This is a genomic window from Thiopseudomonas sp. SA1F2-1K, assembly GCF_057443035.1.
Map to the genome: position 1 here is coordinate 926581 of NZ_CM172014.1, position 57671 is coordinate 984251.

A 57671-nucleotide genomic window follows, 5' to 3' on the forward strand; every position below is an offset into this window, starting at 1 on the left:
AAAAAATCTGTGGTACGTCATTTACTTGAACAAGGGCACAGTGTGTTCTTAATGTCGTGGCGTAATTTCGATATGGATACGGCGCATATTACTTGGGATGACATGGTGCAAGATGGCATTATTAATGCCATTGGCATTGTTCGAGCACTAACTAAAGAAACAACCCTTAACTGTGTCGGTTTCTGTATTGGTGGCACCTTGCTCTCATCTGCATTAGCTGTATTAGCAGCGCGTGGGGATACTGACTTTGCTAGCTTAACGCTGTTAACTACGTTCTTAGATTATGTCGATACTGGCCCGATTGATGTATTTGTTGATGAGGAAATGGTGCAGTACCGTGAGCGAACCATTGGTGGGCAGCAAGGGGGCTATCCTGGGTTGTTCCGTGGCGAGGATATGGGTAATACCTTCTCTTTGTTGCGTCCCAATGAGTTGTGGTGGAACTACAACGTCGATAAGTACTTGAAAGGCGAAAAACCTAGAACCTTGGATTTATTATTTTGGAATAACGACAGTACCAATTTACCAGGGCCGATGTATTGCTGGTATTTACGCCATACTTATTTGCAGAATGACTTAAAGTCAGGAACCTTATCCTGCTGTGGTGAAGCCTTGGATTTAGCTGCGATTAAGACGCCGGCTTTTATTTTAGGTACCAAAGAGGATCACATTGTTCCTTGGCGCAGTGCTTATGCAAGCCGTCAAGTGCTAGGCGGAGAGACGCACTTTATCTTGGGGGCTTCTGGACATATTGCCGGCGTGATTAATCCGCCTGCAGATAATAAGCGCTCTTATTGGGTGAATGAGGCCCCAGTTGAATCGCCAGAACAGTGGTTTGAAGGGGCAACAGAGCATCCAGGCAGCTGGTGGACTGAGTGGTATGCATGGTTAGCTAAGCACAGTGGGACACAGGTTGCAGCACGCAAGGCGGTAGGTAGTAGTACTTATCCGGTGATTGAGCCAGCGCCTGGGCGTTATGTAAAAGGTTAGTTGTTGCTACGTAGCGGATTTGATGAATCATTAAGCCCTCAATTCATATTGGATTGAGGGCTTTTTATTACATACTAGTTTGCTAGTTTGTTCAGTTAGAGAGCAGGTCGGTAACGACGAGCTAAACCTATTAAGAAACTGCGTAGTAATTGATCGCCGCAACTGCGGTAGTTACTATGTTCTGGGTTACGAAACAGTGCACTTAGCTCATGTTTTGAGAGTTCGAAATCGACTGAGGCGAGTATTTCCAGCATCTCGGCCTCTTGCAAAGAAAAAGCAATGCGTAGTTTTTTCAGGATTTGGTTGTTCGTGAGGCGCAGGTTAGCAGGGGCCATGGATTGCGGGCTAGGTCCCCGTTTTTCGATAATCAAACTGTCTAATACGTTGTGTAAGGTGGCATCTGTGCAACGCTTAAAAGAGCCTTGTTCTTCATTGGCTAAATAGCTTTTAAGTTCTTCAAGACTTAATTCAGGTTGTTTAAGATGAATTAGTGCTAAAAAATCAGGATCGGATAAGTTGAGCGTATAGCGTAGGCTACGCAGTACATCATTATTAATCATAAAATACCTTAAGGGGAAAGAGGTTTGGCTTTAGTCTCGGTAAAATACATGGACTAAATGATAGCCAAACTTAGTTTTGATAGGCCCGTGAACAACACCTGTGGGCTTTTTGAAAATTACTTGATCAATGGCTGGCACCATTTGTTTGGGGCGAACTTCTGCTAGGTCACCGCCACGTTTAGCTGAAGCACAGAGTGAAAATTTTTTGGCTAGTTGATCAAAAGCAGCACCTTTAGCTAAGCGCTGTTTAAGGTTCTCTGCTTCTGCTTGGGTTTTGACTAAAATATGGCGTGCCATTGCAGTAGCCATTGCATACTCCGCTAAAAATAATGAGTTTACTTGATTTCTACTCTAGGCGGGAGGTTGAGGTTAGCTATGGTAAGCTGTAGGTAACAGGGTAGGAGGTATAATGTCACAGGTAAATTGGCAGATATTTACAGAGCGAGACGCTTGTTCAAAGGCATTAGCCCAGGCACTAGCTAAGCAGTTACAAGCGCCAGGGCTAGTTTTCTTACCCGGCGGCTCAACCCCAAAATTGATGTTAACGCAGTTAGCTCAGCAACTAGCCGTTGATTGGGCGCAGGTAGTGGTGAGTGCCACTGATGAGCGCTGGGTAGCGGCAGATGCCGAGAGTAGTAACTTTGCTTTATTATCCCAAGCACTTCCTGCCGCGCAGCATCTGGATCCACGGCAGCAGCAAAGCACGCCAGAGCAGGCTGTGGTTTGCTGGCAGCGGGCTATTTCGCAGCAATTGCCGAGTCGCGCTACGGTTTTGGGCATGGGTGAAGATGGGCACTTTGCTTCTTTATTTCCTGGTATGCCTAATTTGGATTTGGCGCTTAATAGTCAATTGCCAGTAGCAGGGGTAGTGGCAGCGGCACCTAGTGAACCTAAAGTGCGTTTAAGTTTAAATTTAACTGCTTACTATCAAACTAACTGGTTGGCTGTGTTGATTTTTGGTGAGTCTAAAAAAGCCATTCTTGAGCAGGCACTTGCTGGCAATCAGCAGTTACCCATTAGCCATTTTATTCAGCAGAGTCCATTACCTATCACTATTTATTGGGCGCCTTAGCGAGGACTACCGTGATACATCCGCAACTAGAAGCTGTGACTGAGCAGATCCAGCAGCGCTCATTGACCAGACGTGCCGCTTATCTAGAAAAAATTCGCCAAGCCGCTGAGCGTCCGCGTCAGCAAGGATTAAGTTGTTCTAATTTAGCCCATGTCATGGCGGCAGAATCTGAGCAAGAGCGATTGATTATGCGCAGTGGTGGAGCATCGCATATTGCCATCATCTCAAGCTATAACGATATGCTGTCAGCCCATGTTCCCCTAGCCGATTACCCTGAGATTTTAAAAAAAACCTTATTGCAGCGTGGTGCAACCGCGCAGTTTGCCGCTGGTGTGCCGGCGATGTGCGATGGCGTAACCCAAGGCACTGCGGCTATGCAACTGTCTTTATTTTCGCGGGACTTAATTGCCCAGGCAACCGCTATTGGCCTTAGTCATGGGGTGTTTGATGGGGCTTTATACTTAGGGGTTTGCGACAAGATAGTGCCAGGTTTGCTGATTGGTGCTTTGCACTTTGGTCACCTACCTGCGGTATTTGTCCCTGCAGGGCCCATGCATTCTGGTTTGTCGAATCCAGAAAAAGCCGCTATTCGTGAGCGTTATGCTCGCGGTGAGGTCAGTCGTGATGAGTTACTCACTGCCGAGTTAGCGGCTTATCATGAGGCAGGCACCTGCACCTTTTACGGCACAGCTAATACAAATCAGATGCTAATGGAGGCCATGGGGCTGCATGTGCCGGGATCTGCCTTTGTGCATCCACAGACCTTATTACGCACTAAGCTAACTGAGCAAGCAGCACTAACGCTGCTGGAACTCACCAAACAAGGCGAACGCTACCTGCCAGTGGGGCTGCAAATCAACGCTAAAGCCTTGGTCAATGGCATGGTAGCGTTATTAGCCACCAGTGGCTCGACCAACCATGGCTTGCACTTACCGGCGATTGCACGGGCAGCAGGCTATGAGCTGCGCTGGGAGGACTTTGCCCAGTTAGCCCAAGTCGTGCCGCAATTGGCTAAGGTGTATCCCAATGGCGCAGCAGATGTGAATCAGTTTCATGCCGCAGGCGGTGTTGCTTGGGTACTTCGTGAGTTGTTACATGAGGGATTGTTACATGCCGATGTGCAAACCGCGTCAGCGCAAGGAATAAGTGCTTACACCCAAGAGGCGTATTTAAATAAAGAGCAATTAGCTTGGCGCGATTTGCCAGATACATCGCCTGCTGAAAATATTGTTCGCGTCTTCACTGAGCCTTTTGCGCAGCACAGTGGTTGGCATCTATTGCAGGGTAACTTAGGGCGAGCGATGGTGAAAAGCTCTGCAGTGAAGCCTGAGTTTTGGTCAATTAAAGCGCCAGCTAAAGTATTTGCTAGCGAACAGGCTGCCGCTGAAGCCTATCAAGCCGGTACCTTGACTGGAGACTTTGTGATGGTGGTACGTTTTCAAGGACCGCGGGCGAATGGCATGCCAGAGCTGCACTCATTAATGCCTTTGCTAGCTAACTTACAGCAGCGTGGTCAGCGAGTGGCGTTGGTGACTGATGGTCGTTTGTCGGGAGCATCCGGCAAAGTGCTAACTGCATTACATGTAACCCCAGAAGCTGCAACCGAAAAAAGTGTGCTGAGTCTGATCCAAAATGATGATTTAATACACCTAGATGTAGAGGCTAACGTATTACAGCTTGAGGTAACGGCAGAGGAGCTAGCGTGTCGTCAACCTGCCAAGCAGCCTACGGATGAACCCTTTGGTTATGGACTAGAACTTTTTAAAGCGCAGCGCCAGTTGGCTAGCCCAGCCGATCAAGGTGCCAGCTTTCTGACTGAGGAATAAGCCATGAAAATGACGATGGAAGATGTACTCAGAAAAGCATATCCGGTATTGCCAGTGTTGGTCATTGATGATGTCGCACGGGCGGTTGACTTAGCTAAAGCCTTGTATGCTGGTGGCATTAAGGTATTAGAAGTTACGTTACGTACGCCCAATGCGTTGCAGGCGTTAACTCAAATGCGCCAGCAATTACCAGAAATGATTATTGGTGCGGGCACAGTAATTCATGCTGAGCAATTTCAGCAATCGATTGATGCCGGGGCGCAGTTTGCGGTTAGTCCAGGCTTTAGTCGCGGCTTAGTAGAGGAGGCGGCTAAGCATCCTGATTTGCCCTACTTGCCGGCAGTGATGACGCCGTCAGAGGTATTGCAGGCTTTAGAATATGGTTATCGCTCATTAAAGCTATTTCCCGCGAATGGCGGGGCTAGTGTGCGGATGCTGAATAGTTTTAAAGGACCTTTTACTGGTATTAGTTTTTGTCCCACGGGCGGCATTACGCGGGATAACTTATTAAGTTTTTTAAGTTTACCTAATGTGGTTTGTTGTGGCGGTACCTGGATCGCTCCAGCCAGCTTAGTTAATGCCGGGGCCTGGGATCAAATCACTGAGCTGGCGCGTGAAGCCTGCCAGTTAGCCGGAAGCTTAGAGTGATGTCCATTGAGTGGGATTGGCCAGCCCCCTTTACGGTGCCACTAACCGTGACTGATGAGGCGATTGATGAGTTGGGACATGTCAATAATGCCGTGTATGTGCGTTGGATGGAGCGTTGTGCTTGGCAGCATTCACAGGCTTTAGGCTTAGGTTTGGCAGAGTATCAGGCGCTTGATCGGGCGATGGCAGTATTGCGGCATGAAATTGATTATCTAGCCAGTGCTTATCTGGGAGATGAGCTGCTTATGGCGACTTGGATTGTGCAATCTGATCAGCGTTTACGTATGGATCGGCATTTCCAGCTAGTCAGAGTCAAGGATGCCAGCGTATTATTGCGCGCCAAAACCACTTTCGTCTGTATTGAGTTGTCAACGGGGCGACCTAAACGGATGCCTGCGAGTTTTATCCAGGGGTATGGTCAAGCACTGATAGTGCCAGCCTAGTCATTAGTCAGTTATCGAGCAAAAAGAGTAAAACCTAGCGTGCAAATTGCTTTAGCGCCCATGGAAGGGTTAGTAGACGATATTTTGCGTGATATTTTAACGCAAGTTGGTGGTATCGATTGGTGTGTCAGTGAGTTTGTGCGGGTCACTGATCGTATTTTGCCGCGTAAAAGTTTTTTGCGTTTAGCACCTGAGTTGCTTACTCAAGCAAAAACTCCGGTGGGCACCTCAATGCGTTTACAGCTATTGGGCTCTGACCCTAGTTGTTTGGCCGATAATGCCGCTTATGCCTTCAAGTTAGGCGCGCCAGTGGTTGACTTTAACTTTGGTTGTCCGGCCAAAACTGTAAATAAATCGCGAGGGGGCGCTGTCTTGCTGGAAGAGCCCGAATTGCTGTTTCAAATTATGCAAGAGGTTCGCGCCACTGTGCCAGTTGGGGCTAAAATCACTGCAAAAATGCGCTTAGGCTTACAGGATAAGAGTAAGGCGCTTGATTGTGCCCGCGCTTTGGCTGAGGGTGGAGCGCAACAGTTAGTCGTGCATGCGAGAACCAAGGCTGAGGGCTATAAACCGCCCGCCCATTGGGAGTGGGTTGCGCAGGTAAAACAGGTGGTTGACTGTCCGGTATATGCTAATGGTGATATTTGGAGTGTCGAGGATTGGCATCGCTGCCGCGCCGTTAGTGGCGTAGATGATGTGATGATTGGTCGTGGCTTGGTTTGGCAGCCCGATTTAGCAGCACAAATTTTAGCGGTCAAGGAAGGGCGTAGCTTTACTCCTTACACTTGGCGCGAGGTAGCACCTTTAGTAGCTGAGTTTTGGCGACAAGCACGGATTAAAATTAAGCCACAATTTGCCCCCGGTCGTTTAAAGCAATGGCTTGCCCTGTTAGGTAACCGCTACCCGGAAGCACGGCAATTATTTAACCAGTTACGAACGGAAAAAGATTGCACGGTGATTGATCAGTTGTTACTGCAAACAGTCGCCCAATAGCTAAAACAAAACAGCCGAACTTAAAGTTCGGCTGTTTTGATTAAATAGACGGCTGATTAGCGGGCGCGGTAGGTGATGCGGCCTTTGCTTAAATCATACGGCGTTAGCTCAACGCGCACTTTGTCACCGGTTAAAATACGGATATAGTTTTTACGCATTTTTCCTGAGATATGTGCAGTAACCACGTGACCATTTTCTAGCTCTACACGAAACATAGTGTTAGGCAAGGTGTCAACAATGGTGCCTTCCATCTCAAAGCTGTCTTCTTTAGACATCCAATAAAACCCTCGATAATACTAAAAGTAAGCCTCAGTACTGAATTGTCGTCGAGGCGAAAGCGGAGCATATTTTAAGCTAAATCAATCAAAAAAGCCAGATAACTCGCTGAGCTATTTCAAAAAGCGCAAGTTAACGTGGTTATTTGGGGGCAAATGCATGCCACTGCTCATTAAAATATAGCTCAAAGGGGGCGTAACCGGTTTTGTAGTCCATCTTAGGATGTTCGGCAATCCAAAAACCTAAATAGACGTAAGGTTTTTGCTGTTGCTGCGCAAGTTCAATTTGCTTAAGTACGGATAAGCTGCCTAGGCTCAGATGGGCTAGATCTGGATCAAAAAAGGTGTATACCGCCGATAAAGAGTTCGCTAAAAAATCAGTCACCGCCACGGCAAGCAACTGGTTTGAGTGTTTATCACGCAGTTCAACCAATTGGGTTGAGCCAGCATGCTGGATTAGAAAACTATGATAGCTTTGGCGTGAAGGTGGAAACATATCACCATCTGCGTGACGCTGCTCTAAATAGCGATAGTACAGGGCGTAATGTTCCTCAAGAAATTCCGGTTGGCGAATCTGAGTGAGCACATGGCGATTGCGATTGAGTAGCTTGCGTTGGGTGCGTGAGGGTTTGAACTGCTGCACTGGCACCCGTAGCGAAACACAGCGTTCGCAATTTTGGCAGTGGGGCCGATAAAAATACTGCCCATTACGTCGAAATCCGGCAGCACCCAGCTGCTCTTGTAGGTCAAGACTAAGCTCGGTGTCGGGATGAACCAGTAAGTTGGATGCCTTTCGGTCATCAAAGTAGCCGCAGGATTCATTGTCCAGTAGCACTACTGGAATGTGCTCAAGGGAGTTAATCATTGTGCTTATCCAGTACCAGCGAAAGCGAGCGGGGTGTCCAGTCCATGCGACAGGGGCGATCAGCAAACTGATTTAAAAAATCGGCAAATGCCGTGCGGCTGATGGGTTCTGCCCCGAAACTGGCCAAGTGTTCAGTGTGAACTTGGCAGTCAATTAAAGCAAACTGCTGGGCTTTAAGCTCACTCACTAAGGTGGCAAAGCCTACTTTCGAGGCATTATTGACCCGACTAAACATAGATTCACCAAAAAACACTTGGCCTAAAGCAACGCCATATAAGCCGCCGACTAGTTCTTGTGCTTGCCATACTTCAACCGAGTGGGCGATTCCTGCGTGATGCAGTTGTTGGTAGGCCGTTTGCATGGCTTGAGTAATCCAAGTGCCATGGGCATCGCGGGGAGCGGCGCAGCCGGTTATGACCTCAGCAAAGGCTTGATTTAAGGTGACGCTAAACTGCGCTTTACGGAATGTTTTACGCAGGCTTTTGCTTAGGTGAAAACGCTCTGGAAATAAGACCGTCCGCGGATTAGGCGACCACCATAGGATAGGCTGACCTGGACTAAACCACGGAAAGCATCCATGTCGATAGGCGGCAGTGAGGCGCTCCACTGATAGGTCACCGCCTCCGGCGAGTAATCCGTCGGGTTGCTTGAGAGCCGTGCTTAGAGGTGGAAAGTCGCAGTTATCAGGGCTAAGCCAAGGCAGCATGCTAGATCCTTTAAGTAAAAGTGCCAACAAAATAAGTTCCACCATAGAGCAAAATATTTACTTTGGAAACTTGCTTAATCGGGCATGAAATTTTCACTGTAAATCCGTACAATGCATGCTTTTACTGTGGTTGTTATTTTACTGGTAGCGAGTCAGGTATTCCTTTGAAAAAGTTGAGTAAGCAAAAGAGTAGTGAGCGTCAGCCAATCTCTTGGCATGAACAGGTTCAGGTCCGGATGAAAGAAGGGCTGGTGTTGCTGCTGGTGGTGCTCAGTGTATTTTTTTGGATGGTGTTAATTAGTTTTAATCCTAAAGACCCGAGTTTTAGTCAAGCCAGTATGGATGCAGTCCCAGTGCAAAACTGGGGAGGGCGCTTAGGGGCTTGGGTGGCGGATATTTTATTTAGCGCTGTGGGCTACTTTGCTTGGGTGTTTCCAATTTTACTGGTGATTAAAACCATTCAAGTATTTTTACGCCGTTATCAGCCAATTGAGCTGGACAGCAAAGTGTTAGTAATACGCAGTGTGGGCTTTATTCTGTTGATGGTGTCTGGCGCTGGTTTGGCTTATATCTTTCAGCTTAAGCCAGCAGATCAGTTGACCAACTACAATATTATTGGCGAAACCCTAGGCGGTATAGCGGTATCTTTGCTTAATAGCCAAGGTGCTAGCTTATTACTATTTGCTGCTTTTTTAATTGGATTTACTACCTTTACCAATCTGTCCTGGTTCAATTTAATGGATAAAATCGGCAAGTATGCACTGGTCTTATGGGAGCGTTTGGTCAGTAACTTTCAGGATCGCCAACAACGCCGTGCCGAATTAGCCGAGCAAGCCGCTGAGGAGATGCTTGAGGAAGAAGATGAGTTAGACGCTCAGCCAGTGGCCTCGCTCAAACAGCGTAAAGAGCCCGAGTTAACCTCATTTTCCGCCACGGTTGATACAGCGGATACAACCTCAGGCTTTGATCAGCAACCTGCAATCGCCTTTGAGAATGTGAGCTCCTTAGCCTCTATTCGTGATCAGTTAGTCCGTGAGCCCGTAGCACCAGTCAGTGGGCCAAAAATTCACCGAGTAGCACCTGCAGCACGTCCTGCGCCTGTTTCTGAGCCAGCTATGCACGTGGCCCCCGTCGTTGCTATTGACGAACCAGAAGATAAAACCGAAGTATCTGTTTCCACTCGCTTTATTCGCCGTCCAGCCAGCGAGCGTACTGAGCCTACGCTTTCTTCGCTAACCCTAGAAGAAGACTATTTAGTGACAGAAGAGGATGCGTTCGACGTAGCCCCTTTAACTGAGCTAGATACCGCAATCGATCAGCCGGCTCCAGCGTCAGCGCCAGAAGTTGCTAGCGCAGCGCCTAGTGCCGCCAGTCAAACGGCGTCTGAGAGCCTAGCCGATATGAGCGTGCCAAGCATTAGCCGCAGTTATCAAACCGAGCAACCTAATCAGTTTGCGCAGTGGCAACCGAGCACTAGTCCTAATTTAGTTACAGCTCAAACTTTTGCAGCAGCTCAGCCAGTGTCACCTGCAGCGCCTGAGTCTGCGGTATCTCAGCCTACTATTGGTCCTGCAACGCCAGCTATGTATCACCCAGAGCCGGTAGCGAGTGCACCTATTACCCCGATGACCACCGTTGATCGCGGTCTAGTGGGCACCTTGCCGCCCCTGAGTTTATTGGATACGCCTTCAGCTAAAGCGATTAGCTACAGTGAGCAAGAGCTCATGGAGATGTCCCATACGCTAGAAACCAAGCTCAAAGAGTTTGGCGTTCAGGTTACTGTCGAGTCAGTGCATCCGGGGCCTGTAGTGACACGCTTTGAGATTGAGCTAGCGCCTGGAATTAAAGTTAGTAGGATTACCAACTTAGCCAAAGACTTAGCCCGCTCCATGGCTATGATCAGTGTGCGAGTGGTTGAGGTGATTCCAGGTAAAACCACGGTTGGGATTGAAGTGCCCAATGAAAACCGCCAGATCGTGCGCTTAGTTGAGGTAATTGATACCCCAGAGTTTGAAGATAAGCAGTCGGCAGTGTCATTAGGCTTGGGGCATGATATTAGTGGTCAGCCGGTAACTGCTGATCTTGCGAAAATGCCACACTTATTGGTGGCAGGTACTACCGGATCAGGTAAGTCGGTAGGGGTTAACGCGATGATTCTCTCGATTTTATTTAAATCGACTCCAGAGGACGCGCGCTTGATCATGATTGACCCCAAAATGCTAGAGCTCTCAATTTATGAAGGGATTCCGCATTTATTATGTCCGGTAGTGACGGATATGAAAGAGGCTGCCAATGCACTGCGTTGGTGTGTGGCTGAGATGGAGCGCCGCTATAAGTTAATGGCAGCGATGGGGGTTAGAAACCTAGCGGGCTTTAATGAGAAAATCCGCCAAGCCGAGATGGCTGGGCAGCCTTTAGCGGATCCGACTTATCGCAAACAAAGCCCAGATGATTTGCCGCCAACCTTAACTAAGCTGCCAACCATTGTGGTGGTGGTTGATGAGTTTGCCGACATGATTATGATCGTTGGCAAAAAAGTTGAAGAGCTAATTGCACGTATTGCACAAAAAGCACGGGCAGCAGGAATCCATTTAATTTTAGCGACCCAACGTCCTTCGGTGGATGTGATTACTGGCCTAATTAAAGCCAATATTCCCACCCGTATGGCCTTCCAAGTCTCTAGTAAAATTGACTCGCGGACTATTTTAGATCAGGGCGGAGCAGAACAACTGCTAGGCCACGGCGATATGCTGTACCTACCTTCAGGTACTAGTGTGCCGACTCGGGTGCATGGTGCCTTTGTTTCTGATGAGGAAGTGCATCGTGTGGTAGATGCTTGGAAACAACGAGGTGCGCCTGATTATATTGAAGAGATTCTCGTCGGTGAGGAAGAGTCAGAGGCAACCATGGCCACCGATGGTGAAGAGGATGATCCACTGTTTGATGAGGCTGTATATTTTGTGACAGAGTCGCGCCGGGCTTCTATATCAGCGGTACAACGTAAGCTACGTGTTGGTTACAACCGTGCTGCACGGATGATTGAGGCAATGGAAGCAGCGGGGATTGTTTCAGAAGCGGCACATAATGGCTCGCGTGAGGTCATAGCTCCGCCGCCAGTTAAAGACTAGTAGGCAGTGATCGTTATTGAAGAAGGGATAAGTATGTTTAAGCGTATTTTTTTAGCAGTAAAAACTGTCGCCATTGCTGGTGCTGCTTGTTTAGCATTAATGACAACACCGCTGTATGCTGATCAAGCTGCATCAGTAAAGCGTTTGAGTGAGCTGTTGGGTAAGGCTGAGACTTTAGAAGGCCGCTTTTCTCAGATGACCTTAGACAGTGCAGGTTCTTATATGCAAGAAACCAATGGCAGCATGGTGCTTAAGCGGCCAGGACTGTTTTATTGGCATACTGATGCACCAATGGAGCAGGAACTGATTTCTAATGGGAAAAAGATCTGGCTGTATGACCCTGACTTAATGCAGGTTACAGTCCAAGCAATGGATCAGCGCCTTACCCACACTCCAGCGCTATTGCTGTCGGGTGATTTGAGTAAAATTACCGAGAGTTTTTCTGTGTCGCACCAAGAGGGTGGCAGTGTGGTTGATTTTACTTTAAAGCCATTGGATCCTGAAACCTTATTTGAAACTTTGCGCTTATCTTTTCGCAATGGATTAATTAATGACATGCAGTTAGTCGATGGTTTGGGGCAACGAACGAATATTTTATTTTCAGCGGTCAAAATGAATCAGCCAGTGGACGCTAAACGATTTGAGTTTGTGATTCCTAAAGGCGTGGATGTGATTGAAGAGTAAAGGCTTCATCGATCAAGTTAGGTAATTATTGAGGGCAGAGTGGATCTTTTTACGCAGACTAATCCGGTACAACCCCTAGCTTCGCGCTTACGCGCCGCGAACTTAGATGAATATGTGGGGCAGCAGCATATTTTGGCCCGGGGTAAGCCATTGCGTGAAGCGATTGAGCAAGGTGCACTGCACTCGATGATTTTTTGGGGGCCGCCTGGCGTGGGTAAAACCACGCTGGCACGGTTACTGGCTCAAGTTACCGATGCTCATTTTGAAACGATTTCTGCAGTGCTATCTGGGGTAAAAGAAATTCGCGAAGTGGTGCAGATTGCAAAACAACAAGCGGCCCAAGGTCGGCCGACTATTTTGTTTGTTGATGAAGTGCATCGTTTTAACAAAAGCCAGCAAGATGCTTTTTTGCCCTATGTTGAAGATGGCACCTTTATTTTTATCGGCGCTACGACTGAAAACCCTTCGTTTGAACTGAATAATGCGCTGTTATCCCGAGCGCGCGTGTATGTTTTACAGCGCTTAGATGAGCAGGCGCTGGCGGAATTAATGCAGCGTGCTTTAACTGAAGAGAAGGGGTTAGCTGCAAGACAACTCAGCGTGACCGACGAAGCGCAGAGCTTGTTAATCCAAGCTGCCGATGGTGATGGTCGGCGCTTATTGAATTTATTAGAAAATGCTGCTGATTTAGTTGAAGATCAGGGCGAAATAAATAGCGCCCTATTAGAGGGTGTGTTGGCTGATAGCTTTCGGCGGTTTGATAAAGGCGGCGAAGCGTTTTACGATCAAATTTCTGCGTTGCATAAATCGGTGCGTGGCTCCAATCCGGATGCTGCCCTGTACTGGTTTACACGCATGCTCGATGGCGGCTGTGATCCCTTATATATTGCCCGCCGCGTCGTTCGTATGGCCAGTGAAGACATTGGTAATGCTGATCCTCGGGCATTGGGATTATGTTTAGATGCCTGGCATGTACAAGAACGTTTGGGTAGTCCGGAAGGCGAGTTGGCTGTTGCTCAGGCTATTACTTATTTGGCCTGTGCCCCTAAAAGTAACGCGGTGTATATGGCTTATAAAGCAGCACGTCGAGATGCAGAGCAGTATGGCTCGCTGGATGTGCCCTTACATCTACGTAATGCACCAACAAAGCTCATGAAAAACTTAGGGTATGGTGCAGCTTATCGTTATGCCCATGATGAGCCAGAGGCTTATGCGGCCGGTGAAGATTATTTTCCAGAAAGCATGACGCCGACTCAGTATTATCAGCCAGTACCAAGGGGATTAGAGCTAAAGATAGGTGCTAAACTGCAGCATTTACAGCAACTTGATCAGCTAAGCCCAACTAAACGTCGGATAGATTAATGCCTGGAGTCAGTTTGCTGCTGGTGGTGATGCTGGGAGGTGCCATTGGCAGTTTATTACGTTTTATTGTGAGTTATGGTTTTACAATAAATAACCAACCGGCTTACTTGGCAACCTTGGCGGTAAATTTAGTCGGCAGTTTTGCCATAGGTTGTTGCTATGCCTGGTTTAGTTCGAGGGCCGGGGTAAGTGAGGCGACACGTGTGTTGCTGATGACAGGGTTATTAGGCGGTCTTACTACATTTTCTAGTTTTACTTTAGAGTCACTGAGGCTGTTAGAAAATGCACAGTGGAGTGGCGCTTTATTTTATATACTGGGTAGCCTGCTAGGGGGCTTAGTTGCTGCTTGGTTAGGTGTATTTTTGATTAGAACAATAGGTTAATGGATAAATAAATGCTTGATTCTAGATGGGTTCGTACGCAACCAGAAGAAGTGGCACAGCGTTTAGCCGCGCGCGGTTATCAGCTTGATGTAGCAACAGTCACTGCCCTTGAGGAGCAGCGCAAGGCAGTGCAAACACGTACCGAAGAGTTACAAGCCGAGCGTAATAGTCGTTCCAAATCTATTGGTCAGGCCAAGGCGCGAGGTGAAGATATAGCGCCACTACTGGCTAGTGTTGAGCAATTAGGCAGCGAGCTAGAGCAGGGGAAACGAGAGTTAGAAGCCATTCAGTCACAGCTCGACAACTTACTGCTGAGCATGCCTAACGTACCGCATGAGTCGGTACCCGTCGGCGCAGATGAAAATGACAACCTTGAAGTGCGCCGTTGGGGAACGCCTAAGACGTTTGAGTTCGCAATTAAAGACCATGTCGAGTTAGGCGAGCAGTTAGGTGGCTTAAACTTTGAGGCAGCCGCTAAGTTGTCGGGAGCACGCTTTTCAGTAATGCGTGGCGGCATTGCCCGTCTGCACCGTGCTTTAGCACAGTTTATGCTGGACTTGCACACCTCTGAGCATGGCTATCAAGAAGCCTATACGCCTTATTTAGTGCTAGGTACTGCACTGCAAGGCACTGGGCAGTTGCCTAAATTTGAAGAAGATCTATTTCGTTTAGATCGTGAAGAGCAGGCGCCACTTTATTTGATTCCTACCGCTGAAGTTTCGCTAACTAACTTAGTGGCTGGCGAAATTTTAGAGGCTGACCAGTTACCATTGAAATTAGTGGCTCATTCGCCCTGTTTTCGCAGTGAGGCAGGTGCTTCAGGACGTGATACCCGTGGGATGATTCGTCAGCATCAATTTGACAAGGTGGAAATGGTGCAAATTGTTGAGCCGAGCACTTCATTTGCCGCCTTAGAAAGCTTAACGGCTAACGCTGAGCGGGTACTGCAGTTGTTAGAGCTGCCTTATCGCGTGATGACGCTATGTACTGGCGATATGGGTTTTGGTGCCACTAAAACCTACGATATTGAGGTGTGGGTGCCTAGCCAAGATAAATACCGTGAGATTTCCTCTTGCTCTAACTGTGGTGATTTCCAGGCGCGGCGTATGCAAGCACGTTTTCGTAACCCTGAAACGGGTAAGCCTGAGTTAGTGCATACTTTAAACGGCTCTGGTTTGGCTGTGGGTCGAGCGTTGGTGGCAGTGATTGAAAACTATCAGCAAGCGGATGGCAGTATTCAGGTGCCTGAAGTGTTAAAACCTTATATGGGCGGCTTAGAGGTTATTACTAAGGCTTAAGCTAATAAGCTAAGGGATAACTAACACAGGCGCCAATTAGGCGCCTGTGTTCATTGAGGGGAATTAAAATTTATACCCGCTGTTTAGCCGCCACGATGTTGATTGCTGTTGGCAGCGATGCGCTGATTGCTTGGGCAGTTAAGGTAGGTTGAATTGGCTAGCCACTCTTGATCGGGATACCAAGAGAAAACAAATTGTCCGTGTTTTAGTTGGTCGATGACTTGGTTGGCAATCTCAGGGCGTACAGCAGGGCAACCTTGACTGCGACCAATGCGGCCTTGGCTTTGAATCCAGTCTGGATTGACGTAATCCGCTCCGTGGATCACGATTGCCCGCTCACGGGCGCGATCATTAAAGCCAGACTCTAGGCCATCTAAACGTAACGAATAACCATTGCGACCGGTATAGCTTTCTGCGGTGCGAAATAAGCCAAGGCTAGATTGGTGGCTTCCTTCGGTGTTGGAAAAGCTCGAGGCTAGATTGTCGCCAGATTTCATGCCATGGGAGACTAAATCTTGTAGCACGAGCGTTTTAGCTTTTAGATCAAAAATCCATAGCCGCTGTTGAGTCGAGGGTAAGGAAAAATCAATCACTGCCAGGCGTTCAGCTGGTTTGCTGTGGGGAGTGTTGCTAAGGGCACACTTCATAGCGCTTACCGCATGGGATAAGACTTTTTTATTAAGGTCGGGGGCTTGCTTGCTCAGTTGCAGCGTGAGGGTGTCGTGGGGGGTGGCAGTGGCAAAGGCTGATAGTAATAAGCCGCCAATGAGGGAGGTGACTTTCCCTAAAGAAAATAAAGAGCGCGCCATTTTGCAGGAAACCTCGAGTCAAAATAGTTGTTTAATAAAATACACAGGTTTTAAAAGATGACTTTTATGCACTAGTGATTAAAATAAGTGCCGATCAAGCTTTGTTAAAGTCATAGGTAAGCGCCTTTAACTTAAACACAGTTTAGCTAATGAACGGATGGTAGCAGCTCACAGACGAGGAGAAAAACTGTTGTTGACCCGAATGATGATAGTGGCCGCAGGGATGAGTAGCTTGATAGTCGGCTTAAGTATGGCCGCCGAGCTTGAAGATGGACAAAAAACTGAGCTAAAACCAGTGCTTAGCCGTTTGTCTGAAGTTTGTGGGGCCGATTTAGCGCAGCTTTCCAGTAATGATTTGAAACAATTGAGTCGGTTTTATACTGAATTTAATTTTGCTCCGCAATGGACTAGCGCTGAGCAGCGCGAACAATTACAGGCTCAAATCCAACAATTGCGCTTTGATGGGTTAAACCCGAAGCAGTATCCCTTAGCTGCAAATAATAACGCTTTCGATGCTGAATCCTGTACAGATATTCAATTGAGCCATAGTTACTTAAGCGCGTTACAGGCACTGCGACAAGGGGTGTTAGACCCGCAGCAAGTGGAGCCTTATTGGTTCGATAAAAACACCCAAGGATTTAATTGGCAGGCAGATACAGTAGCGTTGGCCGCTCAATATATTGCACAACCTGAGCAGGCATTTAGCGCTGTGCGTCCTAAACTAGCCACTTATCAGCAGTTGCGTAACGCGTTGCAGCAACGCTTAGAAAGAGGGCAGCAATCTTGGGTTGAGGTGCCCGCTGGAGCTAAGTCACTGAAACCCAATGCCCGTGATGATGAGCGTACGCCAATTTTGCGAGCGCGCTTAACTGAACTGAATTATTTGCCCGAAGTGTCTGCAGTAGACATTCTGCCCAGTGCTGCTGGTTTAGCTGAAACTACGGCCGTTGCTGAGTCGGCATTGACTGCAGAGCATTTAGTGGCGAACCAAGCTGCAGCGATAGCTGAAGAGTTGCATGGCCTATCAGCGCCAATAGTTGAGCCAGAAAATATTTACGATGCTGAGTTAGTTGAGGCGGTAAAAGCCTTTCAGCGCGATCATCGCTTGGCGGATGATGGCATTGTTGGGCCGGCTACCTTAAAGCAGATTAATATTTCACCTGAGCAGCGAAATCGACAAATTGCCATTAACTTGGAGCGTATGCGTTGGGTAAATAATTTAATGGAGCCCACACTTTTATTAACTGATATTGCTGGGGCGCAATTAAATTATTTTTATCAGGGTGAGCATGTGTGGCAGAGCCGTGGTCAGGTAGGTTCTGCTGCACGTAAAACACCGCTAATGAAGTCGCGGATCACTCATCTCACGTTGAACCCTACTTGGACTGTGCCGCCAACGATTTATCGCCGCGATAAGTTGCCGGCTATTCAGCGCGATATTGGCTACCTAGCGCGGAGTCGGATGACGGTGCTGGATATGCAGGGCAATCGTTTAGATCCTTATGAGATTGATTGGTCAAATCCTGGCCCGATTATGTTGCGGCAGGCTGCAGGACCCCGTAATGCCTTAGGCCAGGTCGCGATACGCTTTCCCAATCCGTTTATGGTGTACTTGCATGATACCCCTAGTCAGGCGCTGTTTGATCGAGCTAACCGTTCGGTCAGTTCCGGCTGTGTGCGGGTAGAAAATATCCAGCATTTAATTGATTGGTTGTTTAAAGATGCTGGCAGTGCTTTGCAAAATAAAGTTAAGCAGGTGCAGCAAAGTGGTCGTACACAGAATGTATCCTTGGCTCAGCCGATTCCGGTATTGCTGGCTTATTGGACGGCAGCTGTAGAGGAAGATGGGCGCTTACAGTTTAGAAGTGATATCTATAATTATGACTCAGACTTAATTGACGCGTGGCGTAAAGCAGTTGGGCTGTAGCCTGATTAAGGTTTAGTAACTTAGGTAAGATCTGTTATACTTGCCGTCTGTTTGATAATTAAAGGTCGCTGTTGCGGCCTTTAATCATTTTATGACTTATTATTTTCCAGTGACTCCGATTAATCTAAAAAAGTTTTGCCTTGTATCGCAAGTGATAGATAAATCGCTCTTACTGGCTCATCCCAACCCATGTGACCTTTGGTAGGGGTCACCACTAGGAGAGGAGGCGCCATGCCGGTTATTACCCTTCCTGACGGAAGTCAGCGTTCTTTTGATCAACCCGTTTCTGTTGCTGAAGTTGCCCAATCAATTGGTGCAGGTTTAGCCAAGGCAACCATCGCCGGTAAAGTGAACGGTCGTTTGGTCGATGCTTGTGATCTGATTACAGAAGATGCCAGTTTGCAAATCATCACGGCAAAAGACGAAGAGGGCGTGGAAATTATTCGCCACTCCTGTGCCCACTTAGTAGGGCATGCGGTTAAACAGCTGTTTCCGCAAGCGAAAATGGTGATTGGGCCGGTGATTGACGAAGGCTTTTATTACGATATTGCCATTGAGCGTCCTTTTACTCCTGAGGATATGGCTGCGATTGAGAAGCGCATGCAAGAGCTGATTAATCAAGATTATGACGTCATTAAAAAAATGACTCCGCGTGCTGAAGTAATTGAGCTATTTAAAGCGCGCGGTGAAGATTATAAATTACGTTTAATTGAAGACATGCCAGACGAAACGCAAATGGGCTTGTACTTTCACCAAGAATACGTGGATATGTGCCGTGGTCCTCACGTGCCTAATACTCGTTTTCTAAAGGCTTTTAAGCTGACTCGTTTCTCGGGTGCTTACTGGCGTGGCGACTCTAAAAATGAGCAATTACAACGTATTTACGGTACGGCGTGGGCGGACAAAAAGCAGCTTAATGCCTATATTCAGCGAATTGAAGAAGCCGAGAAGCGCGATCACCGTAAGCTGGGTAAACGTTTAGATCTGTTCCATACCCAAGAAGAAGCACCAGGTATGGTATTTTGGCATCCTAATGGCTGGACGATTTATCAGGTACTTGAGCAGTATATGCGTAAAGTCCAGCGTGATAATGGCTATCTAGAGATTAAAACTCCGCAAATTGTGGATCGAGTACTCTGGGAAAAGTCAGGTCACTGGACCAACTATGCTGACAACATGTTTGTCACTGAGTCAGAGTCACGTGATTACGCGATTAAACCGATGAACTGTCCGTGTCACGTGCAGGTGTATAATCAAGGTCTAAAAAGCTACCGTGAGTTGCCGCTACGTCTAGCTGAGTTTGGGTCTTGCCACCGCAATGAGCCATCGGGTGCATTGCACGGCATTATGCGGGTGCGTGGCTTTACTCAAGATGATGCGCATATTTTCTGTACCGAAGATCAAATGCAGGCCGAATCTGCAGCCTTTATCGAGTTAACTCGCAAGGTATATCAAGACTTTGGCTTTACTGATTTAGAGTTAAAGCTCTCTACGCGTCCAGAACAGCGAGTAGGTTCTGATGAGCAGTGGGACAAAGCCGAGGCAGCTTTGGCGGCGGCATTAGAGGCTGCGGGTCTGGAGTACGAGTTACAGCCAGGTGAAGGTGCATTTTACGGTCCAAAAATTGAGTTTTCATTGCGCGACTGTTTAGGCCGTGTTTGGCAGTGCGGAACTTTACAGCTGGATTTCAATCTACCCGTACGTTTAGATGCTGAATATGTCAGTGAAACAAACGATCGTAAGCATCCGGTGATGTTACACCGAGCTATTTTAGGTTCGTTTGAGCGTTTTATTGGTATTTTGATTGAGCATTACGAAGGTGCTTTCCCAGCTTGGTTGGCCCCAACTCAAGCGGTCATTATGACAATTACCGATAAACAAGCTGAATTTGCCAAGAATTTTGAAAAAAAACTGAACGAAAGTGGATTTAGAGCCAAGACTGACTTGAGAAATGAGAAGATCGGCTTTAAAATCCGCGAGCACACTTTGTTGAAGGTTCCTTATCTGTTGGTAGTAGGTGATAAGGAAGTGGAAACACAAACGGTCGCAGTTCGCTCTCGTGATGGAAAAGATTTAGGATCCATGACGGTGGAGCAATTTAAACAGCAATTAGAAACTGCGATTTCCCGGCGCGGACGCCAAGATTTGGAGTGATTATTATCAAGCGAGATATGAGACAAGACAGACGAAGTGCCCCTAAGGCCCCTATTAACGAAAACATCACCGCACGTGAAGTGCGTTTGATTGGCGCAGATGGTGAGCAAGTCGGGATCGTCTCGATTGATGAAGCCCTGCAACTTGCCGAAGAGGCAAGATTGGATCTGGTAGAGATTTCTGCGGATGCTAACCCTCCAGTATGTCGTGTCATGGATTATGGCAAACATCTGTTTGAGAAGAAAAAGCAGCAAGCACAGGCTCGTAAGAACCAGAAACAAGTGCAGGTAAAAGAAATTAAGTTTCGTCCAGGGACGGATTCAGGGGATTATCAGGTAAAACTACGCAACCTGATACGTTTCCTAGAAGACGGGGATAAGGCCAAGGTATCGTTACGATTCCGTGGTCGTGAGATGGCTCACCAGGAGCTGGGCATGGAGCTGTTAAAGCAGGTTGAAAATGACCTTGCAGACTACGGCACCGTTGAACAGTTCCCGAAGATGGAAGGACGTCAACTCATCATGGTCATCGCCCCGAAAAAGAAAAAGTAACCCCCTAGGGCACTGGCAGGCCTTAAGGTTATGCGTAATCACTGAATGCGGAGTATTCAAACATGCCAAAGATGAAAACAAAGAGCGGTGCTAAAAAACGTTTCAAGGCTACCGCCAACGGCTTCAAGCACAAGCACGCTTTCAAGAGTCACATCTTGACTAAAATGACTACTAAACGTAAGCGTCAGTTACGCGGTACATCCTTGATGCACCCGTCTGAAGTTCAACGTGTAGAGCGCATGTTGCGCGTTCGTTAATTTAAGTCTAGATAAATAAAGGTAATAGTTTATGGCTCGTGTAAAACGTGGCGTTCAGGCTCGTCGCCGTCACAAGAAAATTCTGAAACTTGCTAAAGGTTACTACGGTGCACGCTCACGCGTATTCCGCGTTGCCAAGCAAGCGGTAATCAAAGCAGGTCAATACGCCTACCGCGACCGCCGTCAGAAAAAACGTCAGTTCCGTGCATTATGGATTGCTCGTATTAACGCCGGTGCGCGTGTAAATGGTCTGTCTTACAGCCGTTTCATTGCTGGCCTGAAAAAAGCATCCATCGAGATCGACCGTAAGGTACTCGCGGATCTAGCGGTAAATGAAAAAGCGGCGTTTGCTGCCATCGTTGAGAAAGCTAAAGCTGCTCTAGCTTAATTTCGAACGTTGCAACAAGCGTTAAAAAAATAAGGGAAGGGCTCAGGCTCTTCCCTTATTTCGTATATAATCAAACACTTATCTTAATCAGTTAATGTCAGAGCGTCTTGCAAAAGTGCGACTGCCAAAGCAAGCGGTCTTTTAGCAGGCAGTTTTGCAAGACACTTTGGAGGTTTAAATGGAAAATCTCGATGCGCTCGTCGCACAAGCCATTGCAGCAGTAAATAATAGTCAAGACACTCAAGCTGTTGAACAGCTACGGGTGCAGTATTTAGGTAAAAAGGGTGAAATCACCCAGTTAATGAAGCAGTTAGGTGGTCTTTCAGCTGAGGAGCGGCCTAAAGCGGGCGCTTTAATTAACGAAGCTAAAGAGCAAGTTCAGTCAGCGCTAAATCAGCGTAAAGCATTATTAGAAGATGCCGCACTTGAAGCTCAGTTAGCAGCAGAAACTATTGATGTCACCCTGCCAGGGCGCGGTCAGCAAAGTGGTGGATTGCACCCAGTAACGCGTACTATGGAGCGTATTGAGAAGTTCTTTAGTCAAATTGGGTATGGTGTGGCAGAAGGCCCGGAAGTGGAAGATGACTATCATAACTTTGAGGCGCTGAATATCCCCGACCATCACCCGGCACGGGCGATGCACGATACTTTTTATTTTGATGCACATATGCTGCTGCGTACCCATACCTCACCCGTACAAGTGCGCACGATGGAGCAACAACAACCCCCGATTCGTATTGTTTGCCCAGGCCGTGTCTATCGCTGTGACTCGGATATCACTCACTCACCGATGTTTCATCAGGTAGAAGGCCTGCTGATTGATAAAAACATTAGCTTTGCTGACCTGAAAGGCACCATTGAAGAATTTTTACGGGTGTTTTTTGAAAAAGATTTAGGCGTACGCTTTCGCCCATCCTTTTTCCCGTTCACTGAGCCTTCGGCAGAAGTGGACATGGAATGTGTGATGTGTAATGGCGATGGCTGCCGCGTGTGTAAGCAAACCGGTTGGTTAGAAGTTATGGGCTGCGGCATGGTGCACCCGAATGTGCTGCGTATGTCGGGAATTGATCCTGAACAGTTCCAAGGCTTTGCCTTTGGTATGGGCGTTGAGCGTTTAGCTATGTTGCGTTATGGCGTGAATGACTTACGTCTGTTCTTTGAAAATGACCTGCGCTTTTTAGCGCAATTTCGTTAAGTTTTAGATCATTCTTAGGAGCAGAACAGTATGAAATTCAGTGAAAGTTGGTTACGCAGTCTAGTTAATCCAGCCGTTTCTCGTGATGAGTTGGTGGCGCGCCTATCGATGGCGGGCCTTGAAGTTGACGCAGTCGAGCCGGTGGCTGGGGCGTTTTCTGGGGTGGTCGTAGGGGAGATTATGGCTGCTGAGCAGCACCCGGATGCCGATAAGTTACGGGTTTGCCAGGTGTCTGATGGTCAAGAAACATTTCAGGTAGTCTGTGGTGCGCCCAATGCCCGGGTAGGGATTAAAATTCCTTTTGCAAAAATTGGCGCAGTATTACCAGGCGGCTTTAAAATCAAAAAAGCTAAGCTGCGTGGCGTTGAGTCGTTTGGCATGTTGTGCTCAGCCAGTGAGTTGCAAATTAGCGAAGAAAATGACGGCATTTACGAGCTTGATTTAACATTGCCTACGGGGCAGTGTTTGCGTGAGGCGTTAAACTTAGATGACGCCATGATTGAAGTGGATTTAACCCCTAACCGTGGTGACTGTCTGTCTTTAACCGGTTTAGCACGTGAAGTGTCGGCGCTGTATGGCGTACCAGCCAATTTACCAAGTGCCAGTGCTGTTAACGCAACACATCAAGACACGTTACCGGTTGAGGTGTTAGCTACTGAAGCCTGTCCACGTTATCTAGGACGCGTGATTAAGAATGTCGATTTAACTCAGCCATCTCCTGAGTGGTTAGTTGAGCGCTTGCGTCGCAGCGATGTGCGCAGTATTGATCCGGCAGTTGATGTTACTAACTATGTCATGCTTGAAATGGGGCAGCCATTACACGCCTTTGACTTAGCTAAAATCCAAGGCGGTATTCAGGTTCGCTACGCTAACGAGGCAGAAAAAATTACCTTGCTCGATGGTCAAGAAGTTACGCTTAATGCGCAAACGTTAGTCATTGCCGATCATCAGCAAGCACTAGCAATTGCCGGTGTGATGGGCGGTGAAGAGAGCGGAGTACAGGTTGAGACAACGCGTGATCTATTCTTAGAAAGTGCTTTTTTTGATCAAATTAAGATTGCCGGGAAAGCCCGCTCCTACGGACTTCATACCGATGCTTCACATCGCTATGAGCGTGGGGTTGATTTCAATTTACCGCGTCAAGCGCTGGAGCGCGCGACGGAATTACTGCTAGCAATTGTCGGTGGTGAGGCAGGTCCTATCACTGAAGCGCTTGCAGCTGAACAGTTACCTAAGCGTGAGCCAATTACCTTACGTGCCGAACGTATTGCACAAATGTTTGAGCTAGAGTTAGCTGACGCCAAGATAGAGCGTTTGCTCACAGCGTTAGGTTTAACTTTAACTGCGCAAGCGCCAGGCGTGTGGCAGGTAGAGGTGCCAAGTCACCGTTTTGATTTAACGATTGAGGCGGATCTAATCGAGGAAGTCGGTCGCTTATACGGTTATGACCGTTTACCGGTGAACTATCCGCAAGCACGTTTAGCGCCACAGCCGCAGCCAGAAGATCAAATGAGCCTGCCGGTGTTGCGCCGCTTATTGGTAGCTCGCGGTTATCAAGAGGCCATTACTTACAGCTTTATTGATCCTAAAGTATTTGCGCTCTTTCATCCCGATGAGCCTGCATTAGAATTGGCTAACCCAATTTCCAGCGATTTGTCGTCAATGCGTGCCTCGTTACTTCCGGGTTTATTGAAAGCGGTTGGACATAACTTAAATCGTCAGCAAAACCGTGTGCGTTTATTTGAAAGTGGCTTGCGTTTTGTTGGTCAGCTAGACAGCTTAAAACAAGAGCGTATGTTAGCGGGTGTGATTACTGGATTACGCTTACCAGAAGCTTGGGCGCATAACCGTGAGATGGTGGATTTTTATGACCTTAAAGCTGATGTGGAAGCTATTTTAGGTTCAGCGGGGGCTTTGGATCAGTTTAACTTCGTTCCTTGTCAACAACACGGCTTCCATCCGGGGCAATGCGCGCGGGTAGAGCGTGCTGGACAGGTGGTAGGCTACATGGGAGCTCTGCATCCAAGCCTAGCCAAAGCGCTGGATTTAGATCAGCCGGTATTTATGTTTGAGTTGTTGTTAGAAGGAATTCAGCAAGGCCGATTACCTGCGTTTCAGGAATTATCACGCTTTCCTGAAGTACGCCGAGATCTGGCGTTAGTGGTGGCAGCTGAAGTGCCTGCGGCCGAAATCGAGCAAGCCATTCGCAGCGCTGCCGGTGAGTGGCTCACCCAGTTACGCTTATTTGATGTCTACCAAGGTAAAGGAATTGAGCCTGACAGCAAAAGCTTGGCGCTTGGCTTGACCTGGCAGCATCCATCCCGCACTCTAACTGACGAGGAAGTCAGTAATTCCACCGATAGTGTCTTGGCGTTACTGGCGGATAAGTTCAAGGCTTCATTAAGGAAGTAAAAGTAATGAGTGCATTAACTAAAGCAGAAATGGCCGAGTTTCTTCACCTAGAACTTGGCCTGAGTAAAAAAGACGCAAAAAATCTAGTAGATAGTTTTTTTGAGGAAATACGCCTTGCTTTAGAAAATAATGAACCGGTCAAATTGTCAGGTTTTGGAAATTTTGAGTTGCGTGACAAGCGCGAGAGGCCTGGACGTAATCCTAAGACGGGCGAAGAAGTTGAAATTTCTGCCCGTCGAGTGGTGACCTTTAAGCCGGGTCAAAAATTACGTGATCGAGTCGATGATTATGCTAGAGAGCTCAGTGAGCACTGAACAAACGACTGGGTTAAACCTTCCCGATAAACGCTATTTTACGATTGCCCAAGTTAGTCAACTGACTGGGGTTGAGCCCCATATCTTGCGACAATGGGAGCAAGCTTTTGCTGAGTTATTGCCAGTCAAACGTCGGGGAAAACGTCGGTACTATATTCGGCAGAATATTTTTATTGTGCAGCAGATTAGTCAGTTACTTAACAATCAAGGCTTAACGATTGCTGAGGCTAAACGCTTTTTATTGCACGGTGAAACATCAGTGTTAGCTAATGCCGCGGATGATCTGGCAGCGCCGGCAGCTGTGCCTAAACTAGAGCAGCAAGTACTGGCTGAAATTCGTCAAGAGCTTAGCGAACTCTTAGTGTTACTGCAGCAACCTTTAACGGATAACTCGTGATGAAATTTACCCTGATGGTGACCGGTTCCGCGCAGTCAGCAGGCTCGCGCCGCGCGCTTAAGTTTGCCCAAGCCTTACTTGAGGCAGGTCATGAACTGACACGGGTGTTTTTTTATCAGCAAGGGGTGGCCAATGCTTCGTTGCAGTTAGTCATACCACAAGACGAAGCCAATACCGCCGCGCAGTGGCAAGCGCTGGTACAGCAATATCAACTCGATGCAGTGGTGTGTATTGCTGCTGGGTTGCGGCGGGGGGTACTGGATCAAGCGGAAGCACAGCGCTATCAGATCATGAGTCATAATTTAGCGCCAGGCTTTGAGTTATCAGGCCTTGGGCAGCTGCATGAAGCTCTGCAAAGCAGTGATCGCTTGTTAAGTTTTGGAGAGTATTGAAGTGCAGAAAAAACTATTACTGATAGCTAAATCTGCGCCTTGGTCGAGTTTAAATGCCCGAGAACTACTCGATCTTGCTTTATCTGGCGGTGCCTTTGAATTGCCGATTAGCCTGTTATTTATGGGGGATGGGGTACTGCAACCCTTAGCCCAGCAGCAGCCAACAGTGCTGGAGCAAAAAAATCTATCAGCTAATTTGCAAGCCTTACCTTTATTTGAGATTGATGCTGTGTATGTTTCTGCTGACTGTTTAGCTAAGCGTGGGCAGCTAGAGACAGAGCGGGTGATTGTGGCAACTGTGGTAGATACTCAGCAAATCAGTCAATTATTGGCTAACCATGATCAGGTGATAGTGCTATGAATCAGAATTTGCCAGCAACCTTACATGTGGTGGCTACTTCACCTTATAGTCAGCAAGAGTTAGCCCTGTGTTTGATGGCTTATGCCGTAACTGATCAGCTGTTGTTAGTGGGGGATGCGGTCTACGGCCTAGTGCAGCTAAGTGGGGCTTTAAGCCAAATTGCACACGCCGGTCAACTCTATGTATTGGAAGAAGATTTGCAGGCGCGCAATATCCATTTGCCGGCCGGAGTGAAAGCCATTAACTATGTAGGCTTTGTGGAGTTAAGTATTCAGGCGCAGCGAGTGTGTGCATGGTGAATGGAACACTCACTGTCGCTGGACGGGTGATTGCTTTGGATCAAGATTTTTATTTAGCCAAGCTTGACGATTGGTCGCCCGAGGTGGCTGAGCACTTGGCCGCGTTAGAAGGTATTCAGCTACAGGCGGCTCATTGGGAAATCATCCAAGCGGTACAGCAGTTTTATCAGACTTTTGATTTGTCTCCTGCTAATCGTGCCTTAGTGAAGTATATTGCGCAGCAATTAGGTAAAGAAAAAGGCAATAGCTTATATTTAAATAGCTTATTTAATGGGCAGCCAGCCAAAATAGTATCGCGTTTAGCTGGTTTGCCTAAGCCTGCCAACTGTTTTTAAGTGCATTAGCGGTGCGAAGGCTAAGCTAAGAGCACGAGATAGGAGCGAGTGATGTCGTTTGATTTTGATCTATTTGTGATTGGTGCAGGTTCAGGTGGCGTACGTGCTGCCCGTTTTGCCGCAGGTTTTGGGGCTAAGGTTGCCGTGGCTGAAAGCCGTTACCTAGGAGGAACCTGTGTTAACGTTGGTTGCGTGCCCAAAAAGTTGATGGTGTATGCCGCGCAAATGCCAGAAGAGCAGGCACTAGCGGCAAGTTTTGGTTGGCAAGCTGGGGTGAGTGAGTTTTCTTGGCCGACCCTGATTGAAAATAAAAACCGAGAAATTGAGCGGCTCAATGGTATTTATCGTAACTTGCTGGTCAATTCTGGCGTTGAACTCATTGAAGGCCATGCTGCAATCAGTGGACCCAATGCGGTTACAGTCAATGGCATAACCTACACCGCGGAGCGTATTTTAATTGCCGTGGGCGGCTGGCCTTTTGTGCCAGAGTTTCCAGGCAATGAGCACGTGATTAGCTCAAACGAAGTGTTCTATTTGCCCGAACAGCCTAAGCGGGTACTAGTGGTTGGCGGCGGTTATATTGCGGTTGAGTTTGCCTCGGTATTTCACGGGGTTGGCAGCGACACAACGTTAGTCTATCGAGGCGAGCAGTTTTTACGGGGCTTTGATCAGGATGTACGTAATCATCTTGAGCATACCTTGGGTGAAAAAGGGCTAACACTGAAATTTAATACGGACATTCAAGAAATTACTAAGCAAACTGACGGTAGTTTATTAGTGACCTTTAACGATGGCAGTCAAAGCGAAACAGACTGCGTGTTTTACGCGACCGGACGCCGTCCGATGCTGGATAATCTAGGGATTGAGCAGCTAGGTATTAAGCTGACGGATAAGGGCTATATTGAGGTTGATGAATATTATCAAACCTCAGTGCCTAGTATCTTAGCAATTGGTGATGTGATTGGCCGAGTGCAATTAACTCCAGTGGCTTTAGCAGAAGGGATGGCAGTAGCCCGGCGTTTATTTAAGCCTGAACTTTATAAAGCTGTTGATTATCAGCTGATTCCTACTGCGGTATTTAGTCTGCCTAATATCGCCACGGTCGGCCTAACCGAGGAGCAGGCTAGGGCGCAAGGCTTGGATCTGGCTATTTATGAAAGTAAGTTTAGACCTATGAAGGCTAGCTTATCGGACAGCCAAGAGCGTATTTTAATGAAACTGATTGTCGATCGTGCCACAGATAAAGTACTGGGATGCCATATGGTAGGGCCGGATGCTGGTGAACTGATTCAAGGCATTGCGATTGCGCTAAAAGCTGGCGCTACTAAGCAGGTGTTTGATGACACCATTGGTATTCACCCCAGTGCGGCTGAAGAGTTTGTGACCATGCGCACTGAGAAGTCACCGAGTTAATGTAGGCTTCATTAATATAAAAATGCCGTCATTGACTGACGGCATTTTTGTTTGCGGCACATTTTAAGTTAGAGGGTAATTTTAGTACCCAGTAACATTAAAAAGCCGGCTAACCAGGTAGGGTGGGCAGGCCAAGCCGGTGCGGTAACCAAGTTGCCTTCTAAGTGAGCATGGCTTGCATCAAGCTCGACGTACTCGCCACCTGCTAGCAATACATCGGGCTTACAGGCTGGGTAAGCGCTGCACTCACGGCCTTCTAATACACCGGCTGCAGCGAGCAGTTGTGGCCCATGACATACAGCGGCAATAGGCTTTTTCTTGCTGCCAAAGTGCTCAACGATAGTAAGCACTTGCTCATTTAAGCGTAGGTACTCTGGTGAGCGGCCGCCAGGAACGATCAGTGCATCATAGTCTTCTGCTTTAACATCAGCGAAATCGAAGTTAAGAATAAAATTATGGCCCGGTTTTTCACTGTAGGTCTGGTCACCTTCAAAGTCGTGAATAGCGGTGCGCACAAAGTCGCCAGCTTTTTTTTCAGGGCAGACCGCATGCACGGTATGACCAACCATTTGCAATGCCTGAAAAGGAACCATAACTTCGTAATCTTCGACGTAATCACCTACGAGCATTAAAATTTTCTTTGCTGCCATGATAAATTTCCTTTAAGTAATGAACCGTAACACTTAGGCATAGTACGCTAAGAATATGGTGGTTAGGTTAAAAAGTAAGAAAAATGCATTATTTTACAAATAATGGTTGACAGCCGTATTTAAATTAAGCATAATGCGCGCCATCGAAACGAAGGCTACATAGCTCAGTTGGTTAGAGCGCAGCATTCATAATGCTGATGTCCCAGGTTCAAGTCCCGGTGTAGCCACCATATTCAGTTTGATTGAATCATCAGTCAAACAACATTAAGCCCCTTAATTGGGGTTTTTTTGTGTCTAAAATTTATCTTCAGCCTGACTCTATCGGCTAGCGCGATCAGCGAGTGTGGCTACCTGCTGCGCCGCCAATTCTTAAATCTACTCGAGCAGAGCGCGGTTGTTGCAGTAAGGGCGGTTTAAGAGAGCATTTAAAACGAAATGAAAATGCTTTCGTTTATATTTAAGTTGTTGATTTATAAAGAAAAATATGTTTTTTGTGGTGATTTAATCTATAGTCTTAAGTGAAATTAGTTGATGAGATAATGCCGTGAAAAAGAGCATAAGTCTGATTGTAGTGATATGTGTAGGGCTATTTGTATGGTCGCTCACAGGGCTAGAAGTCAATAACAGTATTTGGTTTTGGCGTAAGCAGCTTATTTACTTAAGTGGTTTTATTGCTTTTGTGCTGATGAGCTTGGTCATGCTGCTGGCGATTCGGCCGCGTTGGCTAGAGGCCCGTTTTAATGGTTTAGATAAACTGTATCGCTTGCATAAATTGGCGGGTATTTGGGCGATTGTTTTTTCTTTGCTGCACTATGGGTTAAAACTGAGTAAGCCCTTACTAAAGCTAGTGTTTGCAGCTGAAGTGAAGACAGGAGTAGGGGCAAAAGCGGTGGCGTGGTTCGATGGTTACCGCGGTATTGCTAAAGACCTTGGCGAGTGGACGGCCTGGTTCTTAGCCGGCATGCTAGTCATTACCTTGTGGCAGCGCTTTCCTTACCATGTGTGGCGGTATGCACATAAACTTATGGCCGCGGCGTATTTAATTTTGCTGTTTCATGCGGTGGTACTGATGCCAGCCCATTGGTGGGCGATGCCGGCGAGTTGGTTAATTGTAGTGGTAGGAGTAATCGGTGCCTGCTGCGCGGCTGTTTCGCTATTAGGCAAAATTGGTACAGTTCAGCAATACACTGGCCAAATTCAGCAGTTGCGTCAGCTGCCGAGCCAGGTATTAGAAGTAGTATGTGCTTTGCCTCAAAGTTGGCAACATCAGCCAGGGCAGTTTGCTTTTGTTAAGTTTGCGGCACTGCCTGAAGCGCATCCCTTTACGCTGAGTAATGCTGCAACCACAGCGGGTGTAGCACGCTTTTCAATCAAAGTGTTAGGGGATTACAGCGCCCGTTTGTCGGCCTTGTTAAAGGTCGGGCAGAAGGTGCAAGTAGAAGGACCTTATGGTTGTTTTACTCCGCGTCTTGGTGATGAGCAGCCGCAATTATGGATAGCCGGTGGAATTGGGATTACACCTTTTGTTGCCTGGTTAGAAGCCTTGCAAGCGCAACCTGAAACAGCGCCACAAGCAACGTTGTATTACTGCGTGGCTTGTCGCGAACAGGCGCCTTATCTAGAACATTTAGAACACTTGGCGAGTCAGCTGCCAAGCATTCAGTTACGGGTGCATACCAGTGATACTCAAGGCCGGTTAACTGCAGACACTATCTTGCAGGGTAGTGCACTGGATACACCGATTTGGTTCTGTGGCCCAGAGCCTTTTGCGCGCTCGATCCAGCAAGAAATGCAGCGCCAAGGCCGCAGTCTTGACTGCTTACACTTAGAGTATTTTAAAATGCGTTAAGCAAATGGCCACGCCCAGTACGGGCGTGGCTAGGCGGTTAGTCACAGGATTGTTGGCTGAACTCGGCAGTTGATTGCAGGAAGGCTTGATTCAGTGTGGCAATATTTTGTGAGTTATAAACGCGGCCTTGCGTGGCTTCGGCAACACAGTTTGATAAGCCGTGGCCACTCAGGTCGACAATATTGACTTGTAATCTTGGTTTTTGCTGAGCTAAGCGCTTAGCTACCGCGCAGATATTCTCGCCACAGCCATCCTCCCCATCGACGAACATTACGATCATGGCATCTTTGTTGACTCCATCGACCTTCGCTGCTGCTGCTCGCAAGCTGGCGGCTAAAGGGGTGCCGTCGTAGGCAGTTAAACTGGCTACGCGTTGTTTTAGCTGGCGTCTTTGGCTGGGACCGTAGAGCCCATGATCGACAGGTTGTGGGCAGCCATTAAAGGTAATCAGTCGCGTGAGAATATCTGGATCTAGGTGGTCCAGCATTTGGCTATAGGCCTGTTTCGCTACGCTCTCACGGGTGGGCTCGCGTAATAAGTGTAAGCGCTTGGGATGACGATTACTGTCCTCGTAGAGCAAGCCTGATTGATTAATCCATTGCTCTTCTTGGGCGCTGGTTTGAATATTTAAACGCATAGAACCAGAGGTATCTAACACCGTGACAAAGTCGGGTGGTTCGACACTTTTGGATTTGCTGCAGGCATAATGTTCAACTCGACCGCTTTTGACCGGCTTGCTCGGTTTTTTTACCGCTGGAGCTGGCTGAGCGGGTTGGGTTGGCGTTGCGGGTGTTTTGGCTACCGGTGCTTGGGCTTGCGCCTGAACGGGTGGTTGTTCCTTAGTTTCAGGTAAAGTTAGCGCTGGCGGTGCAGGGTCGATGGCTACGCGCGGCTCTTCTTCTACCGAGGGGGCAGATGTTGGCGTAAGATCAGCCTCTTTGGGAGGTGTGGTGTCCAGCAGAGGTGGAGTAGGAATCACTGCAGGATGGGGTGAGGTTAACCCGTATCGCCAGAACCCATACAATAGCAGAGCGAGTAACAGCAATAACAACAGCAGCCAGGGCCAGTATTTTTTATTAGCTGACTTGGGGCTTGCTGGAGTGGAAGCTGGGACGGCTGCGATTCTGTTGTTAGTTCGCAGTGATGATGGCGTTGCTGCGGTAGCGCTAGGCAGGTTTGGCCAGTCAATAAATACCGGTTGTTCATTGATGCTAAATAAATTAGCACTAGTGGGGGCTTTAAGCAGCTGTTGCAGTAGCCTAGCAGCGGCAGGTTGGTCAGTGGTTAACTGCTCGATAATCAAGCGTAACGCTTGTTGGCTTTGCTCAACTTTGTGCAGTAAAGCGGTTTGTTGCTCCTCAGTTAGCTGAGCATAGGCTAGGGGTTGCCCGGTTAATTCAGACCACCATTCGAGCGCACCTTGAGGGCTGGCTTGAGCACTGGCAAACAGATTAACTACCCTAGGTGGACAGTGCTGCTGCAGTGCCGCCAATTGCGCTTGGGCCGAGGCCGAAAAATCAGTATAGGGCTGATCTGTACGAACAATGCGTTGCATAAAGCAGACTCAGGTAAACAAAAAAGAGCGATAACTATACGTGGATAGTTATCGCTTAAGCAGTTTTTCTTAATAGCCTAGGCTTAATTGTAAGCGACTAACTTGGCGTTGCAGTTCAGCCAGTTCTTTACGTTTTGCTGCCACTACTGCGGGATCGTTATTATTAGCTTGCTGCTGAGTGCGTTTAATTTGTGCCTCTAAGTTAGCTAGCTGCTGCTGTGCATCAGCTTTATTGGCGTGCTTAGTTTTAAGTTGGCTTAGTAATGTATTGAGCGACTGCTGTAGTTGCGCTTGTTGCTGTAGTTGCGTCTTTAAATCAGCTTTCACGGCTTGTTGCTGGGCTTCGATTTCAGCATAAATTTGATGGAACAATTGGTTTTCTGCACGGGCATCTAACAGTTGTTGCTCATTATCTTTCACTTGCTGACGGTAAGCACCGCCGGTATCACAGCGAAGTTTTTCCCACATGCTGGGGTCAGCTTTGGTGGAGTCGCAATGGCTAAGGCTTTGCGGATTATTTGCGCAACCTACTAGCATTAAGCTGAGACTGATGCAGGTTAGCCAAGCGGTGTGTTTTAAATTAATCATTCTGATCACCCAATTTTAATCGCTGAACGCTGACGATAGAGACCATCAACTTCGTTTTGTAAGGCGGCAACCTTTTGATTCATTTGTGCAATTTCACGCTCCATAGCCACCACGTTATTTCCCGCGCCATCATTACGCTCTTGTTGCGCAACTTTGCTGTATTCTTGCGCTTTGTTTTTCATGTTGGCTAAATCTTTGCGCAGTACGGCAATGTTGCTATCGATACTGGCCAGTTCGTTGCGTGCTTGGGCTTGGTTAAGTTTGTTATTGGCTATATCGCGATTAATTTGCGCCAGCGTTAGCTTGTCATCATTAATCACTCGTTTTGCTACTTCGGTGCGTTGCGCAACACGCTGGGTGTCTTGGCGCACATCTTGGGTCATGGCCTGTAAGCGTTGGGTGCTATTGGCGTATTGGCCGCGGCGATTATCTAAGTAGTAGTTGGCGCCCATAGCTACCCCACAGGAGGCAATCCCTGCAGCCACTGCACAGGCCGCTTTGTTACCACTATTAGAGGCGAGGCAAGCCAGGACCCCGACTCCAGCGCCTACCGCACAGGCTTGATAGCCGGATTTACTGAAAAAGGTGGCGCTATCGGACTTAGTTAAGCGACTATCTGCGGCCGTTCCGGCCATTTGGCTGCCAGTTGTTTCGCAACCGGCTAATAGCAGGCTACTGGCGAGGGCGAAGCTTAATAAGCTGGTTTTGTTGAGTGCTGTCCTTGAAGGTAATAATGAGACTAAGCGCATAACAATCATCCTGTTTGAGTTATAAAGATTTGATTGATTTACAGCTATTCAGCCATAACTCTTGAGTGATATTTTTTGACTTAAAGTAGTCTTGTTGGTTTTTCCAGTGAGTTTCGAGAAAGGGTTTTAGCTCAACTAGCTTGGGGTTGCGTTGAATGAGCTCAGCCATAACTGGGTATTCCTTGCGGATGGCTTCTTCGCCATATAATTTAGCCGAGTCAATCAAACTGCTGGCGTAATAATTGCTGACACCCTGTAAGCGACTTTGCTGATCCTCTAAGCGCTCTTTACGCATATCACAGGTACTATCAGGCGTTTCAATTTCACAGTTGGTTTTGTAGTTTTCGCTGATGAAATCAAAGTGTTGGCCATCATCAAGCAGTTTGGTGCATAAAAAAGCCCCAAGATTAAGACTGGCACGAATTGCTTGACTACGACTTTCTTCTTGTAGCTGATTACTGGCGCGTAACTGATTTTCTAGCTCTTTGAGCTGCTCTTTAAGCTTTTCGTCTTCGACACTGGCTGATAACTGAGTCAGTGCTTGGGTTGCTTGTTGGCTGCCATCTTGTTCATTGCCTGAGCCAAGTTTTTTCCAGTTACGCTCAATTTCTTGTACGCGCTCACGGGAAGTCATTGAAGGGGCAGATAAGACGAAGCGAAATCCTGTTGTTTTAGTCGTGCGTTCACCCTCTTCATTGTAGAAGTTTTCTTCCATGCGGAGGGAGCTGCGAATATCATCTATTGCACTTAAGAAGTTACCGCCACGGATGGTATAGCCGCCGGCCTGGCCATGTTCACGATTGAGTTTGTTTAAGCGAAACGACTCAAACATCATTTCCGAGGCGTTGCCAAGCATGTCATGCAGCCCTAGGGGGTTTGGCTTAAGAAGTCCAGCTAACTGTAAGTTGCCATTGGCAGACTGTGCCCCTGCGTACCATTCGTAGTTATTAAGCCCGTCTGGCATAGGGTAGCGGGTCTCTTGATATTCAGCGCTAGTGACTTCAATGCCGCCGCGGGCAGCAAACTCCCATTCTGCTTCAGTGGGTAAGCGCACGAAACCAAAGACGTTGTCTTCCTGTGGTAACTGATCTTTGGCTTCTTTACGTAGCCAAAGATTGTACTGATTAGCAGCGTTCATTGCCTGCATCCAGCTTTTATTTACGGCAGGTAAACGAAGCTTATTAGAGCTGCTAACACATTCACTGTCAGTCAGTGCTTTATATTGCAGTTCGGTCACTTCATACTTGGACATCAAGTAATAGCGCGCATTACCTTTAGCTTCAGTAAAAGTACCGGCGATATAATCGTCGCGTGCGTTTTCTAAGAAGCCAAAGTCATCACGCTGTTGGCCTAGTTGGATGGGTAAGTCGGCCAGCGGGTTAATATTTGGCGTATAAACTTTGCGAAACACCATGGAACCGCCGCATGGCATCGGTAAAATAACATCGTCAGCGGCTGGCGCGGGGTTAAAGTGTTTTTCCGCCCATTGGCCATCAGCTTGAGCCAGCGCGCTGTAAAGGACAGCGGTGAGTAGGGTTAAGTTAAATGCAGGTTTATAGTTCACGTAAACTCTCCGCCGGTTGAATCCGTACTGCGCGTAAGGCTCCGATCATGGAGACAAATAGCGCGATGATAATGGTTAATGCTAGAGCGATTAGCCCGTGGGCTAGGGTGATCTTGGCAGCAAACTGGTTGGTGGTTTGATGGCTGGTTAATAATTGATTAAATAACTGGCTCCCTATGGCATACATGGCTAAGCCTGCTAAGTAGGCCAATAGAGTAATCAGTAATGCTTGCAGCATCACATACAGCGCAACGGCAGTATGGTTAAAGCCAAGTAAGCGCAGTACCGCTAAGTCTTTGCGTTTACGGTCAATGTTGGCTAAAAATGCGCCAATTAATGAGGCAATACAGCCGATTAAAGCGGTTAAGGCAATCACTGCAAAAATTAAACTCAATACCTGATTAATGGCTTTCACTGATTCAATTTCTGCGAGGCGACTATTGCTTTCAATATGTTGCTCAAGCAGCCAGTCACTTAAGGGCGCGACGCTATCAATATGGCTGGCATACATGCGCACTTTAGAAAAGCTAACTGGGCGTTGACTTAACGGTGCTCCAGTGTCGAGGCCAAACTCAGGTAGGTGAAAACCATCACGAAACTGTTCCAGCTTAATCAGTAGCGGCAAGCTGACAAAAGCAGCGGGGCGGCTGAAACGACTGGCCGGTAAGATCTCAACCACTTCTAGAAGCAGTTCGGCGCGCTCATTTTTATTATTTAATTTGCGTAGAGCCCGTAGCTGAATGTGGTCACCTACTTGGGCGGCAAGTTTTTGCGCAGCAGTATGGCTCAAAATAGCTTGTGTGTTTGAGAGTGCGCTCAGTGGTGTGGCCAATAAGGGATCCTGGGCTGCGGTCGGGATAATCTCAGCATGCTCAACAAAGTGGCGGCTATCCATGCGTAAATCAGCTTGGGTATTTAAAGAGCGCGTTTGCCCAATGGCAAAGCCAATATCCGAGCGGGCTTTGAGTTGCTCAATCCAATCGAGTGAGTACTCACCACTCGATAGCATTTTAACTTCTAGATTACGCGGATCGCTCAACAGCTCGTTTTGGAGTTGATTAATGACCCCATGTTTTAAGCCAAATAATAGCAACAGTGGGGCGATGACCGCGACTAAAGAGGCAGCAATACAAAAGGAGACTTTACGATCGTGCCAAAGGTCTTGACTGGCTAATCCCAAGAGGAGCGCCATGCGTTTAATCAGCGAGTTCAAAGCGACTGACTCCTGGTTGGCTGATGGCGTGTAATATTGGCAATTTAAACTCGCGCACTAAACTCCAGTCGTGGGAGACAATCAGTGCGCTTAATTGCAGCTGTTCAACCAACTCTAATAATAAATTAAACAGTCGGCGGGCATTGTGTGGGTCAAGCGCTGCAGTCGGCTCATCGGCCAGCAGTAATTGCGGGTGGTGCGCGAGCGCACGGACACAGGCGACCCGTTGCCGTTCACCAATTGATAAGGCACTTGGCAGTTTGCTCAGTAAATGGCCAAGGCTTAACACTTCAATGGCGCGCTCCACCGCTTGGCTATGGGGGGCTTGAGATAATAAGCGCCGGGGTAGATAAATGTTATCCCGCACAGATAAAAACGGCAGTAAACCACCGTTTTGCAGGACAAAGCCTAGCTGGCGCGCCCGGGTTTCGGCCAAAGCGTTATGGTCTTGGCGTTGATACAATTCGGCAATATTTAGCCGCGGCTGACCGAGGCTAAACTCGCTTAATTGCTGTGGCTCTAGCAGTAGGCCGATGGATTCGAGCAGGGTACTTTTACCACAGCCGCTTTCACCGGTGATGGCGATGATTTGCCCCGCTTTTAACTCAAGCTGAGGCAGTTGGACGCGGTGTTGCTGAATCCCTTCACCGCGTACCACTTCGAGTCCTTTAATTGACAGCATTAAGGCATCATCTCCAGCGGCACTGGGTAGACGTCTTCACGCGAGTCAGCCTCAGGCGATAACTTAACCCAGCGATCGGCATCTTGGTTATAGCGGCGATAGTGGTTGAGTTTAGTGCCCAGTGTCCGGACAAATTTTTCCTGGGCTAAACCGTCCATGCTTTTCCAAGTATCTTCATCAAGGTTCAGCACTTCACTTTGGTAAGGCAAGTCTTCTAAGTACTCTGCCATTAAGCCTAGTTCAGCGAGCTTTACATTGTCTTTTTGGTTAAGCTGGTTAGGGTCAGCACCCATCGTGGCTGCCACCGAGCGTAACTGCTCGAACATTTCATTGGGCGAAATAATCCCTTCATTAGCGATAGTTAAAATTTCTTTCATGGTGTCACTTAAATCGCTCAGTTGCGATTTAGTTAGCAGCACTCGCACATCGGTGGTGGGAATATTTTGCTGCACCAGATCACGGTCACTAATCCAGGCTTCAAACACAGGAGGCGCTGAGGTGCCGGTTTTTTGCCCCAAGTAGGCCAGCTGCATGGCATGGCCAATCAGTTTGGCATCGGCTAATAGCTTATCTTCTTCAGCTGAAGACTGTGCGTGGCTTGCGCTACCTACAGAATCTTCACCGGTGTAAGCGGCTTTAACTTGGTTGGTAATAGCGCTGGCCAAGGCATCGACTTTTTTCCCAAACTCGTTAACATCGCCAGCATTGACCGGATAGTAAAGCGAGGTATTGGTGGGCGTGTAGGTCGAGAGTGCTTGATATTGCGCTTCTGCGCGGGCGTGATCTTTTACCCCGGCCGGAGTTTTTAGGTGCAGGGTGTAGATTGCTACTCCAGGTTTGCTGGCTTCAATTCGGACTTGATCGGGGTTGAGTCCGGTGGAGCTGAGAGGGTCATCACCCTCCATGCCGCTGGCGTCAGTTATCAAAACAATGTAGCGTGCCCCAAACTGATTCCAGTCAATTTGATCCAGCGCATGCATCACCCCAGCTAACGGGTCTTCATACCAGTAAGCGGTAGAAACGGTGGCTTGTTTTAAGTCTTTGATTTTATTTAAAAAATCTTTACCGTCGGTCACCTCGTTGGGGTCAGCATACATGCGGCTGAGGTATTCAAGTTTCGGCCGATCTTTTAAGCTACTGCGAAAGGAGACTAAGCCAAACTTAACTTGCTCACCTAAGTTTTCTTGCTCAACCCGTTGATAAATATCCTGTACCGCTTGGCGTGTACGCTCAATGTAGGGCTGCATAGAAATGGTCGAGTCGATAACAAACACCACCGCCGCGCTGAACTCTTTCAGTTGGCTGGTGGTGTGAGTCGCTGAGCTTTCTTGCTCATCTTTACTAACTGAGGCGACATTTAATATCCGCGTGCGAAAGCCTTCTTCGGTCATTACTTCTTCACCGCTTAAGATGGGCAGTAAGTAGAAGTTGTCTTTTAGGTCAATAAAGAACTCAGGTTCCTGGGCCAAGATTCCCTCAGCGCTGTTCTTACTTGCGAGGGCTTGGCGTAAAGGGGCTACTTCGGCATCGGGCTGGCCAGAGTCTAAGATGTGCTCGAGGGTTTCACGGTCTTTAAAAAATAGCAGGCGATCACGGTTGGCAGGGTTAGTAAACGCCAGCGTTAACTGCATTTTCCAATCCACGGTGCAGCTTGCCGGTAACCAACCCACGGTTTTACCAAAACTATCGGGTCCAACTTTGAGCCACTCGTTACCTGCGGCTTGTTCGCGCTGATAAACATAAAAACGGCTAAACGCCGGTTGCGCAGTGCCTGAGGTTTCGCCAGCGTTACTGGCTAAAGTACAGCCAGGATTGGTCAGTACTCGTTGATAAAGGTTTTTTTTACCTTCTTGCAACAACGGTTTATCAGCGGCGACGACAGGCGCTGCCATGAGGGAACTCAGGGTTAAGCCTAAAGCCAGCGTAAGGGGGGGTAAGTTCATGGTTCTAGTTCCTCTAAACGTTGTTGCGCTTCGCTATTGCTTTCATCATGACTGAGCACAGTGCTGTACCAGTAGGCTGCTGTTTCAGCATCTGCCGCATGAAAGCACTCATTAGCTTGATAGTACTTGGGGTCATATTCCTTCGCGTAGGCTAAAGCGATAGCCACATCACCCGATTGCGCGCGGTTGGCGTACAAGCGCTGGGCAATCCCACAATGATTATTGGCTTTAGCTTGTTGAATCACGCTTAAGATCGCTTGGCTATCAGTGGTGTCTTTTAAGCAGGCTTGGATAAAAGCCAACTCATTGTCGCTTTGCATATTATCAAGTGCGCAGGGTGAAACCTTTGTTGGGCTGGCTGGGGCCTCTGCTGTTTGTTCAGCTTGTGGGGCAGCTGCTGCTGGCAAGAGGCCGGATTTCTGAGTAAGCCACCAGGCTGCGCCAGCAAGGGCCGCTAAAATCAGCACGATCAATAGCACAATTAAGGCAATAGCAGGGCGCTTAGATTTAGCTGCAGGATTAGCCGCAGCTGATGAGCGAGGTTCAGCTGCAGCAGTTGCAGAGACGTCCACCTCCGCAGCCACATGGGGCAGCTCAGGCTCAGTTTCCGCCATGCGTTCTACCGTTTCTGCTTCAGCTACGGGTTCAGGTTCTGGCGTAGCAGCCACTTCAGGCGTGCTGAGCGTGCTCGAGCTATCGATATTTTGTTGGCTACCAAGTGCGCTAGAGGGCAATAAATCAGGGGCAACAACCAGACGCCCGCGATCCATTTCGCCCATTGAGTTCTTCGCTTTCACCATAAAGCTGGCGTTTACGTTTTCCAGTAACGGATCTACTAAATCCTGACCAATGTTGGCACTGTATAGCCCTTCGGCGACCGTGCTTAACTCTGGCAGCTCAAACCAATATTCATTCGTGCTCCAGCTACCGGAGTTACCATGTAAATAGCCTTCATCGGTATTGCGTTGAATGCTAATACTTAAGTTATCAGGACTTTTATCTTTCCAGCGTTTGATGATCAGCTGGGCCTGGCCTGGGATATTGCCTTGGGCTAAAGGCTTAAGTTCGATAGAAATTGCCATAGTTAGGAAACCTTAATGCAGTTAATCACAAAGCCAAGTGCGCTATTTTGCTCTGGTGTAATTTCGCGCCCTTCAGTATGGCCTGCGTTATTAATGGTGATGTCAGCGATACTGAACAGCCAGTCATTGATGTATTCATAGCCTGGTTTTTCTTGTTCAATAACTTGCTCAGGTAAGTTGGGTAAGTCCGCCGGGCCTTGTGTGTCATAAAAATCAAAGACATTACCGGGAAGATTAAGCATGCGTTTAGCGCGCTGTTCACTGCTGAGATCTAAGTTGCCTAGCCAGGCAGTATAATCTTGAAAAATCATTTGCGTGTTTAGCAGCTGCTTATTAACGGTTTGCTCACGACGTAAGCCCGTCTTAGCATGGGCTAATAATGCTTGAGCAATTTTTTCTTCAAGCTTGTAGCGGTAGCTGGCGCTAATGATTTCATCCGCGAGGGCACTGATGACGCGTGGATCTAGCGTTAATAGTTTGGCTAGTTCGGTGCGTTCAGAGAGGGAGCGTAGGTGCGAGACCCACAAACTGAAAGCGGCCTTGGCAAAGCGTGACTCGTGACTATTTAAGTTAGTGTTAATAACGGGCTGAGCCGGGGCGGCAGGGGTTGGATCAGTGCTAAACAAGTCGACATAATCATCATCGTTAGAATTAAACAAATCAATGATTTCAGTTTCTTCAGATGTTTCTTCTACTGAGTCATTTTGCTCATATACGCCACTGAGATACAGATTACGCAGCTGCTCATCAGGAACTTTCAAGTAATGGAGAAGCTCACCAATAATTGCTGGATGGCCTTGTTTTTTTGAGGCACTGTTATTGCGCAGGTGAGAATACAGCATGCTGGCAATTTTACGTTTTTCACTTAAAGCCTCTTCGCCACCGGCTTGGTACCAGCGCTCAAGGTCTTGCAGTAAGCTGGTTTGGCATTGCTCTAATTGCTGTTTGATGCGATCAAGCTTGAAATCAAGGTTGGCGATTTCATTAAAGCTATGGCTAAAACGGCTAATTCCCCCATCATTCAGGGTTAGCATTGCATCCCATGCAGCTTGTGGAGTTGCCACGTGTTGTAGAACGGCAGATGTAGCGCTAAAGGTCTGCCCCAGTTGGCTTAACTTATCTTGGGTTTGGCCAAGTAAAGCGATTTCATGGTTTTCCGCATCTAGCTCAATAAAGGGGGTTTGTAAGCGTGGTTTGCGGACTAAAAAGGTGTTGTTAAAGGGCTGATTGGGCGCCCATTCCTTCATCCAGTTGAGGTTGCCAAAGCGTTCCATCATGGTCAGCTTGAGCATGTTTTCACAATGCTCAGGGTACTGCTCAGGTTTAAGGTTCAAGGCTTGGGCAATAAATCCGTCCATCATGGTGAGCGCCCAAATGAGGCCGCAACGATTGGCACGCTGCTCTGGGGTTGCTCCTTGGGTATTGTTGATCCATTGACTAATCACTGGGCCAACGGTGACGACTTCACTTTGTTTGAATGAGCTGGTGCACATCACTAAGGCATTCATTTCTTGCAGTGTGGTGTAGCGCTCAAACAGGTAAGCTACTTTTCCACGTAAGAGTAGCTTGGACACAGGGCTAGAATCATCGCCTTCAGACTCTAATGCATCCTCAATCTTAAGCAGCTTTTGGCGGGTGCGATACCCTGGAAAATCTAAAAGATCAACCTGCTCAACAATTTTATCCTTCGGCGGATTAGCTAAAGGAAAGACCACCTCGGTGGTTAAGGCCGTTAGCTGCGCAGTTAAAATCGTAGTGGGTGTGCCTAATTCGCCTGTTGCAGTCAGGGGGCGTACCTGTAATGGCAGATCGCGCGCGGTCATTAATAGGCTCAGCGTATCTACGTTCATGATGCTATTGGTTTGTACCCAAGCGTCGCCACGAGGCTGCACAATAGCACTAATAGGCGCATAGATAACTTTAGCTAAGTCCAGTTGATGCAGGGCGATAGCTAACTGGATATAGGTGTCTGTGAGTAGCTTTTGTTGGCCCCATAAAATCGAAAACACCTGGGCTCGCTCAGCAATACTTAGATAGGGTGCCAGGCGAATGAGGCTGGGCCAGTAGTGCATATCTAATTTGCTAGTGGAGCTACGGTAATTAAGCCGCAGGTAATCAGCCAGCGCGACTGTATCTTCAGCAGTAATACCAGGCACGGTTTGACTCAGTGTACGCTCAATGTAGGGGGCTAGTGTTTGCTGAATTAGCGTCTCACTAATTTCAAACTCTACCGCTTCTTGATCAAAATCTTCAAACCAAGCGTTGGCTAAAATAATGGCAATCTCAATTTCATTAAATAACCGAAGTTGTAATGGGTACTGGCTATCTAATAGGGGTTGCTGTTGGTAGGTAAAGCGTGTGACTAAGCCCGTGGCTTCTTTACCGCTGCCAATCGGGTTGAAGTGGTCGATAAAGTTTAAGCGTTGTTGATTGCCAATATCAGTTTCTAATTGGCCTTGGTTATCCGCCGCTAAGGCTGAAATTAAATAGGATTTTCCTGCCTGGGATAAACCAAAGAAACCCACTGTCATTGGAGTGGCCGATACGCGCTTTAAACTATTGGCGAGATTGCGTGCACGGTACAGCTTTAAATTAAACGCATCTGCTTCATTATTGATTTTCGGTGCGCTATCACGTACCTCAGCGATCCACTCTAGCGCTTTGCCAGCGCCTTGGTAAATACTTTCCCAGGCCGAAATTAAGTGCTGTTGTTTAGGGCTTACATTGTTGCTATTCATTTATTTACACTTCCGCTGTCTAGCCAATAGTTAGTGTCTGTACTGAGCATGGTGTTAAGTTCCAAGCGCAAGTCCCGTGGTGAAAAGTCGCCAAAGTTAGCTAACACTTTTTGAATTTCCAGCTCATCACTAGGAATGCCTGATTTTTTACTGGCTTTAGAATCGATCACCTTAAAGTAAACCTGTAATACAGGAATCCCATCGGCATTCTCTTGTTGCTTGTTATATTTTCTGATGCCACTGGCGGTGAAATTAAGGGTGTATAACGGTGAAGCGCTCCAGCGGGCAATTGGTAGTTGACGGTAGCCCAGTCTCACAGGCCCCCGGAACTCGAGTGGTGGAACATCGATGTCTTCGCCTTGGTTGACGGTGGGGAGTTGCATTTTGCTGTCGACTGTTTGGATGTTGTGAAATAACACATCACCTTCACTGATGTAATTGGCGTTATCAATGACGCCAAAATAACGAATCGTGGAGTAGGGCTTTAAGTCGATGGAGCGGAAATAGAAGTTTTGGATATTATGATTCGCCGCCAGTAAGCACAGCATCGCGCCAACTGATGCGGTGGTTTTGGGGTCATTAATCATGCCGTTCTGATGGAAGGGGTACCACCCCCCCGTATGATAATTTTGCATGGCTAAAATGCGCCCAGGATGCACGGGCATATGTCGCCGAATAAAAGACTGGATACCTGGCAGCATCGAGGGACGACCAGTTAATAACAAAATATCGCAAGGGTACTGGCGTGCTACCTCACATAGGGCAGCTAGTGCCGGCATAATTGAAATAGCACCTGAAATAAACTGCTCATTGAGCTTGGCTAAATCAATATCAATATTAATTGCATGCAAATCAAAATGTATGTCTGTGCGCTGCAGCGTGTTTCTTAGTTTGCTCACAACGTACTCTTGAATTGAAGCGCTGGCTGTAGCGCCATTCATTAATTCTTGATAGGTATAGCTACCGCGCTCTACTTGCTGCTCAGGATCGTATTGCTCGTACTTCTTTAAGATGCTGAGGGCAATCGGATAAAACACTTGTACTGTGAGCTGCTGGCGGTACACCTCATCTTGCGCAGTTTGTGACTCTTCACCATAGAGCGCTGAAGCGACTGAGCGAGTTTGCTGATCAGTTAATCCTAGGTTTTTTAGTGCATGCTTAAAACTTGGCAACACAACTTCTTGAATTACATCTAACACAATGTCATCGCCAGCCACTTTGAAGCTATCGCGAAAACGTTGTTTGGGCACAATGTGCACATTACTGCCGGTACTATTGCCGCCCGCGCGATCAAGTCGGTAATCGGTAATCACCAGATCAGAGGTACCGCCACCGATATCAATGGTGGCAATAGTGACTTTTTCTTCTTGCGCTGCTTGCTTTTTATCTGGACGGGTAATCGCCTTAAAAAATTCTTCTGGATGGCCGCCAAAGTGCACATTAATTTCTGTGTAAAGGTAAACCAGCTGGCAGCAAGAGGCTTCGTCCCATTCTACGCTGGTTTTAGGGAGTTGCACGCTGGGAGCTATGTACTCAGGGTGAGTGTCATCAAAGGGCGAGGCATCACCTTGATGCCAACCGAGAGCTTTCCACACCAAGGCAATGGCTTGATTGAGTCGCTCTTCTAAAATAGCGCGCTCGGCCTGTGCCATACCCGGTGGAACGGTCAGGGTGATGCTATTTAAGCGGCGTGGTGTTTCTGTTAACCCTTGGCTGGTCCGTTGGCTGGCGCTATTAATTTGACCCAGCGCTTGGGTCAGAACCTCTGACAGCATAAAGGTCATTAATGAGCGGCGCGAATAGTGTGGCGTAAAAACGGGCAGACGTTCATCATCTTCATAGCTGTCTTTCAGCGGTACATATAGCGCTTCACCAAGATCATCAATGTAGTGTAATAAGGGGGCTGCGGTGGCATGGGGTTCAAGACCGTCTACTCGATTACTGCTATTGAAGCGCCAGCCGCTTTCATAGTGGTTGGCATCCCAGAGATAGCGTTTAGGGCTAGAAATACCGGTGTAACCTTGGGTACCGCTGCGTTGACTGGCTAAGCGATTAGCCTCACTGCCGACGCGGGCAATGGTCGGCCAAAGAAATGCATTATTGCGGCCACTTTTAATCGCAAAGTTTTCCTTACCAAAATTAGCTTGGGAAAATTCAATTCGGCTTTCAAAGGGATGGTTGTAGACGCGCTCGGGATGAGACAAATCACGTAACTGCAAAATGTAGTTGTGTTTTAGTCCAGAATCTACTTGCTCGCGCTGTTCAATCAAGATGCCGCAAGTGCGCGAGTTACCAATATCTAGCACTAAGTCCACAGGAATAGCTTTTGTCAGATCTTGTTGGCGGTTACCAATAATGATGATATCGGGGACCTGTACTTTATGCGTCTGTAACGCATTAGGTTTAATACTATTTTGTGTGATTAAACTGAGCAAGTTGAGGTAATGAGCTTGAGGTTCGAAACACTCGAGCGCTTCCTTAAGGTCGTCAATATCTTTATTCAAAGAGTTTTCTTTAAAGATATTTTCTAGCCAACTATTGACCCATTCTTGAGCTAAAAACCAGTTCGTTTGATCAGCGCCTACCGCCAGCTTAAAAGCGACACCCGCCGAGACATCCTCAGGACTGGGCGCCAAATAAGCACTGTGCTTATTGGACAGCATTAGCTGGGTATCAAAAGCTAAGGTCACGCGATAATTATTACCTTCTAAGTCAGGCTGACTAAGCTTGATAAAGCGAATACGTGCCCAGTTAGCTGGGCCTTGATCGAAGCGGTAGGGTGCAATAAAACGCAGAAAGGGTAAGGGCAGCCAGTGTCCATTAAATAGCTCTAAACTAGCTGCTAGCGGCACTTCAAATTCAGGTGTGCGCTTAACAAAGTTTTCAATGCTGTTTTCAAGGCCTTTATCGTAGAAGTTAATCTCCGCATCTGGATGGTAAGAAAGTCGTGCGAGCGTGTGGTGAGTGACTTTAGCAAACTCACCGCTTGGCTCTTTTTTAGGGTCTAGTGCAAAGCCAAAGTCTAAAAACTGAATGCCAGTGTTACTAATAAGTGTTGTTTTATTGTTTTCAAATAAAGTTAATTCAGGAAGCATTGTTTATCAGTCCGTAGTTATTGAGCGTTGCGCATAGAGATGGGAAAACGTGCTGTACCATAGCTGCCGGTACAGTCCGCTACTGAAGTGGCGCCTGATGCGCAGGTAATGCTTGGCATATCAAAGCTATTTCCGTCAGGGCAACGCGCTTGGCCTTGGCTATTAATCGCAAGCTGTCCATTGCTCATTTCGGCGTTAACATTGCCGGTGCAGCGAGCGCCGTCAGCACGTTGCACCGTGACCTGACCTTGCCCGTTGGTAAAGGCGTACTCCAAGCGTAAAGGTTTGCCTGTGGTTTTATCTTGAATGCCAGCACCTGCTTTCCATTTACCGTTTAAAAAGTCAGCGGGCCCATTTTTAGCCGATGTTGGAATGTGTAATGGCTCGCCTAAGCGGGGTGATTCTGCCATTGCTGGATTAGTTTCATCGAGTGTGGGAGGAGTAAAATCGGGTGCGTTCTCTGTTACCGGCTCGGTAGGAGGTTCTGCGGCGTTGAGTGGTGGCTCTTGCGTCGCTGCAATGGCTTCTTCTCCCGCGCTTGGCTCAGCTATTTCCGCGTCTGGAGTGCTAGGTGCTGGTAGCTCAGGCTCAGGTACAAGTGCTGGCACGGGTGGTTGCTCGCTTAACGGATTATTTTCTACAGCGTTAGGGGCTGTAGAAGATGGGCTTGCAGCATTGAGTTGCGGTGCATTAAGACGGGGTAAATCAATGCTGGAGGCAGTGAGCGCAGGCGTGCTCCAGTTACGGGTAAGGTCCGGCATACCCAGCTGAGCCGCCAGATTCGGGCTGCAATAGCGCAGTCCAAATAGTAGCCATAACGCCAGCAATAACAGTAGCAAAGGTAATAACCACCACCAGCGTCGCCACCACGGTTTTTGTATAGTAGGAACTGGCGCAATGACAGGTTGTGTCTTGGGGGGCATTATTTCTCGAGCAAGTGTGCTAGTAGGAGGGCTGACAGGCTTCGCAGCTGGCTGAACTGTTTTGGGCTGACTGGGAAACAGTGGAAGTAAAGGGTCAGTGGGTAGTAGTGCATTAGGTAAAGTAAAACCCCAAAAGGTAAGCACCGGGTAACCATTGACCAGATAAACATAGTCGGGGCTAGGCGTGTAAAGCACCTTGCTGAGTAGTTTGGCGAAAACCTGTAAATCAATCGAGCCCGAAAGACTTGGTGGCTGTTGGCTAAGGCGTTGCTCGGTTTCTTGGATAAAGTGATTAAGTTTGGCTTCAAAGGCACGTAGATGCTGTCTAGCCTGATCTTGTTCTTCATCACTAGCCGCATTCCAAGCAATCACCGGGCCGGGGAAAGAGCTGTACCAATCAATGGTATCGGCTAATTGATCGGCTTGGGGAATAGCTAAAAAGTCAGCGTATGTCAGGGATGGGGCAGGGTGTTGCGGATTATCTAAGGTGGAGATGTTACTTAGCTTACGTTTAATCGACTCACGTAGCTGTTGCGCCATTTTAAATACAGGCTGGCCAACTTCACCGAGAGGACTGTAGTCACCACTTCTTCCTGAACGTAATAGTGGACCGGTTAATCCACTAAACGATGAATGCGTCATCGGCCTGCTCCCAAGCATTAATTTAACTGTATCGATTATGTTGCAACGGATAATAAAGCATTTATATAAGAATTGGAAAAGTGCTAAGTATAAGGGGCTAATAAATAAATCCAAGTCAGGAGCATTTGCGTGGCGCTTAATTATCAGTTAATAGCAGTTTTTGATTGCTGGCATTGACTTGAGTAGCGCTTGCTTTGCGACAAAGAGTCGCAAGGAGGCTGGATTTAAAACTGCTATTCTAATTAAAAGACGACTGCCTAATCGTCGCGCACTCTAATAGCCCCAGCCTAATCAACTGGGGCTATTGAGTTTTAGCTAAAAAATTTATTTGAGTCGAATTCGATTGTGGTAAAGATAGCCTACCTGGCCTGTAGGAGTGCAGATCTGCCACCAGTTGCCTTTTTGTTGAAAGGTATAGAAGTGCTCTTGTTCAAAGAGTTTCTCAATTACCTGACTTTAGGCATTAGGTTGAGCGCGAATATTGCTATAACCGTCTTGATCTTGGATCACTGCCGGCTGCTTAAACTTAGGATTGTTACAGGCGTTGGTTGGCGCTTGAGTGGGTGCCAGTGACAGCGCTAAGCGTGTCATCTCATTAACCTGCAGTGCTTGCTGTGCCAGTAAGTCATAATTTTGTTGGTTGACGCGGGCATAGGCTCCTGTCACAACTAAGTGTAAGGAATCATCACAGGCGAGCTCGCTTTCCCAGAGTGCATGCTCATAGCGGTCAGCATTCGACTCATTAAAAGCCTCAATTGTGAGAGTAAAGGTTTCCACTATCTGCTGGTGCGGATTAATTGCCTGCAGCTTAAGCTGTACTTGTTCAATCGGGATGGCCAGCCCGCCGCCACCGTCTAGAGTAAAGTGTGCAGCACACATACCTTGACCGGCCCAGACAGTATCTGTGTGCCACAAGTTGATTGGTGTGAGTGATTGAGCGTTTGCCGTTCCACATGAGACCAATAGTGCTGTGGTAATCCCAATGAGTGTAGTTGATAAGCGTTGCATACCCAGATCCTTCTTTGTCGATAGTGATTAATAGATCTCAATAGTTAAACTAAGGAGGCGACAAAGCGTGATGCTAAACAACGAGTACAGCTTGATCTATATCATTCATTAGGTGGAGATTGTTCGTGAGTCTGGTGGGGTAGAAAAACGGTTGAGTCGGGTGGTGAGTCAACCGTTATTTAGAGTTAGGTAAGTTCTTCGGTATCAAATGTTGGTTTAAAATCATCAAAGTCTAGATTCTGCTGCAAAAGTAATTCTTTGAGTTTATTTAAGGCTAGCTTTTCTAGTTGGCGAGTGCGCTCTCTGGTTAAACCAATTTGTTGGCCTAGCTTTTCAAGTGTAGGGCGCTCATCGGAATGAAAGCGTTGCTCAATAATAAAGCGTTCGCGCTCAGGTAGTTGTGCCAATATGTGTTGCATGAACTTATTAAAGTGCTCTGCATCAACAATTGCGCAGGGTTTATAGTGTTTATCTACAGCAAGAGTATTGATCAGATTCAAAGGACCCTGTAAATGATTCTGTGTAACTGCCAAGGTTAAATATAATCTTTTAAGCGGTCTTCAAACTCAATCATAAATCGATTCAATGCCGGTTTCCAATCTCTGATCGGCATGGTCCACTTCTTGGACGCATTTTGGATTGCCAAATAGATGACTTTCTTAGCCGAGTCATCGGTTGGGAACAATTTACGTTTTTTGATGGCTTTGCGGATCACGCTATTCAGCGATTCAATGGCGTTGGTGGTGTAAATCACCTTTCTGATATCAGCAGGATAATTGAACAGGGTATTGAGGTTATGCCAGTGCGTCCGCCATGACTTGCTGATTTGTGGGTACTTGTCGTCCCAGTGCTCAGCAAATTGGTTCAGGGCGAGCAAGGCTTCTTCTTCGGTGACTGATTGGTATATTTGCTTTAACTCGGCGGTGACGGCCTTGTAGTCCTTCCAGGGCACATATTTGACTGAGTTGCGTACCATGTGAACGATACAAAGCTGAATTTGAGTCTCAGGGAAGACCGCATTAATGGCATCAGGGAAGCCTTTTAGCCCGTCAACACAGGCAATTAATATATCTTTTACGCCCCGATTTTGAAGCTCAGTGAGCACATTAAGCCAGAACTTAGCGCCTTCATTTTCAGACAGCCATAAGCCTAATAGCTCTTTTTGGCCTTCCATATTCACGCCTAGAGCAAGATAAACGGCTTTGTTGATAACATGCTTATCTTGGCGGATTTTAACCACAATGCAGTCCAGATAAACGATGGGGTAAACCGCATCCAGTGGCCGTGACTGCCACTCAACTACCTGATCAATAACGGCATCAGTGACTTTAGATATGAGGCTTGCAGACACATCTGCGCCGTACATTTCTTTGAAGGTATCGACAATTTCTCGTGTCGTCATGCCTTGGGCATAGAGAAAAAGGATTTTATCATCCATCGAGGTAAAGCGAGTTTGGTGCTTTTTCACCAGCTGCGGTTCAAAATCACCTTGTCGGTCACGTGGCGTATCCAGCTCAAACTGGCCGTCTTCAGTGCGCACGGTTTTGCGCGTGACACCGTTGCGGCTGTTTTCTGAGCTGGACTGCTCGTGCTTGCGATAGCCTAAATGTTCATCAAGCTCAACGCTAAGCGCTGCTTCAACCATCACTTTGGTGAGCATGGCTCGCATGTCTGTCAGGTCTTTTTCAGTTTTAATACCTTTTGCCGCTTCGCGTGCAAAGGCTTCGAGGTCTTTTTTGTTCATCGTCTGTTTATCCTTCCCGTTAGGGGTCAATGATAAACAGTTACACAGATTTAATTACAGTCTCGATTCAAAGTGCCACTTTCGTTGTATTCTTGATTTAGTGATAGTACTTCTTGGTGCAGGCTGAGTAAGTGAACGATGTAAGCAGCTGGTCTGTTTAAGTGCAAGCCTAATAAGTCAATGGTGCTGGCTTTTAGCGATTCACCTGTATGATGTTTATGTAAGTAAACGAGAGCTTTTTTGAGTTCCTTGGCTACATCAATGGGAAGTCGAACAGTCTTGTTTTGATATATCAAATAAGACTCGATGTAATGTTTGATCCACCAGCTAGCGTAGGTTGAAAAGCGAAAGCCTTTTTTAGGGTCAAATTTATCAAGTGCGTGAATTAATCCCAGATTACCTTCAGCAGTTAGTTCTGCTAAAGGTAGGCTGGGGTGTTTATAGCGTTTAGCAATATTGATTACTAGGCGTAAATTACTTTCAATCATAATTTTCCGCCCCTCTTTATCGCCATTTTTAGCGCGTGTTGCGTAGTCTGCTTCTTGTTCTTTGCTAAGAAGAGGAATATGGCTAAGATCTTTTAAATAAAGTTGAAATAAGTCTGGTTGATATTGAGATTCATTCTCTAAGATATTTTTTATTGTTTTTTTATCACTTGCCATTGTCGTGCCCTCGATGAGGTAATGAAAAGTGTAGGTAAGTGCTACACTGAACAGTGGAGACATAGTTATTTTAAGCGCATGGAAAGCTACCTATGATTTAGTGGATAATTAGCAGGAAGCAAATAACTTTATAAAATAATAATTTATACTACGTTACTTATGATTTTTTTTAGAAAAATTATCATTATTTTATAGTGGTAGGTGGGTGTGGTTCTGAAGAGTTTAGCGGCTCTTCGCATTTGAGGGTGTAGCTGGTTTCTAAACCCTCCGGATTTCAGCAGGCACCTGGCGATGTAGTTGGTTAAATTTCTAAAGCCCAAAGCAGTGCCTCGCAAGTGTTCTAGCCGACCATTGATAGCTTCTGTAGGTCCGTTGCTGGTTCCTGGTCGGTCGAAGTAGGCCAGGATGCTATCCGCGTATTTTTTCAGCGTTTTTCCCAAGCCTTTCACCTCGATGAGCGCTTTGGGCAAGTCACTGGCTGTAATGATATTTATGACCTCTTCCATGAGTTTTTTACCACGCCTTCGATCCGGCTCGTTGTAGGCGCTGACCACCCGTTGGTACATGTTCCAAGTGCAATCCACTTCGAGGTGGTGCTCATCTGCAAACAGCTGGAACAGTTGCTTTTTGTTGGCGTCAGACAGGTAGCTGATCCGGGTCAGCAGCGTTCGACGGCTTTTGTAGAGCGGGTCGTTTTTACGCCCTCTACGGCCTAGGACGTCTTGTTGCACACGCCGGCGGCATTCATCCAGCATGTTGCTTGCCCAGCGCACCACATGAAAGGGATCCAGCACGGTTTGGGCTTGGGGCAAGGCTTCTTGTGCCGCAGATTTAAACCCCGTAAAACCGTCCATGGCAATGCTTTCAATCTGGTCACGCCAAGCCTTGGGACGATTGTTCAGCCACTGTTTAAAGGCTTGTTTGGAGCGGCCTTCCAGCACATCGAGCAAGCGGGCCGGCCCAGTTTTGTTACGCACGGGCGTAAGGTCAACCACGATGGTGACGTACTTGTCACCCCAGCGTGTATGCCGCCAGACATGCTCATCCACGCCGAGCACGGTCACACCGTCAAAACGTGTCGAGTCATTAAAAAGCAGGCGCCGTCCTTCGTTGATAATGGCGTTATTGGCGGTGTGCCAGGCAACGTCAAGATGACTCGCAACACGGGATACCGACAAGTCATCCAGCACGATGGCAGCCAATGCCCAGCGTATCGCTCCATGGGAAAGCTTTGCGCGTGGCGGCGCAGCACTGCTGGTATCTTCGTGCCAGAAGCAGCCGCAAATACAACGCCAACGCCGAATACGCAGCAACAATGTAGTTGGCCGTTGCCCGTAAGGTGTGTGAGCAAGATACCTATCGACCGTGCCGCGTGAAACGCCAGCAGCACCGCACTTGGGGCACGGCTCAGGTGCTTTGGTGAAACGGCATTCGATGACGGCGCGTTCTGCACAAAGATGTTGTCCAGTGGCAGTCAGGCCGAGGATATTTAGTTGGCAAAAGCTGGAAAGGTCTGGGCTGGAAAAGGTAAGATTGCTCATGTCGGGGGCTTGGTTTTTGTTGGTGTAGGAGCTTACATTTTCCAAGTTCCCCGGCACCTTTTCCAGCCGGTCAGATTTTTTCCACACCCTCAAATGCGAAGAGCCGGTTATCCAAGAAAGAGAACTGTCATGGCTGACTAAGCGGCAAATTCATGAGTTGTTAGTGGCTATTGATGACTGTGACAATCCGCATGTTAAGCCAATTACCTTGCTATGCTTGTCTACTGGAGCGCGTTGGTCAGAAGCCGAGTCCTTAAAAGCTCGTTCTTTGCGAGGCAATGTCGTGACTTTTTCAGGTACTAAAAGTGGACGTGTGCGGTCTGTGCCTATTGCGCAAGATCTAGTAAGCCTAGTGCAGGCGCATTGGAAACAGTATGGCTATTTTACTAGCTCGCTTTCTGCATTTAGACGTGCACTTGGAAGAACTACAATTGAGTTACCCAGAGGCCAAGCATCACATGCTTTAAGGCACACTTTTGCCAGTCATTTTATGCAAAATGGTGGGAATATCTTAACGCTGCAAAAGATTTTAGGGCATTCAAGTTTAGCTATGACGATGCGTTACGCGCATCTAGCACCTGAGCATTTGCAGGATGCGATAAGCTTTAATCCGTTAAATGATTTCGACACTTTATCGACAGTTGGGCAGCCTAAAAAACAAAACCCCTGATATTCACTAGGAAAATCAAGGGTTTAGGCGTTGCAATTTGGTGGAGCCGGGGGGATTTGAACCCCCGTCCGCCAGCACTCTGCTATCGGTTCTACATGCTTAGCCTTGTCTATTAAGTTAACCCTAGGCGACCCGACGGGCAGGGTGCTTTGGGCGAGTTGTGTAATATTTAGCTGCTTGGTCCACAACATACCGCACAGCGATTCTGTTCTATCTGACAATCACTTCGAGTTTACAGACATCCTCTGATGATTGCTGGCGCCGAAGCATCCAGAAGGGAAGGGCTAAGGCCGCTTACGCAGCGAGAGCGTATTCCCCATAAGTTTCGTCATTGGCAACTATAAAAGTTACAACAGTGGATTTACGAGTTCTGTTACCAACTCGGCATGCCCCTCAAGTTTTGTATCCGGCGTCGAATCCTAATCGGCCCCAGTCTTACAAGACTATTAGGTGAAGCTGATGATACAGGAACCATTTGTAAAAGTCGAATTCTATTTGATTTCATGATTAATTCATAGGATGCTGCTAAAAGCAAGGCAAGGCTTGAAATAGTAAAATAAGCCCATAAATAGTAGGTATTCCTGGTGAGCTTTTAGGAACGATTGAGCAAGCTCACCTTATTTTCAAATTTGAGGCAGATTATGCGTATAGATCGTTTTACCAGTCAGTTACAAATGGCTTTGGCGGATGCACAATCCTTAGCTGTAGGTAAGGATAACCCGGCAATTGAACCGGTTCATTTATTTAAAGCACTGTTGGATCAGCAAGGTGGGTCGGTTCGGCCCTTGTTGATGCAAGTGGGCTTTAATATGCAAAAGTTGACCAGTGACTTAAATCAGTTACTTGAGCAACTGCCGCAGATTCAACAACCCACCGGCGATGTCAACCTTTCGCAAGATACCGCTCGCTTGTTGAATCAAGCCGATCGATTGTCACAGCAAAAAAATGACCAGTATATTTCCAGTGAATGGGTGCTGCTAGCAGCGATGGATAGCAACACAGCATTAGGTAAAGTGCTGTTAGAGCAAGGAGTCACAGCAAAAGCGCTAGAAAATGCGATTAGTAATTTGCGCGGTGGTGAAACCGTGAATGATCCTAATGCTGAAGAGTCGCGTCAAGCGCTGGATAAGTACACCATCGACCTTACCCAGCGTGCTGAAGAAGGTAAGTTGGATCCTGTGATTGGTCGTGACGATGAAATTCGTCGAACCATCCAAGTGCTGCAACGTCGTACAAAAAATAACCCTGTGTTAATTGGTGAGCCAGGGGTTGGTAAGACGGCGATTGCTGAAGGATTGGCGCAGCGCATCGTCAATGGTGAGGTGCCCGATGGTTTAAAAGGTAAGCGCTTATTATCGCTAGATATGGGCGCGTTGATTGCCGGAGCAAAGTTTCGTGGTGAATTTGAAGAGCGCCTGAAAGGCTTGCTTAATGAAGTGGCTAAGCAAGAAGGCCAAATCATCTTATTTATTGATGAGCTGCATACCATGGTCGGGGCGGGTAAAGCTGACGGCGCGATGGATGCCGGTAATATGCTAAAGCCTGCCTTAGCGCGTGGTGAACTGCACTGTGTGGGAGCTACCACGCTTGATGAATATCGTCAGTACATTGAAAAAGATGCTGCTTTAGAGCGCCGTTTCCAGAAAGTATTAGTGGATGAGCCGAGCGAAGAAGACACTATTGCGATTTTGCGTGGCTTAAAAGAGCGCTATGAAGTGCACCATAAAGTAGAAATTACTGACAGTGCAATTATTGCGGCGGCTAAGTTATCGTCACGCTACATCACCGATCGTCAGTTGCCAGATAAGGCTATTGACTTAATTGATGAGGCCGCCAGCCGTATTCGGATGGAAATTGACTCTAAGCCTGAGGCGCTAGATAAACTGGATCGTCGCTTGATTCAGTTAAAAATTGAGCGAGAAGCACTGAAAAAAGAAACCGATGAGGCGACTAAAAAACGTTTAGCTAAATTAGAGCAAGAAATCACAGAGTTGGAACGTGAGTACGCCGACTTAGAGCAGATTTGGAAGGCTGAAAAAGCTGAAGTACAAGGATCTGCCCAGATCAAGCAAAAAATTGAACAGGCACGTCAAGACTATGAAATTGCAAGGCGTAGTGGTGACTTAGCGAAGATGTCTGAGTTGCAGTACGGTGTTATTCCAAAGTTAGAGCGCGATTTAGCTGAGGTGGATGAGCATAGTAAAACGGAAAATCAGTTGCTACGTAACAAAGTAACTGAAGAAGAGATAGCGGATGTAGTATCCAAATGGACTGGAATTCCTGTTTCGAAAATGATGGAAGGCGAGCGTGAAAAGCTACTGCAAATGGAGTCTTTATTGCATCAGCGCGTTATCGGCCAAGATGAGGCCGTAACGGCCGTAGCTAATGCCGTACGCCGTTCTCGTGCTGGCTTGTCTGACCCTGATCGCCCTAGTGGTTCATTTTTATTCTTAGGTCCAACAGGGGTGGGTAAAACTGAACTCTGTAAAGCTTTGGCAGAGTTTTTGTTTGATACCGAAGATGCCATGGTGCGCATTGATATGTCGGAGTTTATGGAGAAGCACTCGGTGGCCCGTTTAATTGGTGCGCCTCCTGGTTATGTAGGCTATGAAGAGGGTGGTTATTTAACCGAAGCTGTACGTCGTAAGCCTTACTCGGTAGTACTCATGGATGAAGTGGAAAAAGCGCATCCGGATGTGTTTAACGTGCTGCTACAAGTGTTGGAGGACGGGCGCTTAACCGATAGTCAGGGGCGTACGGTTGATTTTAGAAATACCGTGATTGTAATGACCTCTAACCTTGGTTCTATGCAAATTCAAGAGTTAGTCGGAGACAAAGAGGCACAGCGTGCTGCGGTAATGGATGCGGTGGGTACGCATTTCCGTCCTGAGTTTATTAACCGGATTGATGAGTTGGTGATCTTTGAGCCTTTAGCTAAAGAACAAATTGCCGGTATTGCAGAAATTCAGTTGGGTCGGTTACGTCAGCGTTTAGCTGAGCGTGAACTACACTTGCAGTTAGGCCAGGATGCATTAGATAAGTTAGTAGCGGTTGGTTACGATCCTTTATATGGCGCACGCCCACTAAAACGCGCGATTCAACGCTGGATCGAAAACCCATTAGCGCAAGCGATTTTAACTGGAGCATTTGCGCCGGGCAGTACTATCCATGCACAAGTGAAGCAGGATGAGATTGTTTTTAGTTAAGGCATACTAATCTAACCCGCCTTAAATGAGGTTGACCTTGTTTAGGGCGGGTTAGATTCTGGCGCAATTAAACTAAATTTAGTAGTTGTTGAGGTGGTTGATAGTTATGTTGATTAACTAGATCTATACCGCAGTTTAAGTTTTCTATCCAGTTTAAAAACTGCTCAATTATTATTTTGCCTTTAAAAAAACGGCCGTGTTGCGGCACGATCATTTCTACATCTAATTGCCGGACCATATTGGCCCATAGTCGGGTTACCTGCTTACTGACCATATAACGCTGGTGAAAACCGAGCATACTAGGAATATGTTCGGCAAAAGACTCAACAGCAGATCCATCATCTAATAAGGAAGCTCCCATATCTCCTGAAAATAAAATTTTACTGGTAGGGTCAAACAGCTGCAGATTACCTACTGAGTGTAAAAAGTGAGCGGGTAATGCACTAAGAGTGGTATTACCAAAATTAAACTGAGCCCCAGAATCAGGTACAGAGATGACTCTTTCGCTGGTTTTAATACCATGATTTTGGGTTAAGAATGCTGCCGATAAGTGCGGCAAAAAGCGCGCCCACAGCTTGGAAGTGATCACTTTAGCAGGGGTGTGCAGTAACCATTTATCCAGGGCAGCAATAATATCTGGATCTTGGTGCGAGGCAAAAATATAGGTTAGGCTGCGTGACGAAATGTAGCGAGATATTTCGATATTTAACGGGGTAAAGGTTAGATCCCCGCCGGGATCCAGTAAAATTGATTGGCCGCTATTAGTAATTAAAAACTGGTTGGACTGAACACCATCTCCAGTGACCAAATCATCAAACATTAAGCATTGATGGGTACCATCATCAAAGAGAACGACGGGATCGCGACGCATGACAACCTCTGAACTGTATTTTACTGGCGGCTAGTATGCTTTTTTCAGAAAAATACAGGCTGATACATATCAACAGATCAACAGAAGAGTTGTGATCAGGATCACATTTAGTTAGCAGCGCTGCAAAGCATTGGCTAGGCAGCGCGATTGTTTGGTTATGGTTTGGTGGCGGCAAAGTGTTGCTGCACAAAGGCTACGCGCTGCTCGACACTTTCGGTTTTATCTTGGCGTTTAAGCTCAGCAAGATGATGCTCTACAG

51 protein-coding genes, 1 tRNA gene, 1 other RNA gene and 3 pseudogenes (2 of these 56 only partly in view) are annotated in these 57671 nt (G+C 47.4%); 30 read left to right on the plus strand and 26 right to left on the minus strand.

Going from position 1 to position 57671, the window contains the following annotated elements:
- Positions 1-990, plus strand: the 3' portion of a protein-coding gene (gene phaC, locus AC2T15_RS04415; RefSeq protein ID WP_486778835.1) for a class I poly(R)-hydroxyalkanoic acid synthase. 714 nt of this gene lie to the left of the window's left edge; only the last 990 of its 1704 coding nucleotides appear in the window; its start codon lies off the left edge, out of view; its stop codon occupies positions 988-990.
- A 95-nt stretch (positions 991-1085) separates the two neighbouring features.
- Here the strand turns inward: phaC and AC2T15_RS04420 are convergent, their stop codons facing one another.
- Together AC2T15_RS04420 and AC2T15_RS04425 are read right to left on the minus strand one after the other, a co-directional pair.
- Positions 1086-1550 (minus strand): YehS family protein, encoded by a 465-nt coding sequence (locus AC2T15_RS04420; protein ID WP_053101709.1) that lies wholly within the window; start codon positions 1548-1550, stop codon positions 1086-1088.
- Between the two features lie 30 nt (positions 1551-1580).
- Positions 1581-1859 carry a peptidylprolyl isomerase gene (locus tag AC2T15_RS04425; RefSeq protein WP_486778836.1) on the minus strand — a complete coding sequence of 93 codons (279 nt, stop codon included), beginning with the start codon at positions 1857-1859 and terminating at the stop codon, positions 1581-1583.
- A gap of 100 nt (positions 1860-1959) precedes the next feature.
- Between AC2T15_RS04425 and AC2T15_RS04430 the strand changes: the two genes are divergently transcribed.
- The 5 genes from AC2T15_RS04430 to AC2T15_RS04450 are packed head-to-tail and all read left to right on the plus strand — an operon-like array spanning position 1960 to position 6532.
- Positions 1960-2622: a 6-phosphogluconolactonase gene (locus tag AC2T15_RS04430; RefSeq protein ID WP_486778837.1), complete on the plus strand. Its 663-nt coding sequence runs from the start codon at positions 1960-1962 to the stop codon at positions 2620-2622.
- 14 nt (positions 2623-2636) lie between these two features.
- Positions 2637-4448, plus strand: a complete 1812-nt coding sequence (edd, locus tag AC2T15_RS04435) for a phosphogluconate dehydratase (RefSeq protein WP_053103596.1) — start codon at positions 2637-2639, stop codon at positions 4446-4448.
- A 3-nt stretch (positions 4449-4451) separates the two neighbouring features.
- A complete protein-coding gene (locus AC2T15_RS04440) occupies positions 4452-5096 on the plus strand; it encodes a bifunctional 4-hydroxy-2-oxoglutarate aldolase/2-dehydro-3-deoxy-phosphogluconate aldolase (protein ID WP_053101712.1) in 645 nt (214 codons plus the stop codon).
- On the plus strand, positions 5096-5539 hold the full coding sequence (locus AC2T15_RS04445; protein WP_486778838.1) for an acyl-CoA thioesterase: 444 nt from the start codon (positions 5096-5098) through the stop codon (positions 5537-5539). Before AC2T15_RS04440 ends, AC2T15_RS04445 begins: the two co-directional genes overlap by 1 nt.
- Positions 5540-5578: 39 nt before the next feature.
- Positions 5579-6532, plus strand: coding sequence for a tRNA dihydrouridine synthase (locus tag AC2T15_RS04450; RefSeq protein WP_053101713.1), 954 nt, complete (start codon positions 5579-5581; stop codon positions 6530-6532).
- Positions 6533-6588: 56 nt separating this feature from the next.
- On the opposite strand, the gene infA is transcribed toward AC2T15_RS04450, so the two are convergent.
- The 3 genes from infA to aat all read right to left on the minus strand — a co-directional run bounded on the left by infA (position 6589) and on the right by aat (position 8378).
- A complete protein-coding gene (infA, locus tag AC2T15_RS04455) occupies positions 6589-6807 on the minus strand; it encodes a translation initiation factor IF-1 (RefSeq protein ID WP_053101714.1) in 219 nt (72 codons plus the stop codon).
- A gap of 142 nt (positions 6808-6949) precedes the next feature.
- Positions 6950-7672, minus strand: coding sequence for an arginyltransferase (locus tag AC2T15_RS04460; RefSeq protein WP_486778839.1), 723 nt, complete (start codon positions 7670-7672; stop codon positions 6950-6952).
- A complete protein-coding gene (gene aat, locus AC2T15_RS04465) occupies positions 7665-8378 on the minus strand; it encodes a leucyl/phenylalanyl-tRNA--protein transferase (protein ID WP_486778840.1) in 714 nt (237 codons plus the stop codon). The genes AC2T15_RS04460 and aat overlap by 8 nt, the downstream gene beginning before the upstream one ends.
- A gap of 236 nt (positions 8379-8614) precedes the next feature.
- Between aat and AC2T15_RS04470 the strand changes: the two are divergent.
- The 6 genes and pseudogenes from AC2T15_RS04470 to serS all read left to right on the plus strand — a co-directional run.
- Positions 8615-9118, plus strand: a pseudogene (locus AC2T15_RS04470) (DNA translocase FtsK 4TM domain-containing protein); the annotation flags it as partial.
- Positions 9119-9934: 816 nt separating this feature from the next.
- Positions 9935-11506: pseudogene (locus AC2T15_RS04475) on the plus strand (DNA translocase FtsK); the annotation flags it as partial.
- A 33-nt stretch (positions 11507-11539) separates the two neighbouring features.
- Positions 11540-12190, plus strand: coding sequence for an outer membrane lipoprotein periplasmic chaperone LolA (lolA, locus tag AC2T15_RS04480; protein ID WP_486778841.1), 651 nt, complete (start codon positions 11540-11542; stop codon positions 12188-12190).
- A gap of 39 nt (positions 12191-12229) precedes the next feature.
- On the plus strand, positions 12230-13552 hold the full coding sequence (locus AC2T15_RS04485; protein WP_486778842.1) for a replication-associated recombination protein A: 1323 nt from the start codon (positions 12230-12232) through the stop codon (positions 13550-13552).
- A complete protein-coding gene (gene crcB / locus AC2T15_RS04490) occupies positions 13552-13935 on the plus strand; it encodes a fluoride efflux transporter CrcB (RefSeq protein WP_486778843.1) in 384 nt (127 codons plus the stop codon). The genes AC2T15_RS04485 and crcB overlap by 1 nt, the downstream gene beginning before the upstream one ends.
- A gap of 11 nt (positions 13936-13946) precedes the next feature.
- The gene (gene serS, locus AC2T15_RS04495) at positions 13947-15233 is read left to right on the plus strand and encodes a serine--tRNA ligase (RefSeq protein WP_053101718.1); all 1287 of its coding nucleotides are present in this window, start codon (positions 13947-13949) and stop codon (positions 15231-15233) included.
- A gap of 83 nt (positions 15234-15316) precedes the next feature.
- On the opposite strand, the gene AC2T15_RS04500 is transcribed toward serS, so the two are convergent.
- Entirely contained in the window at positions 15317-16042 is a 726-nt protein-coding gene (locus tag AC2T15_RS04500) for a murein L,D-transpeptidase catalytic domain family protein (RefSeq protein WP_486778844.1), read from the minus strand.
- Positions 16043-16232: 190 nt separating this feature from the next.
- Here AC2T15_RS04500 and AC2T15_RS04505 point away from each other — a divergent pair, with 190 nt between their 5' ends.
- From AC2T15_RS04505 to gorA, 14 genes are all read left to right on the plus strand, one after another.
- On the plus strand, positions 16233-17969 hold the full coding sequence (locus AC2T15_RS04505) for a L,D-transpeptidase family protein (protein ID WP_486778845.1): 1737 nt from the start codon (positions 16233-16235) through the stop codon (positions 17967-17969).
- A gap of 231 nt (positions 17970-18200) precedes the next feature.
- On the plus strand, positions 18201-20123 hold the full coding sequence (thrS, locus tag AC2T15_RS04510; protein WP_486778846.1) for a threonine--tRNA ligase: 1923 nt from the start codon (positions 18201-18203) through the stop codon (positions 20121-20123).
- The gene (gene infC / locus AC2T15_RS04515; protein WP_173568177.1) at positions 20123-20674 is read left to right on the plus strand and encodes a translation initiation factor IF-3; all 552 of its coding nucleotides are present in this window, start codon (positions 20123-20125) and stop codon (positions 20672-20674) included. The genes thrS and infC overlap by 1 nt, the downstream gene beginning before the upstream one ends.
- A gap of 62 nt (positions 20675-20736) precedes the next feature.
- A complete protein-coding gene (gene rpmI, locus AC2T15_RS04520; RefSeq protein WP_053101722.1) occupies positions 20737-20931 on the plus strand; it encodes a 50S ribosomal protein L35 in 195 nt (64 codons plus the stop codon).
- Between the two features lie 31 nt (positions 20932-20962).
- Positions 20963-21319 carry a 50S ribosomal protein L20 gene (gene rplT / locus AC2T15_RS04525; protein WP_053102255.1) on the plus strand — a complete coding sequence of 119 codons (357 nt, stop codon included), beginning with the start codon at positions 20963-20965 and terminating at the stop codon, positions 21317-21319.
- Between the two features lie 178 nt (positions 21320-21497).
- Positions 21498-22514: a phenylalanine--tRNA ligase subunit alpha gene (pheS, locus tag AC2T15_RS04530; protein ID WP_053101724.1), complete on the plus strand. Its 1017-nt coding sequence runs from the start codon at positions 21498-21500 to the stop codon at positions 22512-22514.
- Positions 22515-22544: 30 nt separating this feature from the next.
- A complete protein-coding gene (pheT, locus tag AC2T15_RS04535) occupies positions 22545-24926 on the plus strand; it encodes a phenylalanine--tRNA ligase subunit beta (RefSeq protein ID WP_486778847.1) in 2382 nt (793 codons plus the stop codon).
- Between the two features lie 5 nt (positions 24927-24931).
- Positions 24932-25240, plus strand: a complete 309-nt coding sequence (ihfA, locus tag AC2T15_RS04540) for an integration host factor subunit alpha (RefSeq protein WP_053101726.1) — start codon at positions 24932-24934, stop codon at positions 25238-25240.
- Positions 25230-25637, plus strand: coding sequence for a MerR family transcriptional regulator (locus tag AC2T15_RS04545; RefSeq protein ID WP_373331737.1), 408 nt, complete (start codon positions 25230-25232; stop codon positions 25635-25637). The genes ihfA and AC2T15_RS04545 overlap by 11 nt, the downstream gene beginning before the upstream one ends.
- Positions 25637-26029 (plus strand): sulfurtransferase complex subunit TusD, encoded by a 393-nt coding sequence (tusD, locus tag AC2T15_RS04550; RefSeq protein WP_486779015.1) that lies wholly within the window; start codon positions 25637-25639, stop codon positions 26027-26029. Before AC2T15_RS04545 ends, tusD begins: the two co-directional genes overlap by 1 nt.
- A 1-nt stretch (position 26030) precedes the next feature.
- Positions 26031-26390, plus strand: a complete 360-nt coding sequence (gene tusC / locus AC2T15_RS04555; RefSeq protein WP_486778848.1) for a sulfurtransferase complex subunit TusC — start codon at positions 26031-26033, stop codon at positions 26388-26390.
- Positions 26387-26689 carry a sulfurtransferase complex subunit TusB gene (tusB, locus tag AC2T15_RS04560; RefSeq protein WP_486778849.1) on the plus strand — a complete coding sequence of 101 codons (303 nt, stop codon included), beginning with the start codon at positions 26387-26389 and terminating at the stop codon, positions 26687-26689. Before tusC ends, tusB begins: the two co-directional genes overlap by 4 nt.
- Complete coding sequence (locus AC2T15_RS04565; protein ID WP_053106570.1) at positions 26683-27024, plus strand: TusE/DsrC/DsvC family sulfur relay protein; 342 nt, start codon at positions 26683-26685, stop codon at positions 27022-27024. Before tusB ends, AC2T15_RS04565 begins: the two co-directional genes overlap by 7 nt.
- Before the next feature lie 51 nt (positions 27025-27075).
- Entirely contained in the window at positions 27076-28437 is a 1362-nt protein-coding gene (gene gorA, locus AC2T15_RS04570; RefSeq protein ID WP_486778850.1) for a glutathione-disulfide reductase, read from the plus strand.
- A gap of 68 nt (positions 28438-28505) precedes the next feature.
- Here gorA and AC2T15_RS04575 read toward each other — a convergent pair whose 3' ends face one another.
- A complete protein-coding gene (locus AC2T15_RS04575; RefSeq protein ID WP_053101733.1) occupies positions 28506-29087 on the minus strand; it encodes a DJ-1/PfpI family protein in 582 nt (193 codons plus the stop codon).
- Positions 29088-29240: 153 nt separating this feature from the next.
- Between AC2T15_RS04575 and AC2T15_RS04580 the strand changes: the two genes are divergently transcribed.
- Together AC2T15_RS04580 and AC2T15_RS04585 are read left to right on the plus strand one after the other, a co-directional pair.
- Positions 29241-29317 (plus strand) — tRNA-Met (locus tag AC2T15_RS04580).
- A 314-nt stretch (positions 29318-29631) separates the two neighbouring features.
- Positions 29632-30936, plus strand: a complete 1305-nt coding sequence (locus AC2T15_RS04585; protein WP_486778851.1) for a ferredoxin reductase family protein — start codon at positions 29632-29634, stop codon at positions 30934-30936.
- Positions 30937-30973: 37 nt separating this feature from the next.
- Here AC2T15_RS04585 and AC2T15_RS04590 read toward each other — a convergent pair whose 3' ends face one another.
- The 16 genes and pseudogenes from AC2T15_RS04590 to AC2T15_RS04665 form a co-directional block, all read right to left on the minus strand.
- Entirely contained in the window at positions 30974-32491 is a 1518-nt protein-coding gene (locus AC2T15_RS04590) for a hypothetical protein (RefSeq protein ID WP_486778852.1), read from the minus strand.
- A 69-nt stretch (positions 32492-32560) separates the two neighbouring features.
- On the minus strand, positions 32561-33079 hold the full coding sequence (locus tag AC2T15_RS04595) for a hypothetical protein (protein WP_486778853.1): 519 nt from the start codon (positions 33077-33079) through the stop codon (positions 32561-32563).
- A 5-nt stretch (positions 33080-33084) separates the two neighbouring features.
- Positions 33085-33828 (minus strand): hypothetical protein, encoded by a 744-nt coding sequence (locus AC2T15_RS04600; RefSeq protein ID WP_486778854.1) that lies wholly within the window; start codon positions 33826-33828, stop codon positions 33085-33087.
- A 19-nt stretch (positions 33829-33847) separates the two neighbouring features.
- Positions 33848-35392, minus strand: coding sequence for a formylglycine-generating enzyme family protein (locus AC2T15_RS04605; RefSeq protein ID WP_486778855.1), 1545 nt, complete (start codon positions 35390-35392; stop codon positions 33848-33850).
- Positions 35382-36605 carry an ABC transporter permease gene (locus tag AC2T15_RS04610; protein WP_373331730.1) on the minus strand — a complete coding sequence of 408 codons (1224 nt, stop codon included), beginning with the start codon at positions 36603-36605 and terminating at the stop codon, positions 35382-35384. Before AC2T15_RS04610 ends, AC2T15_RS04605 begins: the two co-directional genes overlap by 11 nt.
- Positions 36589-37287 carry an ABC transporter ATP-binding protein gene (locus AC2T15_RS04615; protein WP_053108697.1) on the minus strand — a complete coding sequence of 233 codons (699 nt, stop codon included), beginning with the start codon at positions 37285-37287 and terminating at the stop codon, positions 36589-36591. Before AC2T15_RS04615 ends, AC2T15_RS04610 begins: the two co-directional genes overlap by 17 nt.
- Positions 37287-39230, minus strand: coding sequence for a vWA domain-containing protein (locus AC2T15_RS04620; protein ID WP_486778856.1), 1944 nt, complete (start codon positions 39228-39230; stop codon positions 37287-37289). The genes AC2T15_RS04615 and AC2T15_RS04620 overlap by 1 nt, the downstream gene beginning before the upstream one ends.
- Positions 39227-40312: a hypothetical protein gene (locus AC2T15_RS04625; RefSeq protein ID WP_053108693.1), complete on the minus strand. Its 1086-nt coding sequence runs from the start codon at positions 40310-40312 to the stop codon at positions 39227-39229. Before AC2T15_RS04625 ends, AC2T15_RS04620 begins: the two co-directional genes overlap by 4 nt.
- 2 nt (positions 40313-40314) lie before the next feature.
- Positions 40315-43050, minus strand: coding sequence for a putative virulence factor (locus AC2T15_RS04630; protein WP_486778857.1), 2736 nt, complete (start codon positions 43048-43050; stop codon positions 40315-40317).
- On the minus strand, positions 43047-46145 hold the full coding sequence (locus tag AC2T15_RS04635; RefSeq protein ID WP_053108689.1) for a virulence factor SrfB: 3099 nt from the start codon (positions 46143-46145) through the stop codon (positions 43047-43049). The genes AC2T15_RS04630 and AC2T15_RS04635 overlap by 4 nt, the downstream gene beginning before the upstream one ends.
- Before the next feature lie 17 nt (positions 46146-46162).
- Complete coding sequence (locus tag AC2T15_RS04640; protein ID WP_486778858.1) at positions 46163-47710, minus strand: SrfA family protein; 1548 nt, start codon at positions 47708-47710, stop codon at positions 46163-46165.
- Between the two features lie 456 nt (positions 47711-48166).
- On the minus strand, positions 48167-48718 hold the full coding sequence (locus AC2T15_RS04645; RefSeq protein ID WP_486778859.1) for an IrmA family protein: 552 nt from the start codon (positions 48716-48718) through the stop codon (positions 48167-48169).
- Between the two features lie 185 nt (positions 48719-48903).
- Positions 48904-49251, minus strand: coding sequence for a sigma factor-like helix-turn-helix DNA-binding protein (locus tag AC2T15_RS04650; RefSeq protein WP_486778860.1), 348 nt, complete (start codon positions 49249-49251; stop codon positions 48904-48906).
- Positions 49252-49253: 2 nt separating this feature from the next.
- Positions 49254-50462, minus strand: a complete 1209-nt coding sequence (locus AC2T15_RS04655) for an IS256 family transposase (RefSeq protein WP_486777816.1) — start codon at positions 50460-50462, stop codon at positions 49254-49256.
- Between the two features lie 50 nt (positions 50463-50512).
- Complete coding sequence (locus AC2T15_RS04660) at positions 50513-51124, minus strand: sigma-70 family RNA polymerase sigma factor (RefSeq protein ID WP_486778861.1); 612 nt, start codon at positions 51122-51124, stop codon at positions 50513-50515.
- 233 nt (positions 51125-51357) lie between these two features.
- A pseudogene (locus AC2T15_RS04665) lies at positions 51358-52665 on the minus strand (ISL3 family transposase); the annotation flags it as partial.
- Between the two features lie 133 nt (positions 52666-52798).
- Between AC2T15_RS04665 and AC2T15_RS04670 the strand changes: the two are divergent.
- Positions 52799-53335 carry a tyrosine-type recombinase/integrase gene (locus tag AC2T15_RS04670; RefSeq protein WP_486779016.1) on the plus strand — a complete coding sequence of 179 codons (537 nt, stop codon included), beginning with the start codon at positions 52799-52801 and terminating at the stop codon, positions 53333-53335.
- Between the two features lie 38 nt (positions 53336-53373).
- Here AC2T15_RS04670 and ssrA read toward each other — a convergent pair.
- Positions 53374-53766: a transfer-messenger RNA gene (gene ssrA / locus AC2T15_RS04675) on the minus strand.
- A gap of 210 nt (positions 53767-53976) precedes the next feature.
- Here ssrA and clpB point away from each other — a divergent pair.
- Positions 53977-56541, plus strand: a complete 2565-nt coding sequence (clpB, locus tag AC2T15_RS04680) for an ATP-dependent chaperone ClpB (protein ID WP_053099403.1) — start codon at positions 53977-53979, stop codon at positions 56539-56541.
- A 67-nt stretch (positions 56542-56608) separates the two neighbouring features.
- Here the strand turns inward: clpB and AC2T15_RS04685 are convergent, their stop codons facing one another.
- Positions 56609-57412 (minus strand): oxygen-binding di-iron domain-containing protein, encoded by an 804-nt coding sequence (locus tag AC2T15_RS04685; RefSeq protein ID WP_286594334.1) that lies wholly within the window; start codon positions 57410-57412, stop codon positions 56609-56611.
- 155 nt (positions 57413-57567) lie between these two features.
- Positions 57568-57671 carry the 3' portion of an alpha-L-glutamate ligase-like protein gene (locus tag AC2T15_RS04690; protein ID WP_286594333.1) on the minus strand. It continues 874 nt past the right edge of the window, so the window shows 104 of its 978 coding nt (coding positions 875-978); its start codon lies beyond the right edge, outside the window — the gene reads right to left on this strand; it ends in the stop codon at positions 57568-57570.

Bases quoted from the DNA above. Each gene is read 5' to 3' on its own strand.
- AC2T15_RS04625 (WP_053108693.1), bottom strand. From the start codon at position 40,312: ATGGCAATTTCTATCGAACTTAAGCCTTTAGCCCAAGGCAATATCCCA.
- AC2T15_RS04575 (WP_053101733.1), bottom strand. From the start codon at position 29,087: ATGGCAGCAAAGAAAATTTTAATGCTCGTAGGTGATTACGTCGAAGAT.
- crcB (WP_486778843.1), top strand. From the start codon at position 13,552: ATGCCTGGAGTCAGTTTGCTGCTGGTGGTGATGCTGGGAGGTGCCATT.
- AC2T15_RS04420 (WP_053101709.1), bottom strand. From the start codon at position 1,550: ATGATTAATAATGATGTACTGCGTAGCCTACGCTATACGCTCAACTTA.
- AC2T15_RS04445 (WP_486778838.1), top strand. From the start codon at position 5,096: ATGTCCATTGAGTGGGATTGGCCAGCCCCCTTTACGGTGCCACTAACC.
- AC2T15_RS04630 (WP_486778857.1), bottom strand. From the start codon at position 43,050: ATGAATAGCAACAATGTAAGCCCTAAACAACAGCACTTAATTTCGGCC.
- AC2T15_RS04645 (WP_486778859.1), bottom strand. From the start codon at position 48,718: ATGCAACGCTTATCAACTACACTCATTGGGATTACCACAGCACTATTG.
- AC2T15_RS04440 (WP_053101712.1), top strand. From the start codon at position 4,452: ATGAAAATGACGATGGAAGATGTACTCAGAAAAGCATATCCGGTATTG.
- AC2T15_RS04600 (WP_486778854.1), bottom strand. From the start codon at position 33,828: ATGCGCTTAGTCTCATTATTACCTTCAAGGACAGCACTCAACAAAACC.
- tusD (WP_486779015.1), top strand. From the start codon at position 25,637: ATGAAATTTACCCTGATGGTGACCGGTTCCGCGCAGTCAGCAGGCTCG.
- thrS (WP_486778846.1), top strand. From the start codon at position 18,201: ATGCCGGTTATTACCCTTCCTGACGGAAGTCAGCGTTCTTTTGATCAA.
- rpmI (WP_053101722.1), top strand. From the start codon at position 20,737: ATGCCAAAGATGAAAACAAAGAGCGGTGCTAAAAAACGTTTCAAGGCT.
- AC2T15_RS04640 (WP_486778858.1), bottom strand. From the start codon at position 47,710: ATGACGCATTCATCGTTTAGTGGATTAACCGGTCCACTATTACGTTCA.
- ihfA (WP_053101726.1), top strand. From the start codon at position 24,932: ATGAGTGCATTAACTAAAGCAGAAATGGCCGAGTTTCTTCACCTAGAA.
- serS (WP_053101718.1), top strand. From the start codon at position 13,947: ATGCTTGATTCTAGATGGGTTCGTACGCAACCAGAAGAAGTGGCACAG.
- gorA (WP_486778850.1), top strand. From the start codon at position 27,076: ATGTCGTTTGATTTTGATCTATTTGTGATTGGTGCAGGTTCAGGTGGC.
- AC2T15_RS04590 (WP_486778852.1), bottom strand. From the start codon at position 32,491: ATGCAACGCATTGTTCGTACAGATCAGCCCTATACTGATTTTTCGGCC.
- rplT (WP_053102255.1), top strand. From the start codon at position 20,963: ATGGCTCGTGTAAAACGTGGCGTTCAGGCTCGTCGCCGTCACAAGAAA.
- AC2T15_RS04460 (WP_486778839.1), bottom strand. From the start codon at position 7,672: ATGATTAACTCCCTTGAGCACATTCCAGTAGTGCTACTGGACAATGAA.
- pheT (WP_486778847.1), top strand. From the start codon at position 22,545: ATGAAATTCAGTGAAAGTTGGTTACGCAGTCTAGTTAATCCAGCCGTT.
- AC2T15_RS04660 (WP_486778861.1), bottom strand. From the start codon at position 51,124: ATGGCAAGTGATAAAAAAACAATAAAAAATATCTTAGAGAATGAATCT.
- AC2T15_RS04595 (WP_486778853.1), bottom strand. From the start codon at position 33,079: ATGATTAATTTAAAACACACCGCTTGGCTAACCTGCATCAGTCTCAGC.
- AC2T15_RS04500 (WP_486778844.1), bottom strand. From the start codon at position 16,042: ATGGCGCGCTCTTTATTTTCTTTAGGGAAAGTCACCTCCCTCATTGGC.
- clpB (WP_053099403.1), top strand. From the start codon at position 53,977: ATGCGTATAGATCGTTTTACCAGTCAGTTACAAATGGCTTTGGCGGAT.
- AC2T15_RS04685 (WP_286594334.1), bottom strand. From the start codon at position 57,412: ATGCGTCGCGATCCCGTCGTTCTCTTTGATGATGGTACCCATCAATGC.
- aat (WP_486778840.1), bottom strand. From the start codon at position 8,378: ATGCTGCCTTGGCTTAGCCCTGATAACTGCGACTTTCCACCTCTAAGC.
- AC2T15_RS04655 (WP_486777816.1), bottom strand. From the start codon at position 50,462: ATGAACAAAAAAGACCTCGAAGCCTTTGCACGCGAAGCGGCAAAAGGT.
- AC2T15_RS04635 (WP_053108689.1), bottom strand. From the start codon at position 46,145: ATGCTTCCTGAATTAACTTTATTTGAAAACAATAAAACAACACTTATT.
- AC2T15_RS04565 (WP_053106570.1), top strand. From the start codon at position 26,683: ATGGTGAATGGAACACTCACTGTCGCTGGACGGGTGATTGCTTTGGAT.
- AC2T15_RS04430 (WP_486778837.1), top strand. From the start codon at position 1,960: ATGTCACAGGTAAATTGGCAGATATTTACAGAGCGAGACGCTTGTTCA.
- pheS (WP_053101724.1), top strand. From the start codon at position 21,498: ATGGAAAATCTCGATGCGCTCGTCGCACAAGCCATTGCAGCAGTAAAT.
- lolA (WP_486778841.1), top strand. From the start codon at position 11,540: ATGTTTAAGCGTATTTTTTTAGCAGTAAAAACTGTCGCCATTGCTGGT.
- AC2T15_RS04615 (WP_053108697.1), bottom strand. From the start codon at position 37,287: ATGCTGTCAATTAAAGGACTCGAAGTGGTACGCGGTGAAGGGATTCAG.
- tusB (WP_486778849.1), top strand. From the start codon at position 26,387: ATGAATCAGAATTTGCCAGCAACCTTACATGTGGTGGCTACTTCACCT.
- AC2T15_RS04425 (WP_486778836.1), bottom strand. From the start codon at position 1,859: ATGGCTACTGCAATGGCACGCCATATTTTAGTCAAAACCCAAGCAGAA.
- infA (WP_053101714.1), bottom strand. From the start codon at position 6,807: ATGTCTAAAGAAGACAGCTTTGAGATGGAAGGCACCATTGTTGACACC.
- AC2T15_RS04620 (WP_486778856.1), bottom strand. From the start codon at position 39,230: ATGAACTTACCCCCCCTTACGCTGGCTTTAGGCTTAACCCTGAGTTCC.